Genomic DNA, 50,120 nt, shown 5'->3' with positions numbered 1-50,120 from the left:
GCGACACTAGCTCAGTTGGTAGAGCGCAACCTTGCCAAGGTTGAGGTCACGAGTTCGAACCTCGTGTGTCGCTCCAGATTTAAAGCCCAGCATTTATGTTGGGCTTTTTCATACCTGCAGTTCCTGAATTTCAATTTAAATGAGTATTTGATCGATCTTGATGGTTAGAATCGCGGATAGCTTCGTTACAGACTTCAAACGTTCACTTTCTCAATGGACATTGAAGTAATCATCAGTTTACTTGGCTTGAATAGACAAAGAGCAGCGTAAAGCTGCTCTTTTTTATGTGTGAATGCCACCAATTAACTTTCTATGATGACTCGGGTGTCTTCACTGAGTGATTCAAGCTCATTCACCACATCATCAAGTTCAAGTTCACTTGGCAGTCTGATGGCCAGTTTTGCGCTGAATAAACTTGAGCTTATACCACCGCCGCCAGCGATGAATACGCGCTGACAGTCCATATCGAGGATAGAGATCCCTTGGCTATCAAGCACATGAGTGATCTCATTGACGATACCCGCCCGGTCATTGGCATCTAAGCGTAGCTGGAATATCGTTTCTTCACAGTGAGAGTGAGCGCCAGAGTCGACGAACTTCACTACTAGGGTTTGGCAAGCAGAAAACGCGTCTTTTACGGTGTCGACGTTTTCTTCAGGAAGCTCAATTTTGATCACGCCGGCGACTTGATCTTCAATGAAATTAACTTTACTTATCAACCATTTGCCACCATTTTCGTGTGTTACAGCTGCGAGCTGTTTGATGGTTGCAGGTGACGCCTGACCGACGAAATTTACGATAAATACAGTGTTCATAATGTCCCCTCATGGAGTAAGGTTTGGACGCGGCACGCATCTACGCAGCGCTTAAGCTATTGGAATAAGTCCTTTATTTCAGTGTAGGTGTTAGGAAGGGGTTATGTTTGATGAAGGTCAATTTTTCACAGTAATTCGTGAAGCAAATGATGAAAACAGTGTTCTGGGCACAAAAAAAGCAGCCAATTGGCTGCTTCTTTACATCACTTTTCTAGAACGTGACCTTCATTTCAACACCGTAGAATTGGCGATCGAAACTTGCACCGGCATCCAGCGCGAATTTCGCAGCATCTTGATTACCAAACCAAGGTGATGAACTAAATTGCAGTTCTGCACTTCCGCCCCAAGCGTCAGTTACCCAGTGATGAATGTGGCCAACAGGGTTAAGGAAGAACAGTGATACATCTCCCATTGTCTCCGAACCCATAACTTCACCACCATCGGCGATGATTGCTTGCTCAGTGCTTAGCATCATTTCACCCACAACAGCACCAAAGAACGGCGTGATGAAGATGTCCTGCCAAGAAGGGACTTCTGCAAAAGCTTCTACGCCGTATTCCCAGAAGAACGTGGACATGGTTGCTGAATATAAGAATGACTCAAATTCGTTGTAGCCAGCATGGCGAGCCGCGGTGTAGTAAACCCCGCCAAAATATGGGTGCATAATGTAGTTAAGGAAGTGCTCGTCTCGATCCCAAACCGGACCCGCAGAAACGTTATCTTTCCACTTGCTGCCTAACTTGCTCATGTCGCGATCTTCTTCGTCCCACTTCGTGATGCTTTCTGGCAGAAAGGTCATCAAACCGACAGTGGCAACACTCAATCCTAGAATCGTGTAGGTTTGCCCCATTAAGTAATCCCAATCTTTGTCCTGCGGAACAATGAGATGTTTTGGTTGCATACCCGCATCAAGATTAAGAGAATCATCATTATTTTGTTCAAAAGCGACACGACGATTTTGAGATTCGAAGGTGTACAGCGTGGTCGTTTCGCAGTAACCTGACAGACAATCAGGCGTGTAAGAAAACTCGATGTGATTGCTCAGGTCGTACTGATTTGCGTTTGCCGCAGCGGACGCTGTTAGAACAAGACCACAGAGCGTTTTCTTGAACATGGATGATTTTGACACAGAGGTCTCCGAGTTGTTAGTTTGATGATCGAACTCTCAATTATCTCCTAAAAGAACAGCCATTTAAATACTTGTCCTTGATTTAATCTCAACAAATTCGCATGAGAAATGAGTTGAATAATAAGAAAGTGATATAGGCCCCTCTTTATTGAAAGACGTTGTGCTTATTTTTTGGAGTCAGTGGTGAAAATAGCAATGCTTAGTACCGGTGAAGAGATTCTTCACGGTGATATTGTTGATACAAATGCAGCTTGGCTATCGAGCGTGTTTTATCAACATGGATTTGGCTTAACCAAACGCTCGACGGTTGGTGATAAGTTATCGAGTTTGATTGAAGAGCTCTTAATGCTCAGCTTTAACAATGACGTTGTGATTGTTAACGGCGGTTTAGGGCCAACTACCGATGACATGAGCGCTGCCGCAGCAGCAAAAGCGGCAGAGTGTAAGTTGGTATTATTCAAACAGTGGCTTGAGCAATTGGAAGCCATCTACGCTCGACGTGGCATCCCAATGCCAGACAGCAATTTGAAGCAAGCCATGTTACCGGAAACGGCCGTGATTTTAGATAACCCGATCGGTACGGCTTGTGGCTTTAAGATGTTGATTAATGATGCACTGTTTTACTTCACGCCAGGTGTTCCTAGTGAGTTTAAGCTCATGGCAGAAACACAAATTCTGCCAGACTTGAAAAAACACTATCCAGAAGTGGAAAGTGCGACATGCAGCCGTTTTTACACTTTTGGTCTTTCTGAGTCGGGTATTTCAGATAAGTTGGATCAAATGAAGCTGCCGCAAGGTTATGAATTTGGCTACCGCTCTTATTTGCCATTTATTGAAGTAAAGCTGTTTGGGCCTTCGAATCAAATAGAACAACGCACGAAGTTGATGCAGATCATCCATAAGCACCTTGAGGGGAATACCGTGAGTATCGATGTTCCGATGGTAGAGCATATTGGTCAGTTGCTGGTGGACAAGGCGCTTACGTTATCCGTGTCAGAGAAGAGCAGCGCAGGGTATTTAACCTACTGGCTCAATGGTAATGAAAATGCTGAAAGACAATTCGGCCACGGATGGGTGTTGTCTGGCCACAACCAGATGCTGATGGATGATGGCGATCCTCTTGCCGCTACGTTTGCTCTTGCAGGGGCAACGCGCGAGAAATGCGGAACAGAGTTAGCGTTGGTTACCGGAAAAATTGAAGACGGCGTGTTTTCCGTTGCGCTTTCCACTTCAACTGGAGAGTGGGGCGTGTTGTACAAGTTATCGAGAAAGTACTCACGCGATGATCAGGTAAAGGTGATCAGTGCCGCAGCGCTTGATATGTTGCGACGCTATTTAGAGCGAAAACCAATGTTTGGTCACTATGCGTTTTTGGAAAAAATGAAAGAGATGTTCATCCCAAGCAGTGTACTTTGAGCCACTTGCCAATTGCAGATAATAAAAAGCCAAGGCAATTGTCTTGGCTTTTTTGTATTCTTCAGGTTGAATTTATGCGCGTTTTTCTTTCATCGCGTAGTTCACACCCCTTAGCGAAATATTGGATTTCGCTTTGCAAATACAAGGCAGAATTTCGTCTGGCTGAGTATAAGCCATGGCAAAACCAACATACTCCACTTCGCCCGATTCCAGCGAACAACGACAAGCACCGCAGTGACCATCACGACAGTTGTATTCAGGCAATAAGCCCGCTTGTTCCATTGTCTCCAAAATCGTATTGGAAGGATTGGACTCAATACTGACGAGTTTGTTGATTTTGATGGTTGGCATTACAGCTCAAATCCTTCGAAGTCGTTTGCGCTTACTTCGTTGTCAATCTGACCAACTAAGTAAGAAGAAATCTCCGCTTCTTGTGGTGCTACCTGAACGTTATCCGATGATAACCAAGCGTTGATCCATGGGATTGGGTTGCTTGTTGCACCAGGGTATGCGATAGGTAGACCAACGGCTTGCATACGAATGTTGGTGATGTATTCAACGTACTGGCTCAGGATGTCTTTGTTCAGACCGATCATTGAACCGTCTTTGAATAGGTACTCTGCCCACTCTTTCTCTTGCTCTGCCGCTTGTTTGAATAGGTCAAAACACTCTTGTTTTGCTTCTTCTGCGATTTGCATAAACAAGAAGTCATCTTGGCCGTTACGTAGCAAGTTGATCATGTGCTGTGTGCCGCTCAAGTGAAGGGCTTCGTCACGTGCAATTAGCTTGATGATTTTCGCGTTACCTTCCATTAACTCACGCTCAGCGAAAGCAAAAGAACAAGCAAAGCTCACGTAGAAGCGGATAGCTTCTAGCGCGTTAACAGACATCAGACACACGTACAGTTTCTTTTTCAGATCGTACAGGCTGACTTTGACCGTTTCACCGTTGATAACGTGGTTACCTTCGCCGTAACGGTGGTAATCGTTTGTCGCTTGGATCAAGTCATCGTAATAGTGAGCGATGTCTTTCGCGCGCTTAAGGATGTGTTCGTTCTCAACGATGTCGTCAAATACTACGCTTGGATCATTCACGATGTTACGAATGATGTGCGTGTATGAACGAGAGTGAATTGTTTCAGAGAAAGACCAAGTTTCAATCCACGTTTCTAGCTCAGGTAGAGATACCAGAGGAAGCAGTGCTACGTTCGGGCTGCGACCTTGGATTGAATCTAGAAGCGTTTGGTACTTCAAGTTTGAGATGAAGATGTGCTTCTCATGATCTGGCAACTTGTTGTAATCGATACGGTCACTCGATACGTCTACTTCTTCTGGACGCCAGAAGAAAGACAGTTGTTTTTCAATCAGTTTTTCGAAAATTTCAAATTTTTGCTGGTCGTAGCGAGCAACGTTTACAGATTGACCTAGGAACATTGGTTCCTTTAGTTGGTCGTTTTTATTCTGATTAAAAGTACTGTAAGCCATAATGCCTCAATTCCTTTTAGACCTCCCCAAAGAGGGGAGGGTCGATAGTCTGTTTTATGGATTGTTAGGGTGGGGAAGATTAGATCTTACAACCGCCGCCAGCACAATCGTCATCTTGTGGTTGAACTGCGTCTTTTTGGTCATCTTTCGCACCATCACGAGTGTTATGGTAGTAAAGCGTCTTCACACCAAACTTGTACGCCGTCAGCAGGTCTTGAAGCAGTTTCTTCATTGGAACCTTACCACTCTCGTAACCTGATGGGTCGTAGTTTGTGTTAGCAGAGATTGCTTGGTCAATGAATTTTTGCATGATGCCCACAAGGTGCAGGTAACCATCGTTAGAACCAATGTTCCAAAGCAGTTCATAGTTGTCTTTCAGCTCAGTGAACTCAGGTACAACTTGCTTCAGGATACCGTCTTTCGACGCTTTTACTGACACGTAACCACGTGGTGGCTCAATACCGTTTGTCGCGTTAGAGATCTGAGAAGAAGTCTCAGAAGGCATAAGCGCGGTGAGTGTTGAGTTACGTAGGCCGTGTTCAACGATTTCTTGGCGTAGGCTGTCCCAGTCGTAGTGCAGCGGTTCGTCACAAATCAGGTCAACATCTTTTTTATAAGTGTCGATTGGCAGTAGGCCTTTCGCATAGTTCGTTTCGTGGAACGAAGGACACTTACCTTGTTCTTTGGCTAGTGCTACCGATGCTTTCAATAGGTAGTATTGAATCGCTTCGAATGTGCGGTGCGTCAGGCCATTTGCACTGCCGTCAGAGTACTTCACGCCGTTCTTCGCTAGATAGTAAGCGTAGTTGATCACGCCAACACCAAGAGTTCGACGGTTCATCGTTGACTTGTACGCAGCTGGCAGTGGGTAGTCTTGGTAATCAAGCAGAGCATCGAGTGCACGAACCACAAGCTCAGATAGTTCTTCTAAATCGTCTAGAGATTTGATTGCGCCAAGGTTGAACGCAGAAAGCGTACATAGTGCAATTTCACCAGAATCGTCTTCAACGTTAGTCAGTGGCTTAGTTGGCAGTGCAATTTCTAAACATAGGTTAGATTGGCGAACCGGCGCGACTTCAGAGTCAAACGGGCTGTGAGTGTTACAGTGGTCCACGTTCTGAATGTAGATACGACCAGTTGATGCACGCTCTTGCATTAGCAGCGTGAACATTTCGATTGCTTTAACCGTTTCTTTCTTGATTGAAGGATCGTTTTCATACTGAACGTACAGACGCTCAAATCGCTCTTGGTTCTCGAAGAATGCGTCGTAAAGACCTGGTACGTCGGATGGTGAAAATAGCGTAATGTTGCCACCTTCTACCAAGCGTTGGTACATTAATTTGTTCAACTGAACACCGTAGTCCATGTGACGAACGCGGTTCTCTTCAACACCACGGTTGTTCTTAAGCACCATCAGTGAGCGAGCTTCACCGTGCCATAATGGGTAGAACACCGTCGCTGCGCCACCACGAACACCACCTTGAGAACAACATTTTACTGCAGTCTGGAAGTATTTGTAGAACGGAATACAACCCGTGTGGAATGCTTCACCACCGCGGATTTCAGAACCTAGTGCACGGATACGACCGGCGTTGATACCGATACCCGCGCGTTGAGATACGTAGCGAACGATCGAGCTTGCTGTCGCATTGATAGAATCAAGGCTGTCACCACACTCGATCAGTACGCATGAGCTGAACTGACGAGTAGGCGTACGTACACCAGACATAATTGGTGTAGGTAGAGAAATCTTAAATGTTGATGTCGCGTCATAGAATCGCTTGATGTATTCAAGACGTGACTCTTTAGGGTATTTTGCGAACAGGCAAGCTGCCACAAGAATGTAAAGGAACTGAGCACTCTCGTAGATTGCGCCAGAAACACGGTTCTGAACGAAGTACTTACCTTCTAGCTGTTTTACGGCCGCATAAGAAAAATCGAGGTCGCGCTTGTGGTCAATGTACGCATCAAGTTCGTCCAATTCTTCTTTGGTAAAATCTTCCAGAATGTGGCTGTCGTACTTACCCATATCAACAAGACGAGACACGTGATCGTACAGCGCTGGTGGCTCATATTGGCCGTATGCTTTTTTACGCAGGTGGAACACCGCTAGACGTGCAGCTAGGTACTGGTAGTCTGGTGTCTCTTCAGAGATCAAGTCCGCCGCAGACTTAATCATCGTCTCGTGGATATCGGACGTGGTGATGCCTTCGTAAAACTGGATGTGCGCACGCAGTTCAACCTGAGAGACAGAAACGTTGTTCAAACCTTCGGCTGCCCATGTGATGACGCGGTGAATTTTTTCCAGATCGATACTTTCTTTGCGGCCATCACGCTTAGTGACGGTAAGTTTTTGGTTCATTCTGCTTTATTTCCCTAAGAAAACTGATAAAAGCCGTATTTTTGTTGGTTTATGTGCAAAACTTGTAAAATTTGCGGCGGCTTTGTGATCAAAGTCTATCTACATATTGTAGCTGAAACACAAGATGTAGGGGTTAAATTGTTTTCGGGTTACAAGATAGTGCTATTAACCTAAATTATCAAGGAACAGGTTTGGGATGACTTGTGGATAACTAGCGAAAAGAAAAAAATCAGTAAGTGTGCACTAACCGATGAGGAAAGGTCGGACTTGAATGGGAAAAAAAACGGTTTTGAGATCGGTTTATAAATAACCGCACGTAAAAATATTTTCCTTGATCTTTGATAATTTTTATTAGCGAAAAAAGTGAAAATGAAATGCGAATTTAAAGGATGGCTCACTGTAAATAAACGTTAAAAAGCGGTAGCCTTTAACCACCGCTTTTTCATTTTGTGTCGATATTGTTATCTACTGCAAGCCATTACGTTTAGTACTTTGTCGTATGCACAATGTAGTTTACACCCACATTGTGACCGAGCTTGTAGCTGTCATTAAGTGGGTTGTAATGCAACCCAGTAATGCCTATCTCTGTCAGGTCGGTTTGGTCAATCATTTTCATCATTTCAGCGGGTCTGATGAACTTTTCATGATCGTGTGTCCCTTCAGGGACAATCTTGAGCAGTTTTTCTGCACCGACAATCGCGAATAGGTAAGATTTCACGTTGCGGTTCAAAGTAGAAAAGAAGACGTGACCGCCAGGTTTGACTAATGCGGCACAAGATAGAATCACAGAGAGTGGGTCAGGGACGTGTTCTAACATTTCCATACACGTGACCACATCATAAGTCCCCGCGTTTTCTGCCGCATGGTCTTCAATGGTGCTGCGAATATAAGTAAGTTTTGTACCTGTCTCTAGGGCATGCAAACGAGCGACTTCTAGTGGTTCTTTACCCATATCTAAACCAGTAACGATAGCGCCTTCTTTCGCCATGCTCTCCGCCAAGATGCCGCCGCCACAGCCGACATCAAGAACTGTTTTGCCAAATAGACCATTGGCTTTATCTAGGACGTAGTTCAAGCGAAGCGGATTGATTTGATGAAGTGGTTTGAACTCGCCTTCTAAATCCCACCAACGAGAAGCCATCTCTTCGAATTTCTTAATTTCACTAGGGTCGACGTTTTGTGCTTTAGTCATGATAGTTATATCGCTTCGCTAATAGTCCTTTGGAATGCGGGATTATACTCCAATGGTACGATACGTTAAAACAGCTTCTTTTCTTACCATTACAGTAAGCAGCATTTTTGCCGCAGATTGGTGGAAATGTAGTCAGTTATCAGAAAGATATGGGATGAGTGTGCAAATTCTCTTCATTTGATGCTTAACCGAGCTCACAACCTGATAAAAGGAGCGGGAAAGTGATGCCCCACTGATGAATTGTGTGTTATATTTTTGCACCTTACACGTATCGTAATTACGATCAGATAATAGAGGGATAATGGCTCTATGAGCGATTTAGCTAAAGAGATCACGCCCGTAAACATTGAAGATGAGCTTAGAGGTTCATATCTAGACTACGCGATGTCTGTAATCGTGGGTCGTGCTCTTCCAGATGTGCGTGATGGCCTAAAACCAGTACACCGCCGCGTATTATTCGCGATGAACGTACTAGGCAACGATTGGAACAAACCATATAAAAAATCAGCCCGTGTTGTCGGCGACGTAATCGGTAAATATCACCCACACGGTGATAGCGCTGTGTACGACACAATCGTACGTATGGCTCAGCCGTTCTCACTGCGTTACATGTTGGTCGATGGCCAAGGTAACTTTGGCTCGATCGATGGCGACTCTGCTGCGGCAATGCGTTATACCGAAGTACGTATGGCGAAAATCGCCCACGAACTTCTGGCTGACCTAGATAAAGAAACCGTAGACTATGTACCTAACTATGATGGTACTGAGCAGATCCCGGCGGTTCTTCCTACTAAAATTCCTAACCTACTGGTAAACGGCTCTTCTGGTATCGCGGTAGGTATGGCAACCAACATCCCGCCACATAACCTTGGCGAAGTGATCGATGGCTGTCTTGCATACATCAATAATGAAGCAATCACTATTGATGAGCTGATGGATTACATTCCTGGTCCTGATTTCCCAACAGCGGCGCTTATCAGCGGTCGTAAAGGCATTGTAGACGCGTACAAAACGGGTCGCGGCAAAATCTACATGCGTTCTAAAGCGGAAATTGAAGTGGAGAAAAATGGTAAAGAAACCATCATCGTCACTGAAATCCCATACCAGGTGAACAAAGCTCGCTTGATTGAGAAGATCGCTGAGCTTGTTAAAGATAAGAAAGTAGAAGGCATCAGTGCGCTACGTGACGAGTCTGATAAAGACGGTATGCGTATCGTGATTGAATGTAAGCGCGATGCAGTGGGCGAAGTGGTTTTAAACAACCTTTACGCACAAACTCAGCTGCAAACGACTTTCGGTATCAACATGGTTGCGCTAGACAATGGCCAACCTAAGCTATTCAACCTGAAAGAGATGTTGAAGTGCTTCGTTGACCACCGTCGTGAAGTGGTGACTCGTCGTACTATCTTCGAACTACGTAAAGCACGTGAACGGGCGCACATCCTTGAAGCACTGTCGCTTGCGCTTGCAAACATTGATGAAGTTATTGAGCTAATCAAAAACGCACCAACACCAGCAGAAGCAAAAGTTGGCTTGGTATCGCGTGGTTGGGATCTTGGTAACGTTGCATCAATGCTTGAGCGTGCAGGTACTGATGCCGCTCGTCCTGAATGGCTAGAAGATCAATACGGTATCCGTGATGGTCAGTACTACCTAACCGAAACTCAAGCACAAGCGATTCTAGAACTTCGCCTACACCGTTTAACGGGTCTAGAGCATGAGAAGATTCTTGATGAATACAAAGCACTTCTCGATGAAATCGCTGAGCTAATGCACATTCTTGCAAGTACTGAGCGTTTGATGGAAGTCATTCGTGAAGAGCTAGAAACGGTGCGTGATGCGTTTGGTGACGTTCGTCGTACTGAAATTACAGCGGCTAGCCATGACATCGACCTCGAAGAACTGATTGCTCGTGAAGATGTTGTTGTAACGCTGTCTCACGAAGGTTACGTTAAGTACCAACTACTAAGCGACTACGAAGCTCAGCGTCGTGGTGGTAAAGGTAAGAGTGCAACTAAGATGAAAGAAGAGGATTACATCGAGCGTCTGCTTGTTGCCAATACTCACGATAACATCTTGTGTTTCTCTACTCGTGGTAAGACGTACCGCTTGAAAGTTTATCAATTGCCACAGGCGAGTCGCACTGCTCGTGGTAAGCCAATTGTAAACATCTTACCTCTTGAAGACGGCGAGCGCATCACTGCTATTCTGCCGGTTTCTGAGTTTAGCGCGGATAAGTTCATCTTTATGGCAACTGGCGATGGTACCGTTAAGAAGACTTCGCTTGATCAGTTTGCGAACGTACGTTCAAACGGCCTAATAGCAGTGAACCTACGTGATGATGACTCCCTAATCGGTGTTGATATCACAACGGGTAACAGCGATATTATGTTGTTCTCTAAAGCTGGTAAAGTCGTTCGCTTTAGCGAAGACAAAGTCCGTGCAATGGGCCGTACCGCATCTGGTGTCCGCGGTATGAAACTAGCAGATGACGACCAAGTAGTGTCTCTGATCGTTCCTTCAAACGAAGGCGATATTCTGACTGTTACACAGAACGGCTATGGTAAACGTACCGAGCTGGCTGAGTACCCAATTAAAGGTCGTGCAACTCAAGGCGTTGTGTCTATCAAAGTTTCTGAGCGTAACGGTCCGGTAGTGGGCGCGGTTCAAGTAGAAGTAGGCGACGAGATGATGATGATCACCGACGCTGGTACTCTAGTCCGTACACGTGTTGCGGAAGTGAGCCAAGTCGGTCGTAATACCCAAGGTGTGACGCTAATCCGCACCGCCACTGACGAGTCTGTCGTTGGTCTACAACGTATCGATGAAGTTGAAGAAGTCGAATTGCCAGAAGGCGAGGAAGCTGAAGTGAATGCAGAGGGGCAAGCACCTGAAGCGCCTGCAGCAGACGACGCACCGAAAGGTACTGAAGAAGAGTAATTAATTCTTCTTTTTAATCAATAAATTAAGAAGCCGAGCAATATGCTCGGCTTCTTTGTATCGTTACTCGTCCGGATGGGAAAATTCTCAAAACACGACCACATGTAAGGCAACATCTAGAGTGCGCAGTCACTAGTTATTAACTCGATCATAAACAAAGGGTGTGCATTGCGTCCTTAGTTGCAAGTAGATAACGGAATTTCATTCGCGCTTAGGCTGTGCGGTCAGCGGCAGCCTCCAATTCTCAATAATACCGTTCCGTTCATGTTGTTTTAGTTCGCTAGCCTTTTCTTTAGTACGGCAGATAATCGGTTTGAATTATCGCGATTAAAATCTCGCGACATGAAATTATCTGAGCTCTAAAGAGAACCGATAGCAAGAGGTGAGTAGTATCCAAAAAAAAGACTTATCATAGAATTGGAAGTAATAGTAACACTAGAACTTTCTTGATTGATCAGAATAGAATGGCGTTGATCAAATACCGGGGTGAGATAACCGAAGATAACCGATTTAATGATATATTTTTAGGGTACTTAGACGTATCGATTTAATATTACATTTTGCTTTTTTATCCCATTTTCAAATTTTAAAAATTCGAGGGATATTGGGCATAAATTCGACCTTTTCGAATTCCATTCGGTTGAATTTCAACAGAAGATCACTATGTTATTCAAGGCATTGTGCTGCCTACAGTGTCAAAACCAGAACGCAGTTGAATCAAACGCGAACCGAGCTAAGCTGGATAAATTGAGGAGCCGCTGCCGGAATAATATCGAAATATTGTTCTGTATCGTCCGCTTTTTCAATTATCTCAAAGACATCCTGTGGATCTTTTTGATCTTTATGTACTAAATTAGCTCAGAATGATTAAGTTTGATTAATGTGATTATAATTCCAGTATTAGAAATAAATTGTGCGAATAACGAACAGAATGTTATCATTTGCCAAAAGTTTAGAAAGCTCCAGTGATATAAAACTCGATAAATTGAGCTAGAGATGTAATAAAGAGTTAGGTAGGTGTACGCAGTGGATCCAGTTATATCGCAATTAAAAAAGGATTTTTATTCGCAGATTCGTGCATTGCAGGCACCGACACTGCCACAAGTCACTTCGTCTCTCGCTGTATTGACTGACGAGGAAATACAAGAACTTGAAGCCGTTTGGATTGAGTTAGTTGTCTGGAAACGCAACCAGAAGCACTGATTTGGTTTCAATTAAGCGCATTGCAAACCCTGGGCATTTTTGTCTGGGGTTTTTTTATTGTAGTTCATCGTAAATGTTATATTATAACAATTATTAAGTCGGCCATTAGTCATGTTTCAGTTGAAGATTGACCAAAATGCCAAATAAGAATAACTCTCATAGTGGTCCCAATATTGAAAAATGAGGTATCAATCCCCATGTTTGAAAGGCAGATGAGAGCAATCCCATGAATGCAATAACGAAAATGCATCAAGCAATAAATCGAGTGAGTGTAGATATGGCGGAAGTTCGTGCCAGAGTAGAATTTAAAGTCGGGGCTAAAAGTAATATCGATGCTGAAATCCTGTCTTTTAATGGCCTAAAAACAGACAAAGAGCATGTAGCAGTTATCTTCAAACAGGCTGATCAAATGCAAGATATCCCTCTAGTGCGCATGCATTCTGAGTGTCTGACTGGTGACGTGTTTCACTCTTCACGCTGCGATTGTGGCGAGCAACTAGAAGAAACCATTAAGCGTATGGGGAAATCTGGTGGCATTATTCTGTACCTACGCCAAGAAGGGCGCGGCATTGGTCTATACAACAAGATTGACGCATATCGTCTTCAAAGCCAGGGTATGAATACCTACGAAGCTAATAACCACCTAGGTTTTGATGATGACTTACGTGACTTTACTGAAGCGGCTCAAATGTTAAAAGCGTTAGGGGTAAGCAAAATTCGTCTTGTAACTAACAACCCTAAAAAGATCAGAGAGCTGTCACAATACGGTATTGAGATTGAAGAAGTAATTAATACTTCGGCACATATTAAAGATGGCAATGAAAACTATCTAAAAGCAAAAGTTTCTCACGGTAAGCACCATCTTAAGGTCTGACGCTGTGGCTATATTTAACCATTTTTATTATAAACCTCACTTATGTGAGGTTTTTTTGTGTTTGTACAGCGAGGCTAACAACCCCATCAGGTTGAAACAAATCTGAATCATCTTGTGAGGGGAAGATAATTCGAATAGCAAGCTCGTTACTGATTTACGGCAGGGCCTGCAGGAAATGATAGGAAGATAAGAGTTCACCATGAATGTGAACCCGTTTCGGCAGTTTAAGTGTGTAAGTGGCGTACAACTGGATAATCATTGGACGAAAATGACTCATATAGATAATTGATTAAGCGTCAATTGAGCACGTAGGTGCCGATATCGTTTTAAGGTTCTTACTATTAACGCAGCAAGCCGTGAGATATTTGCCATACTTTTTTTATGGCAGGTAGGGTAAGGATCATTCCAGTGTTTGCTAGATCTCTAATGGTGATGGCACTTATGGTGTCGTTTTACAGCGATTCAACGGTGGTTTCCCACGGTGCTTCCGCACAGACCGAACAAGCGGGGGTCGTTCAGAAGTTGTCTATTGAAAAGATGATCCACTATCCGGATGTTATCGAACAGTTGTACCAAATGACTAACTATCGTCTGAACTGGGAAAGCAGAGATGATGTAGAGCGGCTTATTTTTCAAATCAGGTTGGCCTCGTTAGCCGATGTGACCAAGGAATTTGACGATCAACTGCTTCGCATTGAAAGTGTGCGAGAGCAAGGAGATAAGCTTGATTTTGATTTGGTCATGACCGATTCATTGCTTATGTACTTAAGCTATCTCGAACAGTTACCAGAAGAAGGGCTTAATTGGCTGTTTGCAGGCAAAGCACATGTAAACCTTCCAGCACCGAGTTTAGAAACGTTGTCAAAACTCAGCAATGAGATCACCGTTGGCAAACTCAATCAATTTTTAGAAGGGCTTCGTTCACCCCTCCAAATGGACGAGGCTTTTAATACGGCTTTTTACGCCTTATCTGAACATGCAAAGGCTGCGTATCCCCTTTATACACAACAAGGTCTCATTCGTTTAGGAGATCCGATCAATGATAAGGTCGCGTTACTCGATCGGTTGGCTATCGCTGGGGTGGATGTTAGTTATCTCAATCCTGACACGCTACAGTATGATGAGAACTTGGAGCTTGCGGTGATAGAGTTCCAACGTATTCATGGCTTGAAGCAAGATGGTGTGATCGGCCCTAACACTAGGCGTTGGATCAACTTTTCACCAAGGCAGCGTTTGCATTCACTTGCATTAAACGCTGAACGTTCAAGGATTTGGGCGAAAGAGCGTGATAACGTGGTGTTTGTGAATGTGCCTGGGTATGAGGTGACGTATTGGCATGATGGTCAACCTTTGTTTGAGTCGAAAGTGGTTGTAGGTCGTACAACAAGGAAAACCCCAATCATGACCAGTACTTTGGATTCGGTGATTCTTAATCCAACCTGGAATGTACCATGGAAAATTATGGTGAAGGACATCATTCCTAAGGTGAAAAGAAACCCTATGTACCTAGTGCAGAATAATATCCAGATCATCCGCTCGTGGACCTCTCGAGAAATTATCGATCCAACCACTATCAATTGGGCGGCTGTCAATCCAAGAAGCTTCCCTTATCGAATGAGACAGTCTTCTGGAGCGAATAATGCGTTAGGTTTGTACAAGTTCAATATGCCTAATCCAAAAGCCATCTACCTACATGACACTCCAAGTAAAAACCTATTTGAGAAAGATCGTCGAGCATTTAGTTCTGGTTGCGTGAGAGTTGAAAATGCAGATCAATTGGCTGAACTCTTGTTTAAGACCCAAGGTCTGGAAGAGCGACTTGCTAAGAAGCGTGAAAGTAAACGGCGCTCGAACACGTCGGTGCCATTGGGCGAGCGCATCCAAGTACATATCATTTACCAGACAGCATGGTTAGAAGAGGGAACCCTTTACTACCGCGATGATATATATCAATACGACGATCAGGGGTAATCAACTTACACTAGTAATTATTGTTACAATTTTGAAAATTCATTTATTGTTCAAGAACTAAACAAATAATCCAGCCAAAATGTGACAACTGAGCCCCATTTATGCGTTTGACGTGGCAAATGGGTTTCGGTAATGTCCGCTGTTCGTGCATTGATTGAGCAGTATTTTTAAAATGGTAAGTCGTAATTTTTCCCGTCGTGATTTTCTTAAGATGACCGTTGGTGGTATCGTTGTTGCCTCTGCAATGCCAACCCTTTCATGGGCTTCACTTCCAGATGCACCTCGAGTGCTTGCAATGAACAATTTGAACACGGGTGAATTGCTTGAGTCTTGCTACTTCGATGGCAACGGCTATGTTGATGCAGAGCTTAAGCGTTTGGATCGATTCTGTCGTGATCACCGTCGGAATGAAGTCCATCCAATAGACCGACGCTTATTCGATCAAATTACCCAAATTCAGAAGGCGATTGGTACACAATCAGAAGTAATTATTATTTCAGGCTATCGATCTCCAACAACGAACGCATCTCTACGTAATCGTTCTTCGGGTGTGGCAAAGAAAAGCATGCACATGGAAGGCAAAGCGATCGATTTCCGTTTAGATGGCGTCAAACTCTCAACAGTTCGCGATGCCGCGTTGAGTTTGAAAGCGGGTGGTGTGGGGTACTATCCTGGCAGTAACTTCGTGCATATCGATACGGGTGCAGTCCGTTCTTGGTAGGCGGTCGGCAAGGTATTGTTCAAAGCTTGAAGTCCCAAAAGGTTAGTGTCATAGTTGCAGCAGTTTTTATGCAAATTTACTCGATATAGGTTATCTATGGCTCTGAAGTACCAAGTTGTTCCTGTGACATCTTTCTCTCAAAACTGTTCTATCGTCTGGTGTGATGAAACCATGAAAGGTATCGTGGTTGATCCTGGTGGTGATGAAAAGCAACTCGCGGCGCTGATCAAAGAGCTGGGTGTTGATGTCGTGAACTTAGTACTAACTCATGGGCACTTAGACCATGTTGGAGGTACAGAGCCTCTATCTGCATTGCTTGGCGGTACTGAAATTGTTGGCCCTCATAAAGCGGATAACTTCTGGCTTCAGGGCTTGGAAGGTCAAAGCCAAATGTTTGGCTTCCCACTAACAGAAGCATTTGAGCCGAATGAATGGCTGAATGATGGTGACACTGTCACTTTTGGTAATCAAACATTGAATGTGATCCATACACCAGGTCACACGCCTGGCCACGTTGTGCTATACAGTGAAGAATCACGTTTAGCCTTTGTTGGTGATGTTTTGTTTAATGGCAGCATTGGGCGCACTGATTTCCCTCAAGGTGATTTCAATACGCTGATCAGCTCCATTAAAGAAAAGTTGTGGCCGCTGGGTAATGACGTGACGTTTGTTCCTGGCCACGGACCACAGTCTACGTTTGGACATGAACGAAAGACCAACCCGTTTGTTGCTGATGAGATGCCTATCTACTGAGACACTTACATTAACGTAATATAATCTCGCACTATTCCGGCTCGGCGGCCGCTAAATAACGTCGAGCCAATCCAATAAACGCTTCCGCATCTCTGTCTAAATCACCAGCCGAAATAAACACATCGTAACCATGAAACTTCCTTTGGTACTTCATTCGGTTAGCTAGCATCGCGAGTAGTCCATTATATTGCCTCCCATCTTTGCTGATGTAAGGCGCTGGATCTAACACCATGTCTTCAAATTGAGTTTCACAGTGGTTCTGCTTTGCACCGAGGTATAATAAGGCTCTTTGGCTCAACAGTATTTCTGTTGCTATACGTGGACAAATGGCATCGAGGTAGGGTGAGTAGTGTTTGAGTCGAATGCCAACCCATGGCAGCGGTTGATGCCAGCCATCCTGTTGATAGGTGCAAATACCAATTGAGTCAATGTTTCTCCAACGCACCACCCAACCGCCTTTGAATAAGTGTTGCTGAAAATGGGAAGCGGTGAGCGTAAAGGAAACTTGGCTCTTTTTAATCATCATTACTGCAAAGCCAACAATAAGCGCCATCAGAGTAACGGATAGCATCGCTTGTTTCCATCCAGGGGCAATGAAGACGAGAAATAGCGTAATGATGACGACCAAGAGCATGATCAGTTTGTTTATGGGGGCGTCAAATTGGAATTGCGAGTTGGTGATATGCTGTGTTTTCATACTTTGAACCTCGATGGACGGTGGCGTTAGGTTCGTGACTCAAAGCGTTTCACATTGAGTTCAAAGGCGTGTTGTCTTTCGCAGTTCAATTTTGTCAACACGACATAAATACCTCTGTTTTTATACCCAGTATTTAATAAAACGGTTCACAAGTTATTTGCTTAAATAGTAGACGTTCTATACATGGAGCGCATTTTTCATTGCGTTTCGCTGCGAAAACCTACAAATCGCTCGGGAATTTTGGTATAAAACGCGCTTCAAATTTTCATCCCTGCTGAGATGCAGTGAACTGGAGAAATATTCAATGAGACTTGCTCATAAGCGTAAAGTGCAGATGAAACTGCAAAAACGCATTAAAGCGACAGTAACCAACCTAGCTGCAGCACCAAAAGCAGCGAAGCCAGTCGTTGAAAAAGCAGAAAAGCCTGTTGCTGAACAAGCTGTTGTTGAGAAAGCAGTAGCTGAGAAGAAAGTAGCAGCAGTAAAAACGGTTGAGGTAGCACTCACTCCTAAACAACAACAAGTATTTGACATCGTTGCGGCAAACGCTGAAGGCATCAACCCTAAGGGTATCGGCCTAGCAGCAGGTCAAGAAGACACTAAAGCGGCATCATGGGCTACTGGCGCGCTGAAGAAGCTTCTTGAAGAAAACCTAGTTCAAAAAGAGCAGTTGGCAGGTAACAAAGTTATCTATAAAGCAGTTTAATTACCGCTGTAATCCTGTTTTTAATACCTCGACCTCGGTCGGGGTTTTTTTTCTCGAAATCCCACGAATTCTAGATTGTCGCAGTTTAGCGATATCAATCTGTCATTTGTCACATTTTCTTAAATACTGTGTAAATTCTTTCCCAGAAAACTACGTACGTATAGACCTATATTGCTTCATCTTGTCCTGCTACTAACTCGTTGATATTGATTGGTTATAGAAATTATTTTTAGTATCTCCTACGTACTATTACGTAATACTAACGGCGAGTGTATTGTTTTTACTTGGTACGGCTTGCGTGTTCATGCCCATTTCGAATTAGCGCTCAATGTTTAATCCTTATAGCCAAGTAACCTTGAGATATAGGGCTCTGTAAGAAAGACAGCGCTGTGAATCCTGCATCTTGAAGTCATGGGGGGGCTATACTGCCCCCAACCCTTACGAAATGGATGACAACAATAACCTTGGTGACAAAGGACGTAAACGATGAGTCTTATCCAAAAATCTTTCAAACGAGTGCTTAAAGCAACCGCAGTGGTTGCTGCAATGACATTTGTGACCACTTCTGCGACTGCTGCGGATAAAGTGTATCGCCTAAAATTGGCGGAAACTTGGGGACCCAATTTCCCAATCTTTGGGGAGGCGACCAAAAACATGGCGAAAATGGCTGAGGAAATGTCAAATGGACGCCTTCAGATTCGCATTGATTCTGCAAACAAACATAAAGCGCCGCTAGGGGTCTTTGACATGGTGAAATCCGGTCAATACGATATGGGCCACTCGGCGTCTTATTATTGGAAAGGTAAAGTTCCTAACACGCTTTACTTTACCTCTATGCCTTTTGGTATGCTGCCGACTGAACAATATGCATGGTTCTACTACGGTGGCGGTATGGCGTTGATGGAGAAGGTTTACTCACCTCATAACCTGCTTTCCTTCCCAGGTGGTAACACCGATACTCAGATGGGGGGCTGGTTCCAGAAAGAAATCAAGTCTGTGGATGATCTTCAAGGTCTGAAAATGCGAATTCCAGGCTTTGCGGGTGAAATCCTTGCTGAGCTAGGCGCGAAACCAACCAATATTGCCCCGGGAGAGTTATACACCTCATTAGAGCGTCGTACGATTGATGCGTTGGAGTGGGTAGGACCATCTTTAGATTTACGTATGGGCTTCCACAAGATTGCACCATATTACTACACCGGTTGGCATGAACCAGGTACGGAACTGCAATTCCTAGTGAATAAGCGGACTTGGGAGCGTCTTCCTGATGATCTGAAAGCCATTCTACAAGTGGCGATGAAAGCGGCGGCTTATGACATGTATACTCAATCTAAGCATGAAAGCGGTAAGAACTGGGCGTCAATTCAATCGGAATACCCAGATGTTCAAGTGAAGGACTTCCCGCCAGAAGTCATCTCTGCACTTCGTGAAGCGAATGAGCGTCTGTTAAAAGATCATGCAGCGAAAGATGCGCTAGCAAAAGAGATTCAGGAGTCTCAAGCGAACTACATTGGGCAAGTACGCCCTTGGTCTGACATCTCTCATCGAGCTTACCTAAACAGCCAAGCTCAACAATAACTTCATCAGACTGGTTAAACCCACACGGTTTAGCCCGCTAGCGAAGCCCAAGAAAAACTTATCCTCTTAGGGAAGATAATAAGAAATGAAAGTGCTCCACAAGCTCAAGCTGTGGAGCCTTTCTACACGTTCCATGGAGTCAGGAATGAGAAGCCTTATTTATATTGAGCGAATCTTTAACCGCTTTGGAGATTTTCTAGGGTGGTTATCCAGTATCTTGTTCATTTTGTTATTAGCGAACGTGGTGTATGACGTTGTGATGCGTTACGTGTTTAATGATGTCTCCATCGCTTTTCAAGAGATGGAATGGCACTTATTCTCCGCTGTATTTTTGTTGGGTGTGCCATACGCAATTAAGTCTGGCGGTCATGTTCGCGTCGATATTTTCTATGAACGTCTATCACACAAAGCGCAATCTATTATCGATATTTTGGGCACGTTACTTTTTCTATTTCCTTTCTGTTTGCTGGTGGCGTGGTATGGAATTGATTTTGCCAAAGAGAGTTATGCACTAGGGGAAACGTCGGGTGACCCTGGAGGCTTACCATATCGCTGGATCATTAAGGCGATGATCCCACTGTCATTCCTGTTTATGGCGATCAGTGGCGTGGGATTGCTGCTGCACTCTATCAACAAAATTGTTAACCCTCATCTTATCTATGCCGGTAATAACGGTAAGTCGTAAAAGGAAGTCAGCATGATCGGTATAGTGATGTTTTTTGTAGCCTTATTTGCGCTACTGCTTGGTTTTCCTGTCGCCTTTACCTTTGGCGGTATTGCATTGATCTTTGGTGTATGGGCGGAAGGGATGGAGATGTTCGCTTTCATGCCATATCGTATTCAATCCATCATGGAAAATACCGTTTTGATGGCAGTGCCTCTGTTTGTTTTCATGGGACTAGTATTACAAAAAACCAAACTAGCAGAACAGCTTCTTGAATCGATGGGGCGTTTATTTGGTGGCGTGCGTGGCGGTATCGCGATTTCTACTGTATTGGTTGGTGCCTTGCTTGCCGCTTCTACAGGTGTCGTGGGGGCATCGGTTGTGGCGATGGGATTGATCTCTCTACCCGTGATGCTTAAGTACAATTATGACAAGGGCCTAGCGTGCGGCACGATTTGTGCCTCTGGTACGCTCGGACAAATTATCCCGCCTTCCATCGTACTAATTCTGCTGGGTGATGTATTAGGTGTGCCAGTAGGTGATTTGTTTCAGGCGGCGATTTGGCCGGGATTAATGCTAGTGGGCGCATATGTAATCTATATTCTTATTTACGCCAAATTGAACCCGGAAGCCGCTCAACCCATCGAGCGTGATGAATCTATCAGCCGAAGAGATGAAGTAATCACAGCATTGAAAGCGGTGATACCGCCACTTGCACTTATCGTTGTTGTTCTGGGCTCTATCTTTGCTGGCATCGCGACACCAACAGAATCGGCTGCGCTTGGTGGTGCTGGCGCGATAGTGTTGTCGCTGATGTACAAACAGTTCAGCTGGTCAATGGTTTACGATGCATCGAAAGAAACCGTAAAAGTGACCGCAATGGTGTTTGCGATTCTTTTGGGGGCAACCGCATTCTCAATGGCCTTTACTTACACTGGTGGCGATTATTTAGTTGAAGAATGGATGCTACAAATTCCAGGAGAGAAGTGGGGATTCTTGATCATTACCATGCTCGTCATTCTTATTCTTGGCTTTTTCATCGACTTTGTTGAGATCTGTTTCATTATCGTGCCAATCATTGCTCCTGTTGCTGAGCTGATGGGGATTAATATGACTTGGTTTGCCATACTGATAGCGATGAACTTACAAACTTCGTTCCTCACACCGCCATTTGGTTTTAGTCTGTTCTATTTGAAAGGTGTCGCACCTGCAGGGGTCACCACTCGTGATATTTACAAAGGGGTGATGCCATTCATTGCCATTCAGATTGCGGTCCTCGCTTCGATATTGGTTTTCCCGGGTTTTTATGGCATGTAGTGGTCGATACCAATCGTAGCAACTTACTGTGATTGGTATGAGAGATAAATTAGGAAACTGTGAGCTGTAAGTTTCCACCTTGTTGTACAAGTTGTTAAGCTGCCTAATCGTATGAATAGGCAGTTTTTTCATGGAGGATGAAATGCCTCTTAAAGCGAAACTCATCTTGCTTGCTTTAATTCCAGTGGTATTGGTGACCGCGAGCATCAGTTGGATTTCTATCTATCAGGCTAAAACGCTTGGTCAACGAGAAGTGGAAATCTTTCATCAAAGTCTCATCCAATCGAAAGAAGCTGCGCTTAAAGATACGGTCGACCTCGCTTTTGATGCCATATCGCATATTTACAACGATGCCCATCTTGATGAAAGTGTTGCTAAAGCCCAAGTCAAAGCCATTCTTAATCGTCTACGCTATGGCTCAGATGGGTACTTTTTTGCGTATGACCAATACGGCACTAATCTTGTTCACCCCATTCAACCTGATTTGATGGGACAAAACTTACTCCATATCCAAGACCAAAATGGAGACCGCTTGATTGAGGCTCTATTGCATCAAGCTCAGCGAGGTGGTGGTTTCCATCAATATTTGTGGCAAAAGCCGTCCACGGGAGAAACCGTACCAAAACTCAGTTATGCTGCATGGCTTGATAAGTGGCAATGGATGATCGGAACCGGGCTATATATTGAAGATGTCAGCCGAGAGGTTTCCAATATGCGATCCGCTGTGAACCGGAATATTGAAACGACATTTTTCTCAGTCGTGGTAATTTTGGTTGTCACAGTCGCGGTGATTATCGTCTTTACGTTGGCGATTAACCTGCATGAACATCGACTTGCCGATAAAAACCTCAAAGAACTTGCCCACAAAACAGTGATGTTTCAAGAAGATGAGAAAAAGCACTTAGCGCGAGAACTGCATGATGGTATTAACCAATTATTGGTTTCGAGTAAATGCCACTTAGAATTGATGGAGCATCGCATACAAGATGAGCAAGTCAAATCTCACCTCGATAAGTCACAGCGTTCATTGTTGACCGCAATCAGCGAAGTGCGTCATATCTCTCATCAGCTTCGCCCTAGTGCGTTGGATGACATCGGCTTTGAGGCGGCACTGACGACATTATTACAAGATTTTCACTCTCATTCGGGTATTGGGATTGAAAGTCATTTTGATACCGCCCAATCCAAGTTGAAATCTGAGGTGTCGACGACATTGTATCGAGTTGCCCAGGAGTCGTTGAACAACATTGAGAAACATGCTCGCGCTAAAAAGGTGACGATTACGTTGCATCAAATGGGCAATATACTTCAATTGTTGATCCGAGATGACGGGATTGGCTTTGTTGTCAATTCTTCCCTTCACCGACAAGGCATCGGCTTACGTAACATGCGCGAGCGCGTGGAGTTCATCGGTGGCGACTTCGAACTGATGAGCGAGCCGGGGTTAGGAACAGAAATCACCGTATTGTTAGATTTGGATGGATTAGTTTATGGATAAACCAATTAGTGTGGTGATAGTGGACGATCACCAAGTGGTGTTGGACGGTTTTATCGCACGTTTAGAACGCGAGTCTGGTATCGATGTTATTGGCACGGCGAGCAATGGCCTAGAGGCGATCGAAGTTTCCAAACTTCTCCACCCAGATGTGATTCTGATGGATATCAGCATGCCCATCATGAACGGCATTGAGGCGACGGGAGTGATTAAGGAAGCGCGCCCTGAGAGCAAAATCTTGATGCTTACTATGCATGATAACCGTGAGTACATAATGAAGGTGATGCAAGCGGGGGCGGTAGGCTACATGCTTAAAGAGATTTCTGCGGAGAAGATGGTACAAGCGATCAAAACGGTCAATCAAGGTTCGACGTATTTTTGTGAATCTGTTACACAAACCTTGTTCACTCAGGATGTGATACCTGCGGCACAAAGAGTGAATCCCCTGAGTCGCCGAGAAGAAGCCGTACTTAAGCTTGTTGCACAAGGAAACAGTAGTAAGAAAATTGCAGCGCTGCTAGATATCAGTTATAGGACTGTCGAAACGCATCGCCACAATATTAAACATAAGCTGGATTTACACTCAACGGCAGAGTTGGCCAAATACGCTTTTGAAACTGGACTGGTTGAGTAAATGTGGCGCACATATTCGGTGTATTCCAACTCATGAGCGCACACAAAGACACTTATTCTGGTTTAGTGATGCTGCCTAATTCTAGCATTGGTGCGACATCAATATCTTCGGCATTCATCATGGCAGAGATGCGTTGAACGGAAGATAAAAGCAAACTTTGCTCCCATTCCTCAAGTTTTTGATAACGGCTGATAAAGTGCTCTTGAAGCGGTGTCGGTGCTTGATCTAGTACGGATTGGCCTTGTTCTGTCAAAACTGCATGTACCTTGCGCTTATCTTCAACACTGCGGCGGCGTTCCACATACTGATTACGTTCTAGTCGGTCTAAGATGGTCGTCGCGGTTGCCTGACTCATATTGGTATGGCTCGACAGCTGCTTAATAGTGACATTATCCAATTCACTAATGGCACGCATGAGGATCAACTGGGGTGCAGTCAAACCAGACTCTTTGCTCAACTTTTTTGAATGTAAATCAATAGCTCGGATGATCTGACGAATCGAGACCAAGACTTCTTCGTACTTTTCCAATTTTTTCATCCAGTCATAAGGGGATCTTGTTACGAGATGACACTAACTCAAAAGCGTTGCTATTAAAAGCGCTTAGTGCTGAATGAGGGCATCATTTTTAACGAATTGTATTCTCTATTCACAATCTTTACACGGATTGATGCAAGTAAGTCAGGATTACCTAAAGTGATTATAGTAATAAATATTTGAAGTCTAAAAATGCATACGGGGTTATTTACTATTTTTGGTTGATCTTACTGGCTGATAAATGGGTTATTGGATTTTATATCAGCAAATTCTAGACAAAAAAGCCTCAAATGGTAGGATCTCCGACTTTCTGGAAAACAAAATGTATCGTGTTCAAAGTATTCTTGGTTTCTTGCTAAAAATTGAACATAAAAGAGAGGAAAAATGACAAAAGGTATAGATAAGTACAGCATTGATAGTACCGACTATACGGTTGGACAAGACAACGTCCAAAAATGGGGGTTTGATGTCCATAATCCGGTTTTTGGTATTAGCGCTGGTTTCATTGCACTATTTCTTATTGCAGCGCTCGTTCTTGATGCACACACGGCCAAAACCGCACTAGATGGTCTGAAATGGAAAATCATCGGCTCCTTCGATTGGCTGTTCATCATTTCTAGCAACATTTTCGTTATCTTCTGTTTAGCACTTATTGTGTCGCCAATGGGTAAGATTCGCCTTGGCGGTAAAGATGCGGTTGCGGATTACTCTTTCATGTCATGGCTTGCGATGCTATTCGCAGCGGGTATGGGGATCGGACTGATGTTCTGGAGTGTGGCAGAGCCAGTGGCATACTTTACAGGTTGGTACGAAACGCCACTAGGTGTAGAAGCTAATACGCCTGAAGCCGCAAAGCTTGCGTTGGGTGCGACGATGTTCCACTGGGGTTTGCACCCTTGGGCAATTTACGGTGTTGTCGCACTTTCTCTAGCTTTCTTTACATACAATAAGGGCCTACCTTTGTCTATGCGTTCGATTTTTTACCCACTGTTGGGCGATCGCGCATGGGGTTGGGCGGGGCACATTGTTGATATTCTCGCCGTACTGGCAACACTGTTTGGTCTTGCGACTTCTCTAGGTCTTGGGGCGCAGCAAGCGGCAAGTGGTATTCACCACGTGTTTGGCGTTGAGCCGGGCTTAGGCCTTCAAATTGTTGTTATCACCGTGGTTACCTTGCTAGCGGTTGTATCAGTAATCCGCGGTATTGATGGCGGTGTTAAGGTTATCAGTAACATCAACATGATTGTTGCATTCTTACTGCTTATTCTTGTTGGGTTGATTGGTTGGGCTGTAAGCCTAGGCTCTATTCCGACAACGCTGATGGCATATGTAGAAAACATCATTCCACTGAGTAATCCATTTGGTCGCTCAGATGAAGCATGGTTCCAAGGTTGGACGGTATTCTACTGGGCATGGTGGATCTCATGGTCACCATTTGTTGGTATGTTTATCGCTCGAGTATCTCGTGGTCGTACAGTTCGTGAATTTATTACCGCGGTTTTGATTGTGCCAACGTTTGTAACCATTGTTTGGATGTCAGTATTTGGTGGCTTAGCGATCGACCAAGTCATCAATAAAGTGGGTGAGTTGGGTGCCAATGGCCTAACAGACGTTTCATTGGCGATGTTCCAAATGTTTGATGTATTACCATTCGGTAACATGCTATCTATTATTGCTGTTGTTTTGGTTTTGGTATTTTTCATTACCTCTTCAGACTCCGGGTCGCTCGTTATTGATAGCATCACCGCAGGTGGTAAAGTTGATGCCCCAGTTCTGCAACGCGTGTTTTGGGCGTTTATGGAAGGTGCGATTGCAGTTGCACTACTGTGGGTAGGTGGCTCTGAAGCCGTTCAGGCCCTTCAAGCTGGTGCAATTTCCACGGCATTACCCTTTACTTTTGTTCTGCTTGCAATGTGTGTCAGCTTAGTGATGGGATTGAGAACAGAGCGTCAATAAGTAATAGATTGAAGCGCAAGTGTTGCATGATTAAAGAGCCAGCAAATTTCGTGTCAACAAGACGAAATTAATATGGTGGCGACGGCAGTGAGTCTGACTCAAATTCATACCGCAGTAGAACGTATGAGTGATATGGCAACTCAAATTGCCTCTGCGGCGGAAGAACAGGCTTCGGTATCAACTGAAATCACACGTAATGCAGAAGGGCTTCGTGATGCTTCCAGTGAGCTTTCTGTTGAAGCGTAGCAGGCCGCACAGCAAGCCGCGCATCTGTCAGAGCTATCTTATGAGTTAGCGCAAGAGACCAACCGCTTTAAACTGTGAGAACATTGAAAGTAATAACAAGGAGCCAAAAGGCTCCTTTTTTATTTGCTCTTTAAGGATAGGGGCTATAACCAAAAATCACGGATAGGTTGCTCAGGGCGATAGTGGTGGGCAATTTGAGCTTGCAACAATTCCGCCGTTGCTATCGCATCCGTTAGTGCGTGATGGGGGGTGTAATCAGGAAGACCGTACCGGCGACGCGATTGCGCTAGGCGTAGAGATTCTGGCTGTTTGCCTTTCAGCTTATTCCACAGGCCGCCAAACAGTTTCTGTTGTATGTTAGCTTCGATTTCTAGGGTGTCGAGAACCGGAAACTCGATACCTTCACCTATACGTGTGCGCAGGGCTTGGTCTAGAAACTCTCTCTCGATCCTACGATAGTGCACGACCACAACCTTGCCGGCTAAACAGTGTAAAAAATCACCGAGAATGTCATTCAAATCGGGGGCATCTATCAAGTCACTGTGTGTAATGCCGTGAATGATGACGGAATTCGCATCCAGTTTTTCCTGCGGTCTTACCTTCCAATGTTTGGACTGGCGCAAAAAAATGCGATTGAGGTTAAATGGCACTAATCCAATGGTGATAATGCCATCTTTTTGCGGGTTCAAACCCGTTGTCTCAAAGTCCAAAGCTACGAACTCAATGTCCGAAATTGGCGTATCCGACGATGGGAGGACATGGCCATAGAAGGCGATGAGACGCTCGTCGCTTGCTTGCTCTTGCTTATGGTGGAACTTTGTTGGCCATTGGATAGCCGGCTTTTGAAATAGCTTTTTGATCATGACAAACCTCATTTGAAGCTATTGCTGGCTTGATAGCGGAATTTGAGGAAGTTTTGACCATTACTCAGTATCTGGAATGCATCTTTCAGGTTGCGTCGCTCAAAGTCCGATAGGTTTTCTGGTTCGATATTATTATCTGGCTCGATCCCCAGTTCTACGTCAATGGCTTGGTGGCGAATGCGTACCATAGAGATAAACTCCATCGCATCTTTTAGATTTTGTGCTCGCCCCTTTGGCAGAATGCCTGCGTCCATAATATCGTCGAGTCGTTCAAATGAGTTTTGTGCGCGTGAGCCAACGGCAAGTGAGTGGACACGAATCAGATCGACGAGTGGTGCAGTGCCGCGACGTTTGAGGTTGATAGAATTCTTATGTTGACCATCCTTTTCCATCACAAAGTCTTTGAAAAAGCCTAAAGGTGGCGTACGGTTCAGAGCATTTCTTGCTAAACAGGCTAAGAAGCGATTGTTCTTACGAGCACGACGAACAATGAAACTGGTTAACTGCTCAGCCCACTTTAAGCGTCCATAAACGCCATCTAAATCGAAGAAAATCGAAGCGTTGAGTAGGGCTTTAGGATTTGGGTCATCAATCCAATCGGCAAAGCAGGCTTCCCATTGTGTGCGGGTCATGCGCCACATCGGATTGGTCGCCATAATGTCGCCGGTACAGTATTTGTAGCCGCACACGTTCAACCCATCGCTGACAAACTGCGCTAGCGCTTCAAAATATTTGCCGTGCTGCTCTTCTTGATAGCTATCATCAAGAATAATCGCGTTATCCTGGTCGGTTACCAGTAATTGCTCGTCTCGACCCATGGAGCCCAAAGCTAGGAAGCAATACGGTATCGGTGCAGGGCCTAATGCCTCTTCAGCCATTTCAAGTAGGCGTTGTTTGAAGCTTCGTCCTATCACTGACATCGCACTGCCTACCATGTGGGAGTTAGCGTCTTCGTTGACTAGGCGTACAAAACTGCTTTTTACTTCATCGGCAACAATCGCCAGATCTTCGATGGTTTGTTGTTGAAAGATACTGCTGACGAGTAATAGCGAGTTCTGCGATTCGTAACGAACAATGTCGGTTGCTTCGATGATGCCAATTGGCAGCTGATCTTTAACCACTGGTAGATGATGAACGTTGTAGCGCAGCATGGTAAGCATCGCTTCGTATACGTAGGCGTTATGATCAAGAGAGATCACTTCTGTCGTCATCACCGTCGACACATCGTCTTGCGGTGACAGGCCTTCAGCCAAAACGCGAGTACACAGATCACGATCAGTGATGATGCCCACTACTGGTGATTGCGGGTCATCTTCATCCAGAACAAAATCAGGATCAACAATGAGCAGTGAAGAGACATTGTCCTGAGCCATTAACTTTGCTGCTTCCTGGATGGTTTGGTCGCGATCAATGGTTGGCGCATCACGAGTGAGTAGGGTTTTCACTTTAGAGGTTGTCAGATCGTTGGCGTCGCTGTTTTCAGACACTGTTTGACGCAACCGTGCGCTATTTTCCACTTCAACAAAGTCAGCAAACGTCTCGAAGTTATCGTACAGTTCTTGGAAAACGTCTTCAGGAATGCAGTACAGCAGGGAATCTTCAATCGCTTTTACAGGAAAGCGAACCTTATTATTGGTAAGTAGACCCATTTGGCCAAAAAGGTCACCTTCGTCGAGTCGGTTATACAACTCACCCTTGCGACGATACACTTCAACTACACCACTTCTTACCATGTAAAGATCGTGGATGTGATCGCCTAAGTGAATGATTGGCGTATCCTGTCGGCAGTAAGAGATTTCAATACTTTCAGTGACTTTAGTGAGAGTTGCTTCTGGTAGCTCGTTAAATGGGGGATACTTGGCGAGAAAGTTATATATCTCGAGAAGTTCTGCATCCATTAAGGTGCCTTTTGATTTGGAAGTGATAGGTTAATCTTAACCTAGTTTTAAATCAGAATCTTATCGGGTTACTCTTTTTGGGTGCGGGTGGTAAGATCAAGACTGAGCGCACAGCACGTACTTTTTGATTCGGTTACCCTGTCATTAATTTACCGAATTAGAGCGCTCAGTGAGAACAATTTAGAGACCCCTCATGGAAGGAAATAGAATGGTAAGATGGTTATTAGCTACACCTCTTGTAGCACTACCTATAATGAGTATTGCCTCAGAGGCGGAACAGGTTCAAAAGTTTGGTTATGAGCACATACAACTTGATGTTGGGGCTGGTACAACTAATGAAGAATGGTTAGACAATTCTAACGCGACCACGGTAGGTATAGGCGGCAATTACCTTTTGACGGATAATTGGCTACTTAATTTAGATTACACCGCGCAGTTCTTTCACCCAGACACATTCACTTTGCGAATTGACCGTTTAATGTTTGGTGGTGGCTACCGCTACGGTATCAACGAACAATTCGATATTTATGGCGTTTATGGCTTAGGCTCGATTAAAGCTAAAGCGACCAACGATGAAACGGGTAAGGCACTTTCTTCGGAAACAGAATTCATTCACGGAGTGACACTCGGTGTGAATTACCTCTTCAGCGAAAAGTGGATGGCAATCGCTGAAGTGCATTTGAACCGCAGTGATATTGTGGATGAGAACAATTATAAGATTGCGTTCAATTACCAATGGCATGAAGTGATAGGGGCAGGGCTTTACTATCAGTACCGCGACACGGATTATCAAAATGAAGCGTCGGAAGAGATCAACGAAGTTGGGTTCAGCCTTAAATTTGTTTACTAAATTGAACAATCAGCCGATAAATAAAAAGGTCAGCAATTGCTGACCTTTTTATTTTATTTGGCTGGCATTATAGTACCGCTGCGATGCCTTTACAGAGTGGACCCATGTTTGACTTGGTCATGCCTGCAACACTAATTCGTCCAGAGCCAACAATGTAAATAGCAAATTCATCTTTCAGTCGGTTCACTTGCTCTTTAGACAGACCAGAGAACGAAAACATGCCGTTTTGGCGTTCGATAAAGCTAAAGTCTGCATCTACGCCTTCCGCTTTGAGTGTGGCGACAAATAGCTCACGCATCTCTTGGATGCGGTCACGCATCTCTGCCACTTCAGATTCCCATTCTGCGCGCAGTTCAGCGTCGTTCAGAATGTGAGTGACGACAGCACTACCGTGCGCCGGAGGGTTAGAATAGATAGAACGGATGATTGCTTTTACTTGCGAGAATGCCGTTGCAGCCACGTCTTCTGATTCAGCAACTAGAGTAAACGCGCCCACGCGCTCGTTGTATAGGCCAAAGTTCTTAGAGAATGAGCTCGCGACAAGGATTTCTTTGTTGTACTTAGCAAAAGTACGTAGACCTGCGGCATCTTCGTCTACACCTTTTGCAAAGCCTTGGTAGGCAAAATCAAATAGCGGTAGAAGTTTCTTTTCTGCCATTAATTTCGCCAAGGTTTCCCACTCTTCTGCTGTTGGATCGATACCCGTTGGGTTATGGCAGCATCCGTGCAGAAGAACGATGTCGCCTTCAGATGCCGTTTGAAGATCAGTCAACATGGCGTCAAAGTCTTTGTCTTTCGTTTCCGCGTTGTAGTAGCTGTACTGCGCCGTTTCAATACCAGCGGCGGTAAAGACACCGTTGTGATTTGCCCATGTAGGGTTACTGATCCAGATCTTGGCATCACCAAGTTGACGCTTGATGAATTCACCAGCAACACGCAGAGCGCCAGTGCCACCTGGTGCTTGTGCGGTTTTCGCGCGTTTTTCTGCGACGATGTCAGCATCCGCACCGAATAGCAGTTTTTGCACGGCTAAAGCGTATTCTGCTGTCCCTTCGATCGTTAGGTAAGATTTGGTTTTTTCAGTTTCAACGAGTATTGCTTCGGCTTTCTTTACGGTAGCAAGAACAGGGGTTTCACCTTGCTCGTTTTTGTAAATACCAACACCAAGGTTAATTTTTTCAGCGCGAGTATCTTTTTTAAACTCTTCAGTGAGTCCAAGAATAGGGTCAGCCGGAGCGGCAACGACTTTTTCAAACATAATCTTCATCCATGTTAATCGAAGGGGTCTGCTGATATTTATACCTTTCAGTAATTTCGGTTACAACCGTTGTTGAAAAGAAAACTTAAAATAATTTTGATTTGAAACAGAAATCCAACTAAATGGAGGGTTTTATTAGGTAATGTTCTCTAATTGTTGTGTGTTATTGAGGAGTTAACTGGGGTGTTGGTGATATTTTGTTCACCTTAAAGGGAGAAGCAAAGTGGGGGGCATTACGGGTGAATTTAAAAGTGGAATCGAGGGTTTTGGAGCGACGTGATGAGGTGGCGCGGTGTGTATAGTGATAGGCTATCCCCACACCCAGCAAGGATGGGCGTGGTTGGATTCATTGCGGCTTAAATGCCATTCGAGTAAATTTTCTGTATATATAACTTACTGATTCTCAGCAAATGAGCGCATTTCTAACCGTTATTATTTTCATTAAGGTGTTTGATGATTGCTACTTTTGCATGCTCTTCTGTAGCGGTTTCTCCCTCAGGTACATCAATATCGGCTTTAGGGTGGATCCCTAACGCATCTTCAGCAATGTGGAGCCAATCAGGGTGCCAATAATAAGGGGTATCACTGTCAGGATGATCCCAACTATGAACGCCTTGATGTGTGCCACGATATGAAAGATCGTCCATTGTAAATAGTTTCATCACGTTCTCCTAAAAGCGTTTTTATATCCTTGAAAGTATGGAACATAATTTCACATTTAGGAGAGAAAATTGCGACAGAGAAGAATAAGAAATCATGTTGCGTAAATGACAGATAAAAAAAGACCTCCACGAGGGAGGTCTTTTTAATTCTGTTGCATTAACGCGATTAGAAGTTCGCAGAGCGAGGTGTACGTGGGAATGGGATCACATCGCGAACATTGCCCATGCCGGTTACGTAAGAAACGAGGCGCTCGAAGCCTAGACCGAAGCCTGCGTGTGGCACTGTGCCGTAACGACGTAGGTCGCGGTACCAGCTCATGTGCTCAGGGTCGATGCCCATTTCGCGCATACGTGAATCTAGGATGTCTAGGCGCTCTTCACGTTGAGAACCACCGATGATTTCACCGATGCCTGGTGCTAGAACGTCCATTGCCGCTACGGTTTTGCCATCGTCGTTCATACGCATGTAGAACGCTTTGATGTCTTTCGGGTAGTTCTTAACGATTACTGGTGCTTTGAAGTGCTCTTCTGCTAGGAAGCGCTCGTGCTCAGAAGACATGTCGATACCCCATTCAACAGGGAATTCGAACTCACGACCAGAATCTAGAAGGATTTGGATCGCGTCCGTGTAGTCTACTTGTGCGAAGTCAGAAGAAACGAATTGCTCTAGACGAGTGATCGCTTGTTTGTCGATGCGCTGCGCGAAGAATTCAAGATCATCACGACGCTCTTCAAGTACCGCTTTGAACACGTATTTCAGCATGTCTTCAGCCAGTTTCGCTACGTCGTCTAATTCTGCAAACGCTACTTCAGGCTCAACCATCCAGAATTCCGCTAGGTGGCGGCTAGTGTTTGAGTTTTCAGCACGGAAAGTCGGGCCGAACGTGTAAACTTTGCTTAGTGCACACGCGTAAGCTTCTGCGTTTAGCTGACCAGATACGGTTAGGAACGTCTCTTTACCGAAGAAGTCTTCGTTGTAGTCCACTTTGCCAGCGTCAGTGCGAGGTAGGTTTTCCATGTCTAGCGTAGAAACGCGGAACATTTCACCTGCGCCTTCTGCGTCAGAAGCGGTGATCAGTGGTGCAGATACCCAGAAGTAACCTTGCTCGTGGTAGAAGCGGTGGATTGCTTGAGACAGGCAATTACGAACACGTGCTACCGCACCGATTACGTTTGTACGCGGACGTAGGTGCGCAACTTCACGTAGGTACTCGATAGAGTGACGAGTTTTAGCCATTGGGTAAGTTTCAGCGTCTTCAACCCAACCAACTACTTTAACGTCAGTTGCCGCAAGCTCGAAAGCCTGACCAGCAGCAGGAGACTCAACAATCTTACCTGTTACTTCAACAGAGCAGCCAGTAGTTAGCTTAAGTACTTCGTTGTCGTAATTATTAAGATTATTTGGGACCACGGCCTGAATCGGGTCGAAACAAGAGCCGTCATAAATGGCAAGGAAAGAGATTCCAGCTTTGGAATCACGACGTGAACGGATCCAACCACGAACAGTTACTTCACTGTCTACCGCTAGTTGACCTTTCAAAACGTCTGATACAGGCGCGTAAGTCATGTTTTCAATATTCTCCGTTAAGGCATAAAAGCAACACAACACAGATTAAATGGCTGTCTTATTACGTGTTTGATTAAAAAACAGGCGTCGTGTTGTGCTGAATAGAATTTTTTAGATTCATCGGAACATATTACCTGTCAAATCGACAGCTTCAACCTTTATATTCACTTTAAACACGAGAAATTTCTTATTTGTGCCCGCTTTTCTCTCTTGATAGCGTGAATTGGTTAAGTAATCGCTCAAGTCGCTCTGATTGATGTTCTAAATCGACGCAAATATCACGAGTATGAGAGGCCGATTGGGATGTGTCGTTAGCGTGATGGTGTCGACTTTCGACTGAATATGCTGGCTCACTACCTTGTTGGAAATGATGAATGATGGTTTCGATGTTGCTCTGTACTTCATTGGTCACTAAGCACATCATTGTTCAGCGATTTTTGTTGGTAGTATTGATAGCTGATAGTGTCATTAAGTACGCAACTGAACACGAGAACAGTGCAAGAAGAAGTTTTAAGCTGATGGTTGAGCGCCTATTCTTATTAATGTTATTGGAACGAACGTAACAACATTAATGATGGATTTTCATGAGAGTGATAGACAAGAGGAATCCTTGTGACTCTAAACAGTATATGGTTATGTCAATCCGGCGTGAGTTCGATGTAATCAAGGTGTTGACACTGCGCCGCAAGATTGCCAAATGAGAGAGCCGTTACCGATGATTGTGAGGATTTGCTGAAAAGGGAGGCTAGGATTGGTGGGAGAATCGTTTGCCTTCATGGCCTTGAACTCAGAAGGTGTTAAGGCTTGTCATCGACAGGTGAATTCCTTAGTATTGCGTGTTTTTTAAAGCCTGAGAATCAAGATGAAAACCGAATTATACAAAGAGTTCATGTTCGAAGCGGCGCACCACTTGCCGCACGTACCAGAAGGACACCAATGTGGTCGTTTGCACGGACACTCTTTCCTTGTTCGTCTTTATGTAGAAGGCGAGGTGGACCCACATACAGGCTGGGTTGTGGACTTTGCTGAAATTAAAGCCGCTTTCAAACCGATCTACAACCGTTTAGACCACTACTACCTGAACGATATTGAAGGTTTAGAAAACCCAACGAGCGAAGTATTAGCAAAGTGGATTTGGGAGCAACTTAAGCCAAACCTACCTCTACTTAGCAAAGTTGAGATCAAAGAGACTTGTACAGCAGGTTGTATCTACAAAGGCGAATAAGGCCAGAATTTCAATAAGAAGGCAAGCGGATTAGCTTGCCTTTTTTGTATTCCCACTCATGACGTTTTGAAAAGTTAATGAAAAAAAAGCCTGAGCGTCGGCTCAGGCTTGATGTCGTGCTCTTGGGATTAGCAAATGACTTTGATTGCTAGACCGCCTTGAGACGTCTCACGGTATTTCGCGTTCATGTCTTTACCCGTTTCTAGCATGGTTTCGATAACTTTATCTAGAGATACCGTTGGAGCAGAAGAACGACGCAGTGCCATACGAGTAGAGTTGATCGCTTTCACTGCCGCAATACCATTACGTTCGATACATGGAACTTGTACCTGACCAGCAACAGGGTCACAAGTTAGCCCTAGGTTGTGTTCCATACCGATCTCTGCCGCCATACATACTTGCTCTGGGCTACCACCCATAAGTTCAGCAAGGCCAGCCGCCGCCATAGAACACGCTACGCCAACTTCACCTTGACAGCCAACTTCCGCACCGGAGATAGAAGCGTTACGCTTGTAAAGACCGCCGATCGCACCAGAAGCAGCGAAGTAACGGATGTAGTCTTTTTCTGTTACGGTTTGGATAAACTTGTCGTAGTACGCCAGTACCGCAGGGATGATGCCACATGCACCATTCGTTGGCGCAGTTACAACACGGCCACCGGCAGCGTTTTCTTCGTTTACTGCGAAAGCAAACATGTTTACCCAGTCAACCACTGCCATTGGGTCATTTGACGTCTTTTCAGAAGTCAGTAGTTGCTGGCGAAGTGCTGCAGCACGACGAGGTACGCGTAGTGGCCCAGGTAGAATACCTTCCGTATTCATACCGCGTTCCATACCTTCACGCATGGTTTTCCAGATGTTGGCAAAGTAAGTGCGAGACTCTTCATCTGAGTGAAGAGCCGCTTGGTTTTTCATAACCAATGCGCTGATAGAAAGACCGTGTTCTTTACATTGGTTCACAAGCTCTTCAGCGGTTGTGAATGTGTAAGGAACCTTGATAGGGTTTTCTTCTTCTTTGCCGAAGTTTTCTTCATCGACGATGAAACCACCACCGATAGAGTAATACGTTTTCGAGTACGCGACTTCGTCATCGATCCAAGCGTGGATCTGCATGCCGTTTTCGTGCAGCGATAAATTAGAGGTATGGAAGTTCATACCACCATCTTTAGGGAACGATACTGTGTGACAGTGCATGCCAACAGGAAGGCGCTCAGTTTCTTCTACGCGAGCGATAAAGCCCGGGATAGAGTCGATGTCTACTTTCTCAGGGGTATTGCCAGCAAGACCCATGATGATAGCGATATCGGTGTGGTGACCTTTCCCTGTCAGTGATAGTGATCCATAAACGTCAACGGTGATTTTAGTGATGTCGCGTAATTTTCCCATTGAACGAAGATCATCAATAAATTCTTTACCCGCTTTCATCGGCCCTACTGTGTGTGAGCTTGAAGGACCAACGCCGATTTTATAGATATCAAAAACACTAATCATATCGATTACCTCAGAACAAAAGCCTCCCAAGGGGAGTTGGGAGGCTTGTTTTTATCGTTATATTCTTGAATTAATCACGCTAAAAAATGAGCGATGATTAAAGAGCGCCGTAGATTACAGAAGTAATCGCTGCAAGACCACAGATAACTGTGAAAAGCTGTACAGGTGCTGATGTTTTGTATTTCGCCATTGCTGGTACTTTATGCATCGCGAATACAGGCAGTAGGAATAGGATACCTGCAATCATTGGAGCGCCCATCGTCTCAATCATGCCTAGGATGCTTGGGTTAACGATAGCCACAATCCAAGTCGTGATAACGATGAAGATTAGAGAAGCTTTCTCGATCTTGCTTACTGGTGTTTGAGAGCGTGATTTGATTAGACCAACTAGACCTTCGTGTGCACCTAGGAAGTGACCGAAGTAGCTAGAAGTAATCGCTGCGAATGCCACTAGTGGACCCATGTAAGAGATCAGTGGAGATTCGTGAACGTTAGCAAGGTAAGAAAGAACAGAGATGTTTTGCTCTTGTGCTGTTGCTAGTGCTTCTGGAGATAGAGAAAGAACAACAGAGAATACGAAGAACATTACAAAACCCATCAGCATCATTGCTGCGCCGCCAGTGATAGCATCAGTTTTCTTAACTGCGTCATCACCAAACTGTTGGCGTTGCTCTTTAGAGAACTGAGAAATGATTGGGCTGTGGTTGAATGAAAATACGATGATTGGAATTGCTAGCCAAACGATAGTCGGTACTTCACCCCAGTTTGGTGCAACTTCCATCATTGATGTATTCCAATCAGGAATTAGGTAAACAGAAAGTGCCAGTAGGATAACAACTAGTGGGTAAACCATTGCTGATGTTGCTTTCAGCATCAGTTCTTTACCAAATACGACACCGGCTGTCATTGCCGCAATCAGTGCACCAGATAGCAACCAACGAGGGATCGATTCCATACCCATTTGGTTAACTAGAAAAGAATCAACTGTGTTTGTAATACCAACACCGTAAATAAGTACGATTGGGTAGATAGCAAAGAAGTAAGCAAAAGTAATAAGGTTTGCGCCAGTCTTACCGAAGTGCTCTTCTACTGTGTCAGTGATGTCTGCGTCTGGGTTTTTCGCAGATAGGACGAAACGTGCTAGAGATTTGTGCGCGAACCAAGTCATTGGTGCCGCGATAAGCGCTAGGATAACTAATGGCCAAAAGCCGCCAGCCCCCGCTTTGATAGGAAGGAATAGTACACCAGCACCTACAGCGGTGCCGAATAGAGATAGACACCAGGTGAAATCTTTGTAAGTAAACTTACTAGACGATGGTACGGCAGTCGCCGTCGAATTTGTTGTGTTCATTTTGGGTTACTCATTTTTGGGAACAGGAAATAAGTCGGGTGCATTTTGCAATATTTTACATTGCAAAAGTTAGATCTAAATCATGTATTGCTCTCAGCCATTGCATGATATGCCAAAAACCTGCTTCTTATCACGAAAATAATGTGCTACATGTGATTATTGCTAATGAATGGGGTTAAAAAAACTAATGCGAAGTTTGGGTTATATGAGCCTATCTCAACGCAAGCGTTTGCTTTATAAAGGCAAATAAAACTAATGTGAAAGAATGTTTGAAAAAGAACTTTTAATTAATATAGATGCATATGATGTTTGCTCTTATTGTCTCTTTATCATTGATAGAGAAGTCAATTATGAGTGATATGTTTTTGCATCGATTCGATGATTTGTGCTGTCATACCCCAAATGAAATGTTGCTCAAATGGAATAGCAAACACTCGGTGACTGGTGTTTTTTAGACGGAACTTCGCGCTATAGAGTTTTTCTGGATTCAAAATATGGTTGGCTGGTACTTCGAATACCGCTTCCACTTCGTTTGGATCGATACAAGTGACGTAATCCGGTGAAACGAAAGCTAAGAAAGGCGTTACATTAAATTGGCTAATCGTTGGTAGCTTTGGCAGTTGCCCAAATATATCGATATGTCGTGGGGATATACCGATTTCTTCTTCTGCTTCGCGTAAAGCGGTATTCACCAAACGCTCGTCTGAGTGCTCAAACTTGCCTCCAGGGAATGATATTTGCCCAGGATGGTGGCGTAAATGCATTGCACGCTTGGTGAAAATAACCTGAAACCCGTCAGCCCTTTCGACAAAACCAATCAGTACCGCAGCTTCACGTAATGTCTCTTGCCTTACGTTTGCAAGGCGTTTTAAAGACTCATCATGATAGCCAGTTGGTAAATTCAACTGAAAATTTTGAAGTAAGGTCGTTTTGTCGATAACCAAAGCACTGTCCTTTTTAATCGGGCCAATACCTAAGCATATTAAAGTCGCTTGGGTATGTTCAACTTATATTGAATTGAGTGCAATGGCCACTCTGGATAGGAGAGAAGGCAAACCAGAAGACGGGTTTGCCCCTTGTCGTGATGGATGGGGACTCAGGTATTAGAAGACTGTTACTTCAGGGCCGGTAGGATCTTAGATAATTTATCTAATGTTTCTTGATACTCTGCAGCACAATCACTGTCGGCAACAACGCCACCACCTGCCCATGCGTAAAGCTGGTTATCTTCGGCAACTAGGGTGCGAATGGTGATGCTGGTGTCCATGCGGCCATGACGAGAGATATAGCCAATGCTGCCACAATATGCACTGCGACGGTGAGGCTCTAACTCTTCAATGATCTGCATCGCGCGAACTTTTGGTGCGCCAGTGATAGAACCTCCAGGAAAGCAGGCTCGCAGTAAATCGGCAGCACTGTATTTCACATCCAACTGTGCTCGAATGGTGCTTACTAGATGATGCACCGCAGGGAAGCTTTCAATATCGAACAGCTTAGGCACATGCACACTACCTGGTGTCGCGACGCGGCCAATGTCATTGCGCAGCAGATCCACAATCATCAGGTTTTCAGCTTGATCTTTCTCTGCGGTTTGCAAGTCATGCGCATTGGCTTGGTCTTGTTTTTCATCGAGAGTACGAGGGCGCGTTCCTTTGATAGGCTTGGTTTCAATAACTCGCTCTTTTAACTCTAAGAATCGCTCTGGTGAGATACTCAAAATGACGGATCCTGGCATGCGAATAAAAGCAGAAAAAGGCGCTTGGTTTGCCGATTCCAATTTCAGGTATGCCTGCCATTCACTGCCTAGGTAAGGGGCATTGAAACGCTGGGCTAAATTGATTTGGTAGCAATCGCCACTCAGCAGGTATTCTTGTACGCGATTAAAACGAGCGGCGTACGATGTTTGCGTCATGTTCGATTGCCAATCGCCGGTGAGTTTGAACGCTTCAGTAAGCGTTGCTGCTTGCTCAGTCAACCACTGCCATGCCTGTTCGATATTTTGCCCAACCACACACGCCTTCTTGAGTTTGTGGTCGACGACTAATGCCCATTCATAGATGCCTGCTGCCATATCGGGTGTTTGCAGATCTTTGCTGGCCAGTTCTGGTATCGATTCTACGCGGCGACCTAAATCGTAGCTAAAGTAACCTAGCGCGCCACCAACAAACGGCAAGTCCCATTCAGGCCCAAGTTCAAGATTAGGAAGAAGCTGTTGTTGTAGTTCATCCAGCAGCGAAAACGGATCATTTTGAGAAACGTAGTCTTGCCACGTCGTTTTGATATGAGTGTCGTTGGCAATGGTTTCTAACGTTGCGATTGGGTTCGCAACCAATACATCGAAACGACTGTCAATGTGCGTATCAGACGCAGAACGCAGCAGCATTGCCCAAGGCAGTTGTTCAATACGAGAAAAGAGAGAAATAGCGAGGTCGTTGGCGTAATCCAATGCCTTAAAATCAAGCAATTGCGTATCCATGTTATTCATTTGTTTAAATTGTGACAAAGAGTTCATTCACTGCATGGCATGTCATGAGCTGCAAGAGTATCATAAACCCAAACTACTTCTATACAAAGGCTTTGAGGTGGTTTTACACTATGACAAGGCGTCTTCAATCACTCGTGTGTCGATATCAGCCGTTCGACGAATTGTTTATAAAAACGAACGTTTAAAGAAAACGAAGCTCATTTTAAGAGCAATAAGCTCAACAAACACGACAGAAGCCAAGCCACTAATGGAAGCAAAGCATAACAATAATGAGGCATGCAATGACGGTAATACGCAAGCAGGACGTCATCAGCAGTGTTGCTGATGCGCTACAGTATATTTCTTACTACCACCCGCTAGACTTTGTTCAAGCCCTTGAAAAAGCCTACCACCGCGAAGAGAGTCAGGCTGCGAAAGACGCGATAGCTCAAATCTTAATTAATTCCCGTATGTCGGCAGAAGGCCATCGACCAATTTGTCAGGACACCGGCATTGTAACGTGTTTCGTTAATATCGGTATGGGTGTGCAGTGGGATTCTACCGACATGACGGTTCAACAAATGGTGGATGAAGGTGTTCGACAAGCTTATACAAATCCGGATAACCCATTGCGTGCCTCGGTTCTGATGGATCCTGCAGGTAAACGAATTAACACCAAAGACAACACACCAGCGGTTGTACACATTAACATGGTGCCAGGCGATAACGTTGAAATTCAAATTGCAGCAAAAGGTGGTGGCAGTGAAAATAAAACCAAGATGGTGATGTTAAACCCATCGGATGATATTGCTGAATGGGTAGAAAAAACGCTACCGACAATGGGGGCGGGTTGGTGTCCACCAGGTATGCTAGGCATTGGTATCGGTGGTACGGCAGAGAAAGCCGCGGTACTGGCAAAAGAATCGTTGATGGAGCATATCGACATTCAGGAATTGATTGATCGTGGCCCGCAAAACGCAGAAGAAGAACTTCGACTTGATATCTTCAAGCGTGTAAATAAGCTTGGTATTGGTGCACAAGGTCTTGGTGGCCTGACCACCGTCGTTGATGTGAAAATCAAAACTGCACCAACGCACGCAGCTTCTAAGCCGGTTTGCTTGATCCCGAACTGTGCGGCAACGCGCCACGTTCACTTCACTCTAGATGGCAGTGGCCCGGCAGAGCTAACGCCACCTAAGCTTGAAGAATGGCCTGATATCACTTGGGAAGCGGGTGAGAATACACGCCGCGTGAACCTCGATACGGTAACCAAAGAAGAAGTTCAGGAGTGGAAGACGGGTGAAACCGTTTTGCTGTCAGGAAAAATTCTAACCGGTCGTGATGCCGCGCATAAGCGAATTCAAGGTATGTTAGAAGCCGGTGAAGGCCTGCCAGAAGGCGTGGATCTGAAAGGTAAATTCATCTATTACGTTGGCCCCGTTGATGCGGTAGGCGATGAGGTTGTCGGTCCGGCTGGCCCAACGACGTCAACACGCATGGATAAGTTCACCGACATGATGTTAGAAGAGACGGGTATTATGGGCATGATCGGTAAAGCAGAGCGTGGTCCTGCTACTGTTGAGTCTATCAAGAACCATAAAGCGGTGTATCTCATGGCTGTTGGCGGTGCAGCATACCTTGTCGCGAAAGCGATCAAAAAAGCGCGCGTGGTGGCGTTTGAAGACTTAGGTATGGAAGCCATCTACGAGTTTGAAGTCGAAGATATGCCAGTTACTGTCGCGGTGGACTCTCGCGGAGCCAATGCTCATCAAATTGGTCCAGATACGTGGAAAGTGAAAATCCAAGAGATGGAAGTATAAGCTAAGCAATGTGTCTATTCTTTCATCTCTCAGTCGGTAGAATGTGACAAGGTGCTGATTTAACAGGTAAACAATTGAAAAAAGTGCAGCGAAAGCGGCACTTTTTGTCTATATAATGACTATATTTACTTATAGGCATAGCAAATCTCACTGTTATGCTGACCATGATTAGGAGACGGCATGCCTCGTTTTATTCAAATTTTACAAATAGTTCTTGCTGTTGTGATAGGTGGCTTTGTAGGCTACGACTTGGTTCTTAACGGTATTAGTATCTTCGATGAGAAATACGTCACTATTACTTGTGTATTGTGGCTGATTCTAGAAATCGCTTTGTTTGTGATCTACAAGTTGATTGAAGACGATTAGACAGTGCGTCAGCAATGAAACCCTATAAGCCTCTGAAATCTTCAGGGGCTTTTGCTTTTTTGAAGGGATAATTTTCAGTGAATATTTTGTTCATCGTGGATTAAGGTTGGTAAAATTACACTGCGTAGTATGAATTGATGAGATAAAAGAATGAAAAGAATAACGCAAGAAGTGAACGACTTTATCAGTCGTGGGATGGATTCTAACGTAAGGATCGCTGTGACCGGGTTGTCTCGTGCAGGCAAAACGGCTTTTATTACTTCTTTAGTCAATCAACTGCTGCATACCGCGACGCATGATAATTTACCACTATTAAATGCGGCGCGAGATAAGCGCTTGATCGGCGCGAAGCGTGAGCCGCAAACTAATATGATGGTGCCGCGATTTGCTTATGATGATGCGATGACCCAAATTCATGCCACGCCACCACAATGGCCCGTTCCAACCCGTGACGTGAGCGAAATTCGATTAGCATTGAAATACAAACCCAATAAGACCAGTAAAAAGTGGCTGAGTAAAACCGCCGTGTTGAATGTGGATATCATCGACTATCCGGGCGAGTGGCTACTTGATTTGCCTTTGCTTGAGATGGACTTTGCTACTTGGTCCCATACTCAGTTTGAAGCGCTAAAAGGGCAGCGAAGCGATCTCGCCAGTGAGTGGCTTGATGCGCTTGAGCAGGTAGATTTACACGCTGATGTGAATGAAAAGCAGCTTGAAAAAGTGTCGCAATCGTATACCGATTATTTGCATGCGTGTAAAGATGCGGGATTGCATTGGGTGCAGCCTGGGCGTTTTGTTCTGCCGGGAGAACTGGCTGGAGCACCGGTACTGCAGTTTTTCCCATGCCGATTTAATGCAGAATCTAAACCGAAAAAAGGCAGTAATCTTGCCGTACTAGAAGCGCGTTATCACGAGTATCAACAGAAAGTTGTAAAGTCGTTTTATAAACATCACTTTGCTACGTTTGATCGTCAGATCGTGCTGGTGGATTGCTTGCAGCCACTAAACGCAGGTGATGAAGCGTTTCACGACATGCGTCAAGCGCTCGAACAGATCATGCACAGCTTCCGTTATGGACGAAGTAGCTTTTTACGCCGGCTGTTTTCACCAAAGATCGACAAAGTGCTGTTTGCTGCGACCAAAGCGGATCATGTGACGCCGGACCAACATCCACATTTGGTGTCTCTATTACAACAAATGGTGCACCCGGCTTGGCAAGCCGCAGCTTATGAGAATATTGAAATGAGTTGTATGAGCATCGCCTCCATTCAGGCAACGACATCGGGCTTCATTTCGTCGGGTGATAAAACAATCTCTGCGTTGCAAGGCACCACGCTAGAAGGTGAGCCGATGACCATGTTCCCGGGTGAAGTTCCGAAGAAGCTGCCGAATTCTGCGTATTGGCAAAATAGTGGTTTCGATTTTACTTCTTTCCGCCCTATGTCTTTACAGGCGGATGAACCAATGAAGCATATTCGGTTAGACAAGGCGTTGGAATTCTTAATTGGAGACAAATTGAAATGAGCGAATTCAAACAAAAACAAGTCTTCTCAGAAAAAGTAATACACAAGCAAGAAGAGAGTGCATCGCCAGAATTGACCGCGCAAAAGACGTTCAGTAAACAAGAACATTTTGTCCCGTCGACGAACGAAGAAAATGATCTCGATACGGAACAAGAGCTGCAACTGGAGCAAGTGATCAGGCCGAAACTTGGGCGTAAATGGCTAACGACAGGGCTGTTTGTCACTTTTACCGGGTTGGTTGGCTGGCAAGTGGTTGATTCCGTGGTGACGGCAGTTCAAACCGCAGATTGGTTAGCGCTCGGATGGGTAGGCTTTATTGCTACTATCGCCTCTTTTGGTTTAGGCGCGCTAGGTAAAGAGCTGTGGAAATTGCGTAAACTACGTAATCACTTTAGCGCTCAAGAAGAGAGTGAAGCGCTTATCGATAGCCAAAGTGTTGGTAAAGGCAAAGCATTTTGTGACAAATTGGCTGAACAAAGTGGCGTACTGCCAGAAAACCCAGGTTTCGATCGCTGGAAGAATAGCGTTAATCCCGCACACAGTGATGCGGAAATTCTGGATATGTACGATGCCATGGTGGTGAGCCAACAAGATAAACTCGCGACTAAGGTGGTCTCTCAGCATGCAACCGAATCTGCCGCGTTAGTTGCCGTGAGCCCATTGGCCGCCGCTGATATGTTGCTAGTGGCTTGGCGCAATTTCAAGATGATCGACAACCTTTCGAAAGTGTATGGGGTTGAGCTTGGCTATGCGTCACGCATTAAGTTACTACGCTCGGTATTCGTCAACATGGCGGCGGCGGGTGCGAGTGAACTGGTTATCGACGCAGGTATGGATTTAATGTCGATGGATCTTGCGGGTAAAGTTTCGGCCAGAGCAGGGCAAGGCTTGGGGGTTGGGATTCTTACCGCGCGTCTAGGTTTAAAAGCAATGACACTATTGCGTCCATTACCTTGGTACCCAGAGCGACAAGTGAAACTCAGCGCAATTCGTAAAGAGATCGTGGCGAAAGTTGCATCAATTACAATGAAACCGTAACGAATGTCATCTTTGACCGTCAGGATTGCTTGACGCCATTCCAAGCTTGGTAGAAACTACTGTCAACTTTTCCTGACAGTTGTGAATTGGGATATTTTCAGTGCGTCTTGAAGTCCTTTGTGAAGATAGACTCGGTTTAACCCGAGAATTGCTCGATATTTTAGCGTCTAAAAGTATCGATTTGCGTGGTATCGAAATTGATATCAGTGGCATCATTTACTTAAATTGCCCAGATATTGATTTTGATACCTTTAGTGAATTGATGGCTGAAATCCGCCGTATTCCGGGGGTAAAAGACGTACGTAAAATCCAATTTATGCCAATGGAGCGCCACAATACGGAGCTGTTGTCGTTGGTGGATAACTTGCCAGATCCCGTGTTTGCCATTGACCTAAAAGGTGCGGTAGACATGGCGAATATGGCCGCCCTTTCTCTTCTTGGTCAACATAAGCAAGATGTCATTGGTATGCAAATTGGTACGCTGCTGCCAAGCGTGCGTTTTTCTCGTTGGACTGAAGGCGTTAATGCGCGCACGCGCGAAAGCTTGGTTATTGATGGTTTGGATTACGTGATTGAGTTAATGCCAGTGTACATCAAAGACGAGGCACAAAACTCAACGCTCGCCAGTACGCTAATGACTATTCGTTCTAGCCAACAAGGTGCGCAAATTGAAGAAACACTGCCACTGCAAAATCAACTTGGCTTTGAACATTTTGTTGGTTTGTCTAATCGTCATAAAGCGTTGATGAATCAAGCGAAAAAACTCTCTGTTCTTGACCAACCACTGTTGATTGAAGGGGAGACTGGGACGGGTAAAGAGATGTTAGCCAAAGCCTGTCACAGCCGCTCAGGCCGTGCTAATAAGCCATTTTTAGTGTTGAGCTGTGCGTCGATGCCAGATGATGTTGCCGAAACGGAACTGTTCGGACATGCACCTGGTTCGTTTAATCATGAGCAAGGCCACAAAGGTATTTTCGAGCAAGCTAATGGCGGCACTGTTTTCTTAGATGAAATTGGTGAAATGAGCTCGCATCTGCAAATTAAGCTACTGCGCTTTTTACAAGATGGTAATTTCCGCCGTGTAGGCGCAGAAGATGAGATGCATGTAGACGTTCGTATTATTGCGTCAACTAAGCACAACCTCGCCGAGCTCGCAGAGGCAGGCAAGTTCCGTGAAGATTTGTATTATCGCCTTAATGTTCTGACGTTAACGATTCCACCTCTGCGTAAGCGTTCTAACGATGTTACGCCATTACTGGATCTGTTCGTGACGAAACATTCGCAACAACTTGGGATCGATAAGCCAGATTTAGATGAAGAATTAGTGGATGCCCTAGCAAGCTACCAATGGCCAGGGAACATGCGCCAGCTCGATAACATGGTACTTCGTGCATTGACGGAGATGGAAGGCCATCTACTAAAAACAGAACACTTTAACTTACCTCAGCCACAGGCGGTTGGTGGCGGTAGTGCGACATTAAATTTGGATGGTTCGCTGGATGAGATCATGCGTGATTATGAATCTCAGATACTTGAACGTTTGTATCAGTCATTCCCGTCAAGCCGAAAGTTAGCGAAACGTCTCAACGTTTCACACACTTCAATCGCAAACAAATTGCGCGATTACGGTATTCGTAAGAATTAAGCGGTATCGAATTTAAAACGGAAGTTGTCATTTAAAATGGAAGACAAAAGCTCATCTATCGCCGTTCATAAGCTGGACGGCGACTTGCTTCTACGTACTGCCGAAATCGGTGATGCCGATATGATTGCAGCTTATTTCCAAGTGAACAGAAAATACCTTGAACCGTTTGAGCCTAAACGCGAAGAAGCGTTCTTTTCGGTCAATAGTTGGTTGCAAAAGTTGATAAAACTCAATGAGCTTCATCGCTTAGGACTTGGTTACTATTGCTTACTCGTTGAGGCGAAATCTGGAAAAATGCTGGGTACGCTCTCTTTCAGTAACCTGACACGATTCCCACTTTATGCCTGTAATGTTGGCTATTCTCTTGCTGAAGATGCACAAGGTCATGGTTATATGCGCCGTGCACTTAAAATGGCTTGTGATTATATGTTTGAGGTGCAAAAGCTGCATCGTATTCAGGCAGGATATATGCCGCACAACAAACGTAGTGAAGCGGTCTTACAGCATGCTGGATTTGTGAAAGAGGGCTATGCAAAGGACTATCTCTTGATTAACGGTGAGTGGCAAGATCATGTACTGACATCGTTGACCAATCCTAATTGGAAAGAGGAGGCTCGATAAATGGAAAGGCTTGAAAAGCAATTAGCGCTGATAATTGAACTCGACCAACTGAAAAATGTGTTGCGTAGAACCCGTGTAAAAAGCGCAAACGGGCGGTTAGAAAATAGCGCTGAACACAGTTGGCATGTTGCGCTGATGGCAGTATTAATGCAAGAACACGCCAATGCACCAGTTGACATTGCTCGAGTAATGAAAATGCTGCTTATTCATGACGTGGTAGAGATCGACGCGGGCGACACCTTTGTTTATGATACTGCTGCATCACAAGAGCAAGAAGAGAAAGAGCGCCAAGCGGCTCAACGTTTATTTGGTATGCTACCAAGCGAGCAAGGTGATGAGCTACTTGCGTTGTGGATTGAATTTGAAGCAGCTCAAACAGATGACGCCAAGTATGCCAAAGCACTGGATCGTCTGATCCCAATGTTGCTTAACTACCACAATGATGGTCAAAGTTGGATTGAGAATGGGGTAACGCGCGAGCAAGCGTTGACGATTAACAAAAGAATTGAACTTGGTTCTGTCACCTTGTGGGACAAAGCCAAACAGCTGATTGAAGGAGCCACCGAAAAAGGTTGGCTGAAGTCGTAAAAAAGGAGACTGAATGTCTTATTTGCCTTTGGACGAATACCAAAGAAAATGGATTTTTACTCACCAGTCGATGCCGGTGCCAGAAGAAGATCTCGCTTTTATTAAGCCGATGAGCTTGGCGCGTGCCGCTCAGTTCTGGAAAGAGAATATTAGTGCACAAAGTCCAGATATGGATCGTTTGAGCTCTTCAGACTGGCCAATGAAAGAATCGAATTGGCCAGAGGAAGTCGATTGGATGGCCGCTTGGGAAGCAGACGAGCCTGGTCTACCAGAAGAAGTTGATGCGTTTATTGATTGGCAAGACGATGTGACCGTGTACTTTTGCTATGAGAAGTACAATGTGATCGAGACCAAGTGGTCAATCTTTAAAAAGCACTGGAAGAACTTCTTGTTTTACGATGACGGCCCGATGCTACTTGGTCGTCGCCGTTCACAAGCGCTCTGGTTTGACTCAAAAGGTCACGTTAAGCTAGGTGAACGAAATTAACTAAACTCTCGTATCTCTAAAAGCCACTGCAAAGTGGCTTTTGTATTTCTACAAGCTGGAAAGAGGGCTCAGTACGCCTCCGGCACCACGTTCAATAACATGAGTATAAATTTGAGTGGTTTTCACATCGCTATGACCAAGCTGTTCCTGGACCGTTCGGATGTCTGCTCCGGACTCCAATAAGTGCGTAGCAAAGCTATGCCTAAGCGTATGGCAGGTGACGATTTTATCTATTCCAGCTTCCTTGGCTGTACGTTTTACAGCACGCTGAATGGCTGTTTCGTTAATATGATGACGTCTTAGCTCTCCTGTTTCTTGATCAATACTTAGCTTGGTAGAGGGAAATAGAAAGTGCCAATTGAAATCCAACTCTGCGCCTGGGTATTTTCTTCGCAATCCTTCGGATATATACACACCAGAATAACCCGCGGCATGGCGATCTTTTAAATAGTAATCTCGAGCTAAGTTCATTTGAGCTTTGAGAGGTTCATGTAGCTCTTTGGCTAATGTTACCGTACGATTTTTACCGCCTTTACCTTGCCAAACTCGAATCGCACCGTAATAATAATCGATGTCCTGGATCCTGAGTCGTAAACATTCCATTATCCGTAGGCCGGAACCGTATAACAGCTGAATTTGAAGCTTATATCTTGGGTCAATGTGCTGCACAAAACGTCGAATTTCTTCTCTCGTTAAAACAACCGGCAGCTTCTTTTCTGTCAAGGATTTCTGGAATCGCATATCAAGTGATAGCGGCATTTGAAAGTACTCTCGGTATAAAAATGAAATCGCGTTAAGCGCGAGTGCTTGTGTTTTTACTGCTACTTTTTGATCAACCGCTAAATGGCTAAGAAAGCGCTCAACGTCGCCTTCAGACAACGTTGATGGGTGCGCAAACTGGTGGAAGATAATGAAACGTTTTATCCAAAACAGGTAACTTTTGATGGTTTTATTGGCGTAGTGACGAGTGATCATGTGTTCTTTGACACTAAGCAAAAATTGACTTTTCATGAACATTTTACCTGGATGTTTGTACAGTCTTATAAACATAACCCTATTATGAAAATTAGACGTTATTGCGCCGTCTAATTGCGTGTTTGAGCACACATATTCATACTGCTTTTCTGTTTATTTCATTAAGATAAGTGCTAGTATTCATACTTTCTTTTGTCATGAAAGAAGGCGGTAGTGTGCCTAAAAGGCGGCAATTGGCCGTATAGAAAGCGTTATTTCCGCAACGGATCTCTCAGGCTGAATGTACGTAGCTGTAGCCTAGGTGTGAAAGTGTCGGGGAAATAGGGTGGAAAGGCGGCGAAAAGGGCGAATATTGGTCATTTCAATGCTACCCTTAAAGCGCTTTACGCGCACCTTAATATGGCGCAGCAATTAAAGAGTGACGCTAAAGCGATTTAAGGTAGTGAGCTGCCAAATACTTCGGCTTCGATTTTTGCCTGCATGCCGAAAAATTCACGTCATATCAAAGAATTAGGCGTCAATATAGGCAACTTTAGTTGCGGAATAACAAGACGTTCAAGGCGATTCGAAACGCATTGGGGTTTTAGTGCCCAAATAGGCACGGATTTATCAGAGTTTATTTTAGGTTAGGGTGCACCTGCGTCTCTCACACCTTAACTGCGCGTTATGCATTAACGGAGAAATTAGTAATTGAGCACTGAAAAGAAAACACGAGACGAAAAAGTTACGTTTCAAGTG

The 50,120-nt window shown here is 44.7% G+C and carries 42 protein-coding genes, 1 tRNA gene and 2 pseudogenes; 26 read left to right on the top strand and 19 right to left on the bottom strand.

Going from position 1 to position 50,120, the window contains the following annotated elements:
• Window positions 1-76 (top strand) — tRNA-Gly (locus ACVA54_RS17190).
• Between the two features lie 226 nt (window positions 77-302).
• Here the strand turns inward: ACVA54_RS17190 and ACVA54_RS17185 are convergent.
• Window positions 303-815 carry a glycine cleavage system protein R gene (locus ACVA54_RS17185; RefSeq protein WP_099081003.1) on the bottom strand — a complete coding sequence of 171 codons (513 nt, stop codon included), beginning with the start codon at window positions 813-815 and terminating at the stop codon, window positions 303-305.
• A 211-nt stretch (window positions 816-1,026) separates the two neighbouring features.
• Window positions 1,027-1,929 (bottom strand): DUF3943 domain-containing protein, encoded by a 903-nt coding sequence (locus ACVA54_RS17180; RefSeq protein WP_099080841.1) that lies wholly within the window; start codon window positions 1,927-1,929, stop codon window positions 1,027-1,029.
• A gap of 198 nt (window positions 1,930-2,127) precedes the next feature.
• Between ACVA54_RS17180 and ACVA54_RS17175 the strand changes: the two genes are divergently transcribed.
• The gene (locus ACVA54_RS17175; RefSeq protein WP_446649778.1) at window positions 2,128-3,360 is read left to right on the top strand and encodes a CinA family nicotinamide mononucleotide deamidase-related protein; all 1,233 of its coding nucleotides are present in this window, start codon (window positions 2,128-2,130) and stop codon (window positions 3,358-3,360) included.
• 72 nt (window positions 3,361-3,432) lie between these two features.
• Here ACVA54_RS17175 and yfaE read toward each other — a convergent pair whose 3' ends face one another.
• From yfaE to ubiG, 4 genes are all read right to left on the bottom strand, one after another.
• On the bottom strand, window positions 3,433-3,711 hold the full coding sequence (gene yfaE, locus ACVA54_RS17170; RefSeq protein ID WP_099080843.1) for a class I ribonucleotide reductase maintenance protein YfaE: 279 nt from the start codon (window positions 3,709-3,711) through the stop codon (window positions 3,433-3,435).
• On the bottom strand, window positions 3,711-4,844 hold the full coding sequence (nrdB, locus tag ACVA54_RS17165; RefSeq protein ID WP_446649777.1) for a class Ia ribonucleoside-diphosphate reductase subunit beta: 1,134 nt from the start codon (window positions 4,842-4,844) through the stop codon (window positions 3,711-3,713). Before nrdB ends, yfaE begins: the two co-directional genes overlap by 1 nt.
• Before the next feature lie 79 nt (window positions 4,845-4,923).
• A complete protein-coding gene (gene nrdA / locus ACVA54_RS17160) occupies window positions 4,924-7,206 on the bottom strand; it encodes a class 1a ribonucleoside-diphosphate reductase subunit alpha (protein WP_446615504.1) in 2,283 nt (760 codons plus the stop codon).
• 484 nt (window positions 7,207-7,690) lie between these two features.
• Window positions 7,691-8,398: a bifunctional 2-polyprenyl-6-hydroxyphenol methylase/3-demethylubiquinol 3-O-methyltransferase UbiG gene (gene ubiG / locus ACVA54_RS17155; protein ID WP_119463580.1), complete on the bottom strand. Its 708-nt coding sequence runs from the start codon at window positions 8,396-8,398 to the stop codon at window positions 7,691-7,693.
• 309 nt (window positions 8,399-8,707) lie between these two features.
• Between ubiG and gyrA the strand changes: the two genes are divergently transcribed.
• From gyrA to ACVA54_RS17125, 6 genes are all read left to right on the top strand, one after another.
• Window positions 8,708-11,338: a DNA topoisomerase (ATP-hydrolyzing) subunit A gene (gene gyrA, locus ACVA54_RS17150; RefSeq protein ID WP_446581576.1), complete on the top strand. Its 2,631-nt coding sequence runs from the start codon at window positions 8,708-8,710 to the stop codon at window positions 11,336-11,338.
• A gap of 663 nt (window positions 11,339-12,001) precedes the next feature.
• Window positions 12,002-12,190: a hypothetical protein gene (locus ACVA54_RS17145; RefSeq protein ID WP_446649776.1), complete on the top strand. Its 189-nt coding sequence runs from the start codon at window positions 12,002-12,004 to the stop codon at window positions 12,188-12,190.
• 577 nt (window positions 12,191-12,767) lie between these two features.
• Window positions 12,768-13,415, top strand: a complete 648-nt coding sequence (locus ACVA54_RS17140) for a GTP cyclohydrolase II (RefSeq protein WP_172438186.1) — start codon at window positions 12,768-12,770, stop codon at window positions 13,413-13,415.
• Window positions 13,416-13,841: 426 nt separating this feature from the next.
• Complete coding sequence (locus tag ACVA54_RS17135) at window positions 13,842-15,386, top strand: L,D-transpeptidase family protein (RefSeq protein ID WP_182852600.1); 1,545 nt, start codon at window positions 13,842-13,844, stop codon at window positions 15,384-15,386.
• A gap of 172 nt (window positions 15,387-15,558) precedes the next feature.
• Window positions 15,559-16,107, top strand: coding sequence for a YcbK family protein (locus ACVA54_RS17130; protein ID WP_099080850.1), 549 nt, complete (start codon window positions 15,559-15,561; stop codon window positions 16,105-16,107).
• Window positions 16,108-16,203: 96 nt separating this feature from the next.
• Window positions 16,204-16,860 carry an MBL fold metallo-hydrolase gene (locus tag ACVA54_RS17125; RefSeq protein WP_099080851.1) on the top strand — a complete coding sequence of 219 codons (657 nt, stop codon included), beginning with the start codon at window positions 16,204-16,206 and terminating at the stop codon, window positions 16,858-16,860.
• Between the two features lie 31 nt (window positions 16,861-16,891).
• Here ACVA54_RS17125 and ACVA54_RS17120 read toward each other — a convergent pair whose 3' ends face one another.
• Window positions 16,892-17,557, bottom strand: coding sequence for a DUF2982 domain-containing protein (locus tag ACVA54_RS17120; RefSeq protein ID WP_099080852.1), 666 nt, complete (start codon window positions 17,555-17,557; stop codon window positions 16,892-16,894).
• Between the two features lie 304 nt (window positions 17,558-17,861).
• Between ACVA54_RS17120 and ACVA54_RS17115 the strand changes: the two genes are divergently transcribed.
• The 6 genes from ACVA54_RS17115 to ACVA54_RS17090 all read left to right on the top strand — a co-directional run bounded on the left by ACVA54_RS17115 (window position 17,862) and on the right by ACVA54_RS17090 (window position 23,951).
• The gene (locus ACVA54_RS17115; protein WP_099080853.1) at window positions 17,862-18,263 is read left to right on the top strand and encodes a MarR family transcriptional regulator; all 402 of its coding nucleotides are present in this window, start codon (window positions 17,862-17,864) and stop codon (window positions 18,261-18,263) included.
• Window positions 18,264-18,749: 486 nt separating this feature from the next.
• Complete coding sequence (locus ACVA54_RS17110) at window positions 18,750-19,841, top strand: TRAP transporter substrate-binding protein (protein ID WP_099080854.1); 1,092 nt, start codon at window positions 18,750-18,752, stop codon at window positions 19,839-19,841.
• A 145-nt stretch (window positions 19,842-19,986) separates the two neighbouring features.
• Window positions 19,987-20,526, top strand: coding sequence for a TRAP transporter small permease subunit (locus ACVA54_RS17105; RefSeq protein WP_099080855.1), 540 nt, complete (start codon window positions 19,987-19,989; stop codon window positions 20,524-20,526).
• 12 nt (window positions 20,527-20,538) lie between these two features.
• Window positions 20,539-21,822 (top strand): TRAP transporter large permease, encoded by a 1,284-nt coding sequence (locus ACVA54_RS17100; protein WP_099080856.1) that lies wholly within the window; start codon window positions 20,539-20,541, stop codon window positions 21,820-21,822.
• A 142-nt stretch (window positions 21,823-21,964) separates the two neighbouring features.
• A complete protein-coding gene (locus ACVA54_RS17095; protein WP_119463576.1) occupies window positions 21,965-23,320 on the top strand; it encodes a cache domain-containing protein in 1,356 nt (451 codons plus the stop codon).
• Window positions 23,313-23,951, top strand: a complete 639-nt coding sequence (locus ACVA54_RS17090) for a response regulator (RefSeq protein ID WP_119463575.1) — start codon at window positions 23,313-23,315, stop codon at window positions 23,949-23,951. The genes ACVA54_RS17095 and ACVA54_RS17090 overlap by 8 nt, the downstream gene beginning before the upstream one ends.
• A gap of 52 nt (window positions 23,952-24,003) precedes the next feature.
• Here the strand turns inward: ACVA54_RS17090 and ACVA54_RS17085 are convergent, their stop codons facing one another.
• Complete coding sequence (locus tag ACVA54_RS17085) at window positions 24,004-24,480, bottom strand: MarR family winged helix-turn-helix transcriptional regulator (protein ID WP_099080883.1); 477 nt, start codon at window positions 24,478-24,480, stop codon at window positions 24,004-24,006.
• Window positions 24,481-24,870: 390 nt separating this feature from the next.
• Between ACVA54_RS17085 and ACVA54_RS17080 the strand changes: the two genes are divergently transcribed.
• The gene (locus tag ACVA54_RS17080) at window positions 24,871-26,442 is read left to right on the top strand and encodes a BCCT family transporter (RefSeq protein ID WP_099080859.1); all 1,572 of its coding nucleotides are present in this window, start codon (window positions 24,871-24,873) and stop codon (window positions 26,440-26,442) included.
• A gap of 78 nt (window positions 26,443-26,520) precedes the next feature.
• Window positions 26,521-26,766, top strand: a pseudogene (locus tag ACVA54_RS17075) (methyl-accepting chemotaxis protein); the annotation flags it as partial.
• Window positions 26,767-26,831: 65 nt separating this feature from the next.
• Here ACVA54_RS17075 and ACVA54_RS17070 read toward each other — a convergent pair.
• Together ACVA54_RS17070 and ACVA54_RS17065 are read right to left on the bottom strand one after the other, a co-directional pair.
• Window positions 26,832-27,551, bottom strand: coding sequence for a 3'-5' exonuclease (locus tag ACVA54_RS17070; protein ID WP_172438187.1), 720 nt, complete (start codon window positions 27,549-27,551; stop codon window positions 26,832-26,834).
• Between the two features lie 8 nt (window positions 27,552-27,559).
• On the bottom strand, window positions 27,560-29,449 hold the full coding sequence (locus ACVA54_RS17065) for a putative nucleotidyltransferase substrate binding domain-containing protein (protein ID WP_099080861.1): 1,890 nt from the start codon (window positions 29,447-29,449) through the stop codon (window positions 27,560-27,562).
• Window positions 29,450-29,657: 208 nt separating this feature from the next.
• Between ACVA54_RS17065 and ACVA54_RS17060 the strand changes: the two genes are divergently transcribed.
• A complete protein-coding gene (locus ACVA54_RS17060) occupies window positions 29,658-30,299 on the top strand; it encodes an outer membrane beta-barrel protein (protein WP_446581584.1) in 642 nt (213 codons plus the stop codon).
• 67 nt (window positions 30,300-30,366) lie between these two features.
• Here ACVA54_RS17060 and ACVA54_RS17055 read toward each other — a convergent pair whose 3' ends face one another.
• The 4 genes and pseudogenes from ACVA54_RS17055 to ACVA54_RS17040 all read right to left on the bottom strand — a co-directional run.
• Entirely contained in the window at window positions 30,367-31,557 is a 1,191-nt protein-coding gene (locus ACVA54_RS17055; protein WP_119463572.1) for an amino acid aminotransferase, read from the bottom strand.
• 422 nt (window positions 31,558-31,979) lie between these two features.
• Window positions 31,980-32,219, bottom strand: coding sequence for a hypothetical protein (locus ACVA54_RS17050; RefSeq protein WP_099080864.1), 240 nt, complete (start codon window positions 32,217-32,219; stop codon window positions 31,980-31,982).
• Between the two features lie 166 nt (window positions 32,220-32,385).
• The gene (asnS, locus tag ACVA54_RS17045) at window positions 32,386-33,786 is read right to left on the bottom strand and encodes an asparagine--tRNA ligase (protein ID WP_099080865.1); all 1,401 of its coding nucleotides are present in this window, start codon (window positions 33,784-33,786) and stop codon (window positions 32,386-32,388) included.
• Window positions 33,787-33,973: 187 nt separating this feature from the next.
• A pseudogene (locus ACVA54_RS17040) lies at window positions 33,974-34,140 on the bottom strand (methyl-accepting chemotaxis protein); the annotation flags it as partial.
• Window positions 34,141-34,648: 508 nt separating this feature from the next.
• Here ACVA54_RS17040 and queD point away from each other — a divergent pair.
• Window positions 34,649-35,011 (top strand): 6-carboxytetrahydropterin synthase QueD, encoded by a 363-nt coding sequence (gene queD / locus ACVA54_RS17035; protein WP_099080866.1) that lies wholly within the window; start codon window positions 34,649-34,651, stop codon window positions 35,009-35,011.
• A gap of 128 nt (window positions 35,012-35,139) precedes the next feature.
• On the opposite strand, the gene ACVA54_RS17030 is transcribed toward queD, so the two are convergent.
• From ACVA54_RS17030 to pabB, 4 genes are all read right to left on the bottom strand, one after another.
• Window positions 35,140-36,501: an L-serine ammonia-lyase gene (locus tag ACVA54_RS17030; protein ID WP_099080867.1), complete on the bottom strand. Its 1,362-nt coding sequence runs from the start codon at window positions 36,499-36,501 to the stop codon at window positions 35,140-35,142.
• 97 nt (window positions 36,502-36,598) lie between these two features.
• Window positions 36,599-37,852, bottom strand: coding sequence for an aromatic amino acid transport family protein (locus tag ACVA54_RS17025; RefSeq protein ID WP_119463570.1), 1,254 nt, complete (start codon window positions 37,850-37,852; stop codon window positions 36,599-36,601).
• A 344-nt stretch (window positions 37,853-38,196) separates the two neighbouring features.
• On the bottom strand, window positions 38,197-38,796 hold the full coding sequence (locus ACVA54_RS17020) for a CoA pyrophosphatase (RefSeq protein WP_099080869.1): 600 nt from the start codon (window positions 38,794-38,796) through the stop codon (window positions 38,197-38,199).
• 170 nt (window positions 38,797-38,966) lie between these two features.
• Window positions 38,967-40,328: an aminodeoxychorismate synthase component I gene (gene pabB, locus ACVA54_RS17015; RefSeq protein WP_099080870.1), complete on the bottom strand. Its 1,362-nt coding sequence runs from the start codon at window positions 40,326-40,328 to the stop codon at window positions 38,967-38,969.
• A gap of 290 nt (window positions 40,329-40,618) precedes the next feature.
• Between pabB and ACVA54_RS17010 the strand changes: the two genes are divergently transcribed.
• The 8 genes from ACVA54_RS17010 (at window position 40,619) to ACVA54_RS16975 (ending at window position 48,407) form a co-directional block, all read left to right on the top strand.
• The gene (locus tag ACVA54_RS17010) at window positions 40,619-42,136 is read left to right on the top strand and encodes a fumarate hydratase (RefSeq protein ID WP_099080872.1); all 1,518 of its coding nucleotides are present in this window, start codon (window positions 40,619-40,621) and stop codon (window positions 42,134-42,136) included.
• Window positions 42,137-42,316: 180 nt separating this feature from the next.
• Complete coding sequence (locus ACVA54_RS17005; protein ID WP_099080873.1) at window positions 42,317-42,502, top strand: hypothetical protein; 186 nt, start codon at window positions 42,317-42,319, stop codon at window positions 42,500-42,502.
• Between the two features lie 150 nt (window positions 42,503-42,652).
• Complete coding sequence (locus tag ACVA54_RS17000; RefSeq protein ID WP_446609214.1) at window positions 42,653-44,029, top strand: YcjX family protein; 1,377 nt, start codon at window positions 42,653-42,655, stop codon at window positions 44,027-44,029.
• Window positions 44,026-45,066, top strand: a complete 1,041-nt coding sequence (locus tag ACVA54_RS16995) for a YcjF family protein (RefSeq protein WP_099080875.1) — start codon at window positions 44,026-44,028, stop codon at window positions 45,064-45,066. The genes ACVA54_RS17000 and ACVA54_RS16995 overlap by 4 nt, the downstream gene beginning before the upstream one ends.
• Before the next feature lie 100 nt (window positions 45,067-45,166).
• Entirely contained in the window at window positions 45,167-46,711 is a 1,545-nt protein-coding gene (gene tyrR, locus ACVA54_RS16990) for a transcriptional regulator TyrR (RefSeq protein ID WP_446581591.1), read from the top strand.
• A gap of 36 nt (window positions 46,712-46,747) precedes the next feature.
• Window positions 46,748-47,332, top strand: a complete 585-nt coding sequence (locus tag ACVA54_RS16985) for a GNAT family N-acetyltransferase (RefSeq protein WP_099080877.1) — start codon at window positions 46,748-46,750, stop codon at window positions 47,330-47,332.
• Entirely contained in the window at window positions 47,333-47,920 is a 588-nt protein-coding gene (locus tag ACVA54_RS16980; protein WP_446649775.1) for an HD domain-containing protein, read from the top strand.
• Between the two features lie 13 nt (window positions 47,921-47,933).
• Complete coding sequence (locus ACVA54_RS16975) at window positions 47,934-48,407, top strand: DUF2947 domain-containing protein (protein WP_099080879.1); 474 nt, start codon at window positions 47,934-47,936, stop codon at window positions 48,405-48,407.
• A 48-nt stretch (window positions 48,408-48,455) separates the two neighbouring features.
• Here ACVA54_RS16975 and ACVA54_RS16970 read toward each other — a convergent pair whose 3' ends face one another.
• The gene (locus ACVA54_RS16970) at window positions 48,456-49,418 is read right to left on the bottom strand and encodes an integron integrase (protein ID WP_446649774.1); all 963 of its coding nucleotides are present in this window, start codon (window positions 49,416-49,418) and stop codon (window positions 48,456-48,458) included.
• Window positions 49,419-50,120 lie beyond the last annotated feature (702 nt).

The sequence above is a fragment of the Vibrio sp. PNB23_22_6 genome (assembly GCF_052877535.1).
This window is presented reverse-complemented; position numbering and strand designations above follow the sequence as displayed.

What these genes read in the sequence shown, in the direction of transcription:
- ACVA54_RS17185 (WP_099081003.1), bottom strand. Translation starts at nt 815, where the DNA reads ATGAACACTGTATTTATCGTAAATTTCGTCGGTCAGGCGTCACCTGCA.
- ACVA54_RS17180 (WP_099080841.1), bottom strand. Translation starts at nt 1,929, where the DNA reads ATGTTCAAGAAAACGCTCTGTGGTCTTGTTCTAACAGCGTCCGCTGCG.
- yfaE (WP_099080843.1), bottom strand. Translation starts at nt 3,711, where the DNA reads ATGCCAACCATCAAAATCAACAAACTCGTCAGTATTGAGTCCAATCCT.
- nrdB (WP_446649777.1), bottom strand. Translation starts at nt 4,844, where the DNA reads ATGGCTTACAGTACTTTTAATCAGAATAAAAACGACCAACTAAAGGAA.
- nrdA (WP_446615504.1), bottom strand. Translation starts at nt 7,206, where the DNA reads ATGAACCAAAAACTTACCGTCACTAAGCGTGATGGCCGCAAAGAAAGT.
- ubiG (WP_119463580.1), bottom strand. Translation starts at nt 8,398, where the DNA reads ATGACTAAAGCACAAAACGTCGACCCTAGTGAAATTAAGAAATTCGAA.
- gyrA (WP_446581576.1), top strand. Translation starts at nt 8,708, where the DNA reads ATGAGCGATTTAGCTAAAGAGATCACGCCCGTAAACATTGAAGATGAG.
- ACVA54_RS17145 (WP_446649776.1), top strand. Translation starts at nt 12,002, where the DNA reads ATGTTATTCAAGGCATTGTGCTGCCTACAGTGTCAAAACCAGAACGCA.
- ACVA54_RS17140 (WP_172438186.1), top strand. Translation starts at nt 12,768, where the DNA reads ATGAATGCAATAACGAAAATGCATCAAGCAATAAATCGAGTGAGTGTA.
- ACVA54_RS17135 (WP_182852600.1), top strand. Translation starts at nt 13,842, where the DNA reads ATGGTGATGGCACTTATGGTGTCGTTTTACAGCGATTCAACGGTGGTT.
- ACVA54_RS17130 (WP_099080850.1), top strand. Translation starts at nt 15,559, where the DNA reads ATGGTAAGTCGTAATTTTTCCCGTCGTGATTTTCTTAAGATGACCGTT.
- ACVA54_RS17125 (WP_099080851.1), top strand. Translation starts at nt 16,204, where the DNA reads ATGGCTCTGAAGTACCAAGTTGTTCCTGTGACATCTTTCTCTCAAAAC.
- ACVA54_RS17120 (WP_099080852.1), bottom strand. Translation starts at nt 17,557, where the DNA reads ATGAAAACACAGCATATCACCAACTCGCAATTCCAATTTGACGCCCCC.
- ACVA54_RS17115 (WP_099080853.1), top strand. Translation starts at nt 17,862, where the DNA reads ATGAGACTTGCTCATAAGCGTAAAGTGCAGATGAAACTGCAAAAACGC.
- ACVA54_RS17110 (WP_099080854.1), top strand. Translation starts at nt 18,750, where the DNA reads ATGAGTCTTATCCAAAAATCTTTCAAACGAGTGCTTAAAGCAACCGCA.
- ACVA54_RS17105 (WP_099080855.1), top strand. Translation starts at nt 19,987, where the DNA reads ATGAGAAGCCTTATTTATATTGAGCGAATCTTTAACCGCTTTGGAGAT.
- ACVA54_RS17100 (WP_099080856.1), top strand. Translation starts at nt 20,539, where the DNA reads ATGATCGGTATAGTGATGTTTTTTGTAGCCTTATTTGCGCTACTGCTT.
- ACVA54_RS17095 (WP_119463576.1), top strand. Translation starts at nt 21,965, where the DNA reads ATGCCTCTTAAAGCGAAACTCATCTTGCTTGCTTTAATTCCAGTGGTA.
- ACVA54_RS17090 (WP_119463575.1), top strand. Translation starts at nt 23,313, where the DNA reads ATGGATAAACCAATTAGTGTGGTGATAGTGGACGATCACCAAGTGGTG.
- ACVA54_RS17080 (WP_099080859.1), top strand. Translation starts at nt 24,871, where the DNA reads ATGACAAAAGGTATAGATAAGTACAGCATTGATAGTACCGACTATACG.
- ACVA54_RS17070 (WP_172438187.1), bottom strand. Translation starts at nt 27,551, where the DNA reads ATGATCAAAAAGCTATTTCAAAAGCCGGCTATCCAATGGCCAACAAAG.
- ACVA54_RS17065 (WP_099080861.1), bottom strand. Translation starts at nt 29,449, where the DNA reads ATGGATGCAGAACTTCTCGAGATATATAACTTTCTCGCCAAGTATCCC.
- ACVA54_RS17060 (WP_446581584.1), top strand. Translation starts at nt 29,658, where the DNA reads ATGGTAAGATGGTTATTAGCTACACCTCTTGTAGCACTACCTATAATG.
- ACVA54_RS17055 (WP_119463572.1), bottom strand. Translation starts at nt 31,557, where the DNA reads ATGTTTGAAAAAGTCGTTGCCGCTCCGGCTGACCCTATTCTTGGACTC.
- ACVA54_RS17050 (WP_099080864.1), bottom strand. Translation starts at nt 32,219, where the DNA reads ATGAAACTATTTACAATGGACGATCTTTCATATCGTGGCACACATCAA.
- asnS (WP_099080865.1), bottom strand. Translation starts at nt 33,786, where the DNA reads ATGACTTACGCGCCTGTATCAGACGTTTTGAAAGGTCAACTAGCGGTA.
- queD (WP_099080866.1), top strand. Translation starts at nt 34,649, where the DNA reads ATGAAAACCGAATTATACAAAGAGTTCATGTTCGAAGCGGCGCACCAC.
- ACVA54_RS17030 (WP_099080867.1), bottom strand. Translation starts at nt 36,501, where the DNA reads ATGATTAGTGTTTTTGATATCTATAAAATCGGCGTTGGTCCTTCAAGC.
- ACVA54_RS17025 (WP_119463570.1), bottom strand. Translation starts at nt 37,852, where the DNA reads ATGAACACAACAAATTCGACGGCGACTGCCGTACCATCGTCTAGTAAG.
- pabB (WP_099080870.1), bottom strand. Translation starts at nt 40,328, where the DNA reads ATGGATACGCAATTGCTTGATTTTAAGGCATTGGATTACGCCAACGAC.
- ACVA54_RS17010 (WP_099080872.1), top strand. Translation starts at nt 40,619, where the DNA reads ATGACGGTAATACGCAAGCAGGACGTCATCAGCAGTGTTGCTGATGCG.
- ACVA54_RS17005 (WP_099080873.1), top strand. Translation starts at nt 42,317, where the DNA reads ATGCCTCGTTTTATTCAAATTTTACAAATAGTTCTTGCTGTTGTGATA.
- ACVA54_RS17000 (WP_446609214.1), top strand. Translation starts at nt 42,653, where the DNA reads ATGAAAAGAATAACGCAAGAAGTGAACGACTTTATCAGTCGTGGGATG.
- ACVA54_RS16995 (WP_099080875.1), top strand. Translation starts at nt 44,026, where the DNA reads ATGAGCGAATTCAAACAAAAACAAGTCTTCTCAGAAAAAGTAATACAC.
- ACVA54_RS16985 (WP_099080877.1), top strand. Translation starts at nt 46,748, where the DNA reads ATGGAAGACAAAAGCTCATCTATCGCCGTTCATAAGCTGGACGGCGAC.
- ACVA54_RS16980 (WP_446649775.1), top strand. Translation starts at nt 47,333, where the DNA reads ATGGAAAGGCTTGAAAAGCAATTAGCGCTGATAATTGAACTCGACCAA.
- ACVA54_RS16975 (WP_099080879.1), top strand. Translation starts at nt 47,934, where the DNA reads ATGTCTTATTTGCCTTTGGACGAATACCAAAGAAAATGGATTTTTACT.
- ACVA54_RS16970 (WP_446649774.1), bottom strand. Translation starts at nt 49,418, where the DNA reads ATGAAAAGTCAATTTTTGCTTAGTGTCAAAGAACACATGATCACTCGT.